The 57,153-nt window shown below is 46.3% G+C and carries 61 protein-coding genes and 3 tRNA genes (2 of these 64 only partly in view); 20 read left to right on the forward strand and 44 right to left on the reverse strand.

The window, feature by feature from the left end; translation table 11 throughout:
• From hemB to BLU87_RS05010, 6 genes are all read right to left on the reverse strand, one after another.
• On the reverse strand, positions 1–968 hold the 5' portion of the coding sequence (gene hemB, locus BLU87_RS04985; protein WP_092345311.1) for a porphobilinogen synthase. 7 nt of this gene lie to the left of the window's left edge; 968 of the gene's 975 nt are visible here — the first part of the coding sequence; the start codon lies at positions 966–968; the stop codon falls past the left edge of the window.
• Positions 969–1,020: 52 nt separating this feature from the next.
• Positions 1,021–1,803: a uroporphyrinogen-III synthase gene (locus BLU87_RS04990; RefSeq protein WP_175498268.1), complete on the reverse strand. Its 783-nt coding sequence runs from the start codon at positions 1,801–1,803 to the stop codon at positions 1,021–1,023.
• Positions 1,804–1,805: 2 nt separating this feature from the next.
• Positions 1,806–2,762, reverse strand: coding sequence for a hydroxymethylbilane synthase (gene hemC, locus BLU87_RS04995; RefSeq protein ID WP_092345315.1), 957 nt, complete (start codon positions 2,760–2,762; stop codon positions 1,806–1,808).
• 47 nt (positions 2,763–2,809) lie between these two features.
• Positions 2,810–4,090 carry a glutamyl-tRNA reductase gene (hemA, locus tag BLU87_RS05000; protein ID WP_092345317.1) on the reverse strand — a complete coding sequence of 427 codons (1,281 nt, stop codon included), beginning with the start codon at positions 4,088–4,090 and terminating at the stop codon, positions 2,810–2,812.
• 24 nt (positions 4,091–4,114) lie between these two features.
• Positions 4,115–4,951: a c-type cytochrome biogenesis protein CcsB gene (gene ccsB / locus BLU87_RS05005; protein WP_281242505.1), complete on the reverse strand. Its 837-nt coding sequence runs from the start codon at positions 4,949–4,951 to the stop codon at positions 4,115–4,117.
• 132 nt (positions 4,952–5,083) lie between these two features.
• A complete protein-coding gene (locus BLU87_RS05010; protein ID WP_175498269.1) occupies positions 5,084–5,662 on the reverse strand; it encodes an SIS domain-containing protein in 579 nt (192 codons plus the stop codon).
• 205 nt (positions 5,663–5,867) lie between these two features.
• Here BLU87_RS05010 and trxA point away from each other — a divergent pair, with 205 nt between their 5' ends.
• Positions 5,868–6,197 (forward strand): thioredoxin, encoded by a 330-nt coding sequence (gene trxA, locus BLU87_RS05015; RefSeq protein WP_092345321.1) that lies wholly within the window; start codon positions 5,868–5,870, stop codon positions 6,195–6,197.
• A 45-nt stretch (positions 6,198–6,242) separates the two neighbouring features.
• Here trxA and BLU87_RS05020 read toward each other — a convergent pair whose 3' ends face one another.
• From BLU87_RS05020 to dapF, 4 genes are read right to left on the reverse strand one after another with little or no spacing between them, the layout of a single operon-like run.
• A complete protein-coding gene (locus tag BLU87_RS05020) occupies positions 6,243–6,767 on the reverse strand; it encodes a hypothetical protein (RefSeq protein ID WP_139167469.1) in 525 nt (174 codons plus the stop codon).
• A gap of 7 nt (positions 6,768–6,774) precedes the next feature.
• A complete protein-coding gene (dtd, locus tag BLU87_RS05025) occupies positions 6,775–7,224 on the reverse strand; it encodes a D-aminoacyl-tRNA deacylase (protein WP_092345325.1) in 450 nt (149 codons plus the stop codon).
• 1 nt (position 7,225) lies between these two features.
• On the reverse strand, positions 7,226–7,873 hold the full coding sequence (locus BLU87_RS05030) for a pyrimidine 5'-nucleotidase (protein WP_092345498.1): 648 nt from the start codon (positions 7,871–7,873) through the stop codon (positions 7,226–7,228).
• A gap of 10 nt (positions 7,874–7,883) precedes the next feature.
• Positions 7,884–8,723, reverse strand: coding sequence for a diaminopimelate epimerase (gene dapF, locus BLU87_RS05035; protein WP_092345327.1), 840 nt, complete (start codon positions 8,721–8,723; stop codon positions 7,884–7,886).
• Positions 8,724–8,834: 111 nt separating this feature from the next.
• On the opposite strand from dapF, the gene BLU87_RS05040 reads away from it, so the two are divergent.
• Positions 8,835–9,461 carry a hydroxyacylglutathione hydrolase family protein gene (locus BLU87_RS05040; protein WP_092345329.1) on the forward strand — a complete coding sequence of 209 codons (627 nt, stop codon included), beginning with the start codon at positions 8,835–8,837 and terminating at the stop codon, positions 9,459–9,461.
• A 6-nt stretch (positions 9,462–9,467) separates the two neighbouring features.
• Here the strand turns inward: BLU87_RS05040 and BLU87_RS05045 are convergent, their stop codons facing one another.
• From BLU87_RS05045 to prmA, 3 genes are read right to left on the reverse strand one after another with little or no spacing between them, the layout of a single operon-like run.
• Positions 9,468–10,817, reverse strand: coding sequence for an RDD family protein (locus BLU87_RS05045; RefSeq protein WP_092345331.1), 1,350 nt, complete (start codon positions 10,815–10,817; stop codon positions 9,468–9,470).
• 39 nt (positions 10,818–10,856) lie between these two features.
• Positions 10,857–11,582, reverse strand: coding sequence for a 16S rRNA (uracil(1498)-N(3))-methyltransferase (locus BLU87_RS05050; protein ID WP_092345333.1), 726 nt, complete (start codon positions 11,580–11,582; stop codon positions 10,857–10,859).
• Between the two features lie 9 nt (positions 11,583–11,591).
• On the reverse strand, positions 11,592–12,512 hold the full coding sequence (gene prmA / locus BLU87_RS05055; protein ID WP_092345335.1) for a 50S ribosomal protein L11 methyltransferase: 921 nt from the start codon (positions 12,510–12,512) through the stop codon (positions 11,592–11,594).
• A 340-nt stretch (positions 12,513–12,852) separates the two neighbouring features.
• On the opposite strand from prmA, the gene BLU87_RS05060 reads away from it, so the two are divergent.
• The 5 genes from BLU87_RS05060 to BLU87_RS05080 all read left to right on the forward strand — a co-directional run bounded on the left by BLU87_RS05060 (position 12,853) and on the right by BLU87_RS05080 (position 18,307).
• On the forward strand, positions 12,853–13,527 hold the full coding sequence (locus BLU87_RS05060; RefSeq protein ID WP_092345337.1) for a response regulator: 675 nt from the start codon (positions 12,853–12,855) through the stop codon (positions 13,525–13,527).
• Positions 13,528–14,967, forward strand: coding sequence for a sensor histidine kinase (locus BLU87_RS05065; RefSeq protein WP_092345339.1), 1,440 nt, complete (start codon positions 13,528–13,530; stop codon positions 14,965–14,967).
• 312 nt (positions 14,968–15,279) lie between these two features.
• Entirely contained in the window at positions 15,280–16,647 is a 1,368-nt protein-coding gene (locus BLU87_RS05070) for a sensor histidine kinase (protein ID WP_092345341.1), read from the forward strand.
• 20 nt (positions 16,648–16,667) lie between these two features.
• Entirely contained in the window at positions 16,668–17,423 is a 756-nt protein-coding gene (locus tag BLU87_RS05075; RefSeq protein ID WP_092345343.1) for a response regulator transcription factor, read from the forward strand.
• A 146-nt stretch (positions 17,424–17,569) separates the two neighbouring features.
• The gene (locus BLU87_RS05080; RefSeq protein WP_092345344.1) at positions 17,570–18,307 is read left to right on the forward strand and encodes a FadR/GntR family transcriptional regulator; all 738 of its coding nucleotides are present in this window, start codon (positions 17,570–17,572) and stop codon (positions 18,305–18,307) included.
• A gap of 3 nt (positions 18,308–18,310) precedes the next feature.
• Here the strand turns inward: BLU87_RS05080 and BLU87_RS05085 are convergent, their stop codons facing one another.
• The gene (locus BLU87_RS05085; RefSeq protein WP_092345345.1) at positions 18,311–19,168 is read right to left on the reverse strand and encodes a GGDEF domain-containing protein; all 858 of its coding nucleotides are present in this window, start codon (positions 19,166–19,168) and stop codon (positions 18,311–18,313) included.
• Between the two features lie 179 nt (positions 19,169–19,347).
• Here BLU87_RS05085 and BLU87_RS05090 point away from each other — a divergent pair, with 179 nt between their 5' ends.
• The 3 genes from BLU87_RS05090 to BLU87_RS05100 are packed head-to-tail and all read left to right on the forward strand — an operon-like array spanning position 19,348 to position 20,593.
• The gene (locus BLU87_RS05090; RefSeq protein ID WP_092345346.1) at positions 19,348–19,647 is read left to right on the forward strand and encodes a nucleoside triphosphate pyrophosphohydrolase family protein; all 300 of its coding nucleotides are present in this window, start codon (positions 19,348–19,350) and stop codon (positions 19,645–19,647) included.
• Positions 19,637–20,104, forward strand: coding sequence for a peroxiredoxin (locus tag BLU87_RS05095; protein WP_092345348.1), 468 nt, complete (start codon positions 19,637–19,639; stop codon positions 20,102–20,104). Before BLU87_RS05090 ends, BLU87_RS05095 begins: the two co-directional genes overlap by 11 nt.
• A 3-nt stretch (positions 20,105–20,107) precedes the next feature.
• Positions 20,108–20,593, forward strand: a complete 486-nt coding sequence (locus tag BLU87_RS05100) for a MaoC family dehydratase (protein WP_092345350.1) — start codon at positions 20,108–20,110, stop codon at positions 20,591–20,593.
• Between the two features lie 153 nt (positions 20,594–20,746).
• Here BLU87_RS05100 and BLU87_RS05105 read toward each other — a convergent pair whose 3' ends face one another.
• Positions 20,747–21,571 carry a DUF4405 domain-containing protein gene (locus BLU87_RS05105; protein WP_092345352.1) on the reverse strand — a complete coding sequence of 275 codons (825 nt, stop codon included), beginning with the start codon at positions 21,569–21,571 and terminating at the stop codon, positions 20,747–20,749.
• A gap of 189 nt (positions 21,572–21,760) precedes the next feature.
• On the reverse strand, positions 21,761–22,276 hold the full coding sequence (locus BLU87_RS05110; protein ID WP_092345354.1) for a SprT-like domain-containing protein: 516 nt from the start codon (positions 22,274–22,276) through the stop codon (positions 21,761–21,763).
• Positions 22,277–22,368: 92 nt separating this feature from the next.
• On the opposite strand from BLU87_RS05110, the gene BLU87_RS05115 reads away from it, so the two are divergent.
• Together BLU87_RS05115 and BLU87_RS05120 are read left to right on the forward strand one after the other, a co-directional pair.
• Positions 22,369–23,322, forward strand: coding sequence for a rhomboid family intramembrane serine protease (locus BLU87_RS05115; protein WP_092345356.1), 954 nt, complete (start codon positions 22,369–22,371; stop codon positions 23,320–23,322).
• A 416-nt stretch (positions 23,323–23,738) separates the two neighbouring features.
• Positions 23,739–24,287, forward strand: coding sequence for a PEP-CTERM sorting domain-containing protein (locus BLU87_RS05120; RefSeq protein ID WP_092345358.1), 549 nt, complete (start codon positions 23,739–23,741; stop codon positions 24,285–24,287).
• Positions 24,288–24,344: 57 nt separating this feature from the next.
• Here the strand turns inward: BLU87_RS05120 and dinB are convergent, their stop codons facing one another.
• From dinB to BLU87_RS05190, 14 genes are all read right to left on the reverse strand, one after another.
• The gene (gene dinB, locus BLU87_RS05125) at positions 24,345–25,430 is read right to left on the reverse strand and encodes a DNA polymerase IV (protein ID WP_092345360.1); all 1,086 of its coding nucleotides are present in this window, start codon (positions 25,428–25,430) and stop codon (positions 24,345–24,347) included.
• A 73-nt stretch (positions 25,431–25,503) separates the two neighbouring features.
• The gene (locus BLU87_RS05130; RefSeq protein WP_092345362.1) at positions 25,504–25,932 is read right to left on the reverse strand and encodes an FKBP-type peptidyl-prolyl cis-trans isomerase; all 429 of its coding nucleotides are present in this window, start codon (positions 25,930–25,932) and stop codon (positions 25,504–25,506) included.
• A gap of 26 nt (positions 25,933–25,958) precedes the next feature.
• On the reverse strand, positions 25,959–26,480 hold the full coding sequence (locus tag BLU87_RS05135; RefSeq protein WP_092345364.1) for a nitroreductase family protein: 522 nt from the start codon (positions 26,478–26,480) through the stop codon (positions 25,959–25,961).
• Between the two features lie 20 nt (positions 26,481–26,500).
• Positions 26,501–26,860 (reverse strand): roadblock/LC7 domain-containing protein, encoded by a 360-nt coding sequence (locus BLU87_RS05140; RefSeq protein WP_092345366.1) that lies wholly within the window; start codon positions 26,858–26,860, stop codon positions 26,501–26,503.
• A 6-nt stretch (positions 26,861–26,866) separates the two neighbouring features.
• The gene (locus BLU87_RS05145) at positions 26,867–27,517 is read right to left on the reverse strand and encodes a DUF8082 domain-containing protein (protein WP_092345368.1); all 651 of its coding nucleotides are present in this window, start codon (positions 27,515–27,517) and stop codon (positions 26,867–26,869) included.
• A gap of 30 nt (positions 27,518–27,547) precedes the next feature.
• Positions 27,548–28,654 carry a response regulator gene (locus tag BLU87_RS05150; RefSeq protein WP_092345370.1) on the reverse strand — a complete coding sequence of 369 codons (1,107 nt, stop codon included), beginning with the start codon at positions 28,652–28,654 and terminating at the stop codon, positions 27,548–27,550.
• 17 nt (positions 28,655–28,671) lie between these two features.
• Positions 28,672–29,757, reverse strand: a complete 1,086-nt coding sequence (locus tag BLU87_RS05155; protein WP_092345372.1) for a two-component system sensor histidine kinase NtrB — start codon at positions 29,755–29,757, stop codon at positions 28,672–28,674.
• 135 nt (positions 29,758–29,892) lie between these two features.
• The gene (locus BLU87_RS05160) at positions 29,893–30,372 is read right to left on the reverse strand and encodes a YbaK/EbsC family protein (RefSeq protein WP_092345374.1); all 480 of its coding nucleotides are present in this window, start codon (positions 30,370–30,372) and stop codon (positions 29,893–29,895) included.
• The gene (locus BLU87_RS05165) at positions 30,365–31,624 is read right to left on the reverse strand and encodes a tetratricopeptide repeat protein (RefSeq protein ID WP_092345376.1); all 1,260 of its coding nucleotides are present in this window, start codon (positions 31,622–31,624) and stop codon (positions 30,365–30,367) included. Before BLU87_RS05165 ends, BLU87_RS05160 begins: the two co-directional genes overlap by 8 nt.
• Before the next feature lie 46 nt (positions 31,625–31,670).
• Entirely contained in the window at positions 31,671–32,762 is a 1,092-nt protein-coding gene (locus BLU87_RS05170) for a phosphotransacetylase family protein (RefSeq protein ID WP_092345378.1), read from the reverse strand.
• A gap of 42 nt (positions 32,763–32,804) precedes the next feature.
• Positions 32,805–33,659: an HDOD domain-containing protein gene (locus BLU87_RS05175; protein WP_092345380.1), complete on the reverse strand. Its 855-nt coding sequence runs from the start codon at positions 33,657–33,659 to the stop codon at positions 32,805–32,807.
• A 72-nt stretch (positions 33,660–33,731) separates the two neighbouring features.
• Positions 33,732–34,136, reverse strand: coding sequence for a CoA-binding protein (locus BLU87_RS05180; protein WP_092345382.1), 405 nt, complete (start codon positions 34,134–34,136; stop codon positions 33,732–33,734).
• 27 nt (positions 34,137–34,163) lie between these two features.
• Entirely contained in the window at positions 34,164–34,622 is a 459-nt protein-coding gene (gene rnhA, locus BLU87_RS05185; protein WP_092345384.1) for a ribonuclease HI, read from the reverse strand.
• A 553-nt stretch (positions 34,623–35,175) separates the two neighbouring features.
• Positions 35,176–35,253 (reverse strand) — tRNA-Glu (locus BLU87_RS05190).
• A 224-nt stretch (positions 35,254–35,477) separates the two neighbouring features.
• On the opposite strand from BLU87_RS05190, the gene BLU87_RS05195 reads away from it, so the two are divergent.
• The 6 genes from BLU87_RS05195 (at position 35,478) to BLU87_RS05220 (ending at position 40,020) form a co-directional block, all read left to right on the forward strand.
• Positions 35,478–36,332: a bifunctional transcriptional activator/DNA repair enzyme AdaA gene (locus tag BLU87_RS05195; protein WP_092345386.1), complete on the forward strand. Its 855-nt coding sequence runs from the start codon at positions 35,478–35,480 to the stop codon at positions 36,330–36,332.
• Between the two features lie 127 nt (positions 36,333–36,459).
• Positions 36,460–37,404, forward strand: a complete 945-nt coding sequence (locus BLU87_RS05200; protein ID WP_092345388.1) for a MetQ/NlpA family ABC transporter substrate-binding protein — start codon at positions 36,460–36,462, stop codon at positions 37,402–37,404.
• On the forward strand, positions 37,394–38,131 hold the full coding sequence (locus BLU87_RS05205; RefSeq protein WP_217637437.1) for an ABC transporter ATP-binding protein: 738 nt from the start codon (positions 37,394–37,396) through the stop codon (positions 38,129–38,131). Before BLU87_RS05200 ends, BLU87_RS05205 begins: the two co-directional genes overlap by 11 nt.
• A complete protein-coding gene (locus tag BLU87_RS05210) occupies positions 38,124–38,867 on the forward strand; it encodes an ABC transporter permease (RefSeq protein WP_092345390.1) in 744 nt (247 codons plus the stop codon). The genes BLU87_RS05205 and BLU87_RS05210 overlap by 8 nt, the downstream gene beginning before the upstream one ends.
• A gap of 136 nt (positions 38,868–39,003) precedes the next feature.
• Complete coding sequence (locus BLU87_RS05215) at positions 39,004–39,711, forward strand: PilZ domain-containing protein (RefSeq protein ID WP_092345392.1); 708 nt, start codon at positions 39,004–39,006, stop codon at positions 39,709–39,711.
• A 114-nt stretch (positions 39,712–39,825) separates the two neighbouring features.
• Complete coding sequence (locus BLU87_RS05220; RefSeq protein ID WP_092345394.1) at positions 39,826–40,020, forward strand: hypothetical protein; 195 nt, start codon at positions 39,826–39,828, stop codon at positions 40,018–40,020.
• Positions 40,021–40,108: 88 nt separating this feature from the next.
• On the opposite strand, the gene BLU87_RS05225 is transcribed toward BLU87_RS05220, so the two are convergent.
• From BLU87_RS05225 to BLU87_RS05240, 4 genes are all read right to left on the reverse strand, one after another.
• Complete coding sequence (locus BLU87_RS05225) at positions 40,109–42,388, reverse strand: PAS domain-containing hybrid sensor histidine kinase/response regulator (protein ID WP_175498270.1); 2,280 nt, start codon at positions 42,386–42,388, stop codon at positions 40,109–40,111.
• A gap of 139 nt (positions 42,389–42,527) precedes the next feature.
• The gene (locus BLU87_RS05230) at positions 42,528–44,300 is read right to left on the reverse strand and encodes a TRAP transporter permease (RefSeq protein WP_092345398.1); all 1,773 of its coding nucleotides are present in this window, start codon (positions 44,298–44,300) and stop codon (positions 42,528–42,530) included.
• A gap of 28 nt (positions 44,301–44,328) precedes the next feature.
• Complete coding sequence (locus tag BLU87_RS05235; RefSeq protein WP_092345400.1) at positions 44,329–45,288, reverse strand: TAXI family TRAP transporter solute-binding subunit; 960 nt, start codon at positions 45,286–45,288, stop codon at positions 44,329–44,331.
• 155 nt (positions 45,289–45,443) lie between these two features.
• Positions 45,444–45,761 carry a hypothetical protein gene (locus BLU87_RS05240; protein WP_092345402.1) on the reverse strand — a complete coding sequence of 106 codons (318 nt, stop codon included), beginning with the start codon at positions 45,759–45,761 and terminating at the stop codon, positions 45,444–45,446.
• Between the two features lie 209 nt (positions 45,762–45,970).
• Here BLU87_RS05240 and BLU87_RS05245 point away from each other — a divergent pair, with 209 nt between their 5' ends.
• Positions 45,971–46,477: a rhodanese-like domain-containing protein gene (locus BLU87_RS05245; protein ID WP_175498271.1), complete on the forward strand. Its 507-nt coding sequence runs from the start codon at positions 45,971–45,973 to the stop codon at positions 46,475–46,477.
• Positions 46,478–46,891: 414 nt separating this feature from the next.
• Here BLU87_RS05245 and BLU87_RS05250 read toward each other — a convergent pair.
• The 9 genes from BLU87_RS05250 to BLU87_RS05290 all read right to left on the reverse strand — a co-directional run bounded on the left by BLU87_RS05250 (position 46,892) and on the right by BLU87_RS05290 (position 55,923).
• Positions 46,892–46,969, reverse strand: a tRNA-Glu gene (locus BLU87_RS05250).
• 54 nt (positions 46,970–47,023) lie between these two features.
• A tRNA-Lys gene (locus BLU87_RS05255) sits at positions 47,024–47,099 on the reverse strand.
• 51 nt (positions 47,100–47,150) lie between these two features.
• Positions 47,151–48,452: an adenylosuccinate synthase gene (locus BLU87_RS05260; protein ID WP_092345405.1), complete on the reverse strand. Its 1,302-nt coding sequence runs from the start codon at positions 48,450–48,452 to the stop codon at positions 47,151–47,153.
• Positions 48,453–48,509: 57 nt separating this feature from the next.
• Positions 48,510–49,799, reverse strand: a complete 1,290-nt coding sequence (gene hisZ, locus BLU87_RS05265) for an ATP phosphoribosyltransferase regulatory subunit (protein WP_092345407.1) — start codon at positions 49,797–49,799, stop codon at positions 48,510–48,512.
• Between the two features lie 192 nt (positions 49,800–49,991).
• The gene (locus BLU87_RS05270; RefSeq protein ID WP_175498272.1) at positions 49,992–52,364 is read right to left on the reverse strand and encodes a mechanosensitive ion channel family protein; all 2,373 of its coding nucleotides are present in this window, start codon (positions 52,362–52,364) and stop codon (positions 49,992–49,994) included.
• A gap of 35 nt (positions 52,365–52,399) precedes the next feature.
• On the reverse strand, positions 52,400–53,494 hold the full coding sequence (corA, locus tag BLU87_RS05275; protein WP_092345411.1) for a magnesium/cobalt transporter CorA: 1,095 nt from the start codon (positions 53,492–53,494) through the stop codon (positions 52,400–52,402).
• A gap of 40 nt (positions 53,495–53,534) precedes the next feature.
• Positions 53,535–54,566 carry a succinylglutamate desuccinylase/aspartoacylase family protein gene (locus BLU87_RS05280; protein ID WP_092345413.1) on the reverse strand — a complete coding sequence of 344 codons (1,032 nt, stop codon included), beginning with the start codon at positions 54,564–54,566 and terminating at the stop codon, positions 53,535–53,537.
• Complete coding sequence (rimK, locus tag BLU87_RS05285) at positions 54,563–55,468, reverse strand: 30S ribosomal protein S6--L-glutamate ligase (RefSeq protein WP_092345415.1); 906 nt, start codon at positions 55,466–55,468, stop codon at positions 54,563–54,565. The genes BLU87_RS05280 and rimK overlap by 4 nt, the downstream gene beginning before the upstream one ends.
• Complete coding sequence (locus BLU87_RS05290) at positions 55,468–55,923, reverse strand: ATP-dependent zinc protease family protein (RefSeq protein WP_245706376.1); 456 nt, start codon at positions 55,921–55,923, stop codon at positions 55,468–55,470. The genes rimK and BLU87_RS05290 overlap by 1 nt, the downstream gene beginning before the upstream one ends.
• A gap of 254 nt (positions 55,924–56,177) precedes the next feature.
• Between BLU87_RS05290 and BLU87_RS05295 the strand changes: the two genes are divergently transcribed.
• Positions 56,178–56,762, forward strand: a complete 585-nt coding sequence (locus BLU87_RS05295) for a DUF2179 domain-containing protein (protein ID WP_092345419.1) — start codon at positions 56,178–56,180, stop codon at positions 56,760–56,762.
• Between the two features lie 83 nt (positions 56,763–56,845).
• Here BLU87_RS05295 and BLU87_RS05300 read toward each other — a convergent pair whose 3' ends face one another.
• Positions 56,846–57,153, reverse strand: the final stretch of a protein-coding gene (locus BLU87_RS05300) for a leucyl aminopeptidase (RefSeq protein ID WP_092345421.1). The gene runs 1,189 nt beyond the window's last position; the window shows 308 of its 1,497 coding nt (coding positions 1,190–1,497); its start codon lies off the right edge, out of view — the gene reads right to left on this strand; its stop codon occupies positions 56,846–56,848.

Consider the following 57,153-nt stretch of genomic DNA (forward strand, 5'->3'; position numbering starts at 1 on the left):
CTTAACAACTTTGCGGCCTCTTTGGCATGATATGTAATAATTAAATCGGCTCCCGCACGCTTCATTCCCAACAGGGTTTCCATCATCACCCGGTCACCATCAATCCAGCCTTTTTCGGCAGCCGCTTTGACCATGCTGTACTCACCGGAAACATTGTAAGCAACCAATGGCAAGTCAAAATTATCTTTTAACTCCCGGAGTACATCCAAATAGGCCAGCGCAGGCTTAACCATAAGAAAATCAGCGGATTCAGCAACATCCTGATTGGCCTCACGGAGTGCTTCCATGCGATTCGCGGGGTCCATCTGGTAACTGCGTCGGTCACCAAATTCCGGGGTACTCTCTGCCGCCTCACGGAACGGACCATAATAGGCGCTGGCATATTTAACCGCATAACTCATCACCGGAATATGTTCAAAGCCATTTTCATCCAAAATATCCCGAATCGCCGCAACCCGACCATCCATCATATCTGAAGGGGCAACGATATCGGCACCAGCTTGGACATGAGAAAGAGCTTCAGCAGCCAAGAGCTCCAGGGTTGAATCATTATCAACGTCTCCATCTTTGATCAGGCCGCAATGACCGTGATCTGTATACTCACACATACAGACGTCCGTAATCACCGTAAGCTCTGGAACCTGTTCCTTGATCGCCCGAACCGTATTCTGGATAATACCTGTCGCACAATAAGCATCGCTACCGACGGCGTCTTTCGTTTCAGGAATACCAAACAACACCACAGCAGGGATGCCAAGATTAAACACCTCTTTGGCTTCGATGACAATATTGTCAATCGACTGCTGATAAATTCCCGGCATGGAACCAATCTCTTTTTTGATGTTTTCACCAAAGGCACTGAACATTGGATAAATCAGATCATCGACCCGCAGATGAGTTTCACGGACCATGCGGCGAATATTTTCATTCCGGCGCAAGCGACGGGGACGGTAACTGGGAAAATACATAAAAGACTCCTGTCTGTTCCGGTGCGGTGGACACAAGATTCACCGCACCGGTCTATTTTGAATAATAATCTGCCATCGCCAAAACCAAAGCATCCAGAGTCCACTGTTCCGGCTCTAGAGCAACCTCAAAACCATGGCGACGGATAGTTTCAGAGGTCTGTGGTCCAATGGAAAAAAACTTGGTCTCCCCCTGCAATTTCTTAAGATCATCTCCAAGCATGGTATATAGGTTAGCAAATGTCGACGAGGAACTAAAACAGATGGCATCAAGATCACCACCTCTGAGGAGGTTACAAATCTCCTCTTTCCTCTCTTTCGGCATAATTGTCCGGTAAGCAACAGGTGCAGTCACTTCAGCGCCGCCGTTCTTAAGCGCCTCAATAATCAGTGGTCGGGCGATTTCAGCTCGCGGATAAAGAATTTTTTTTCCGGCAATCTCATGTTGCATAAGTGCGGCAACAATCCCTTCAGCACGGTGGTCCGCTGGGACAATGTCTGGATGAACATGATTTGCTTCGATCGCGGCGGCTGTTTTCGGACCTACGGCAACAATCAACATGTCGGTCAGCACGCCATAGTACTGATTATTCTCCAACAAGCGTTCAAAAAAAGCTGCAACGCCATTAACCGAAGTGAGAATCAGGATATCGAAGTCATCCAGATCCTGCATGGCAAAATCAAATGGGGCCCAACTCTTTGGCGGCACAATTTCAATCGTCGGGATACAGACGGCCGAGCCGCCCTGTTGCTCAAGTAACGCAACAAAATCAGCAGCTTGGGGTTGTGGCCGAGTCACCAGAAAACGTCTTCCCGCCAAGGGCAACGTTGAATTCAAGATCAATCCCCTTCAGTGTTGAAGGTTTCACAACCGTAGACTTCGTTAAGAATTTCTGCAGCCCCTTGAGACAGCAACTCTTTCGCTAAGGCGACACCGGTTGCAAATGCCTGATCAACATGACAGGTCATGGTTTCTTTCAACATTTTCTGACCGAGGACATCTGAAACTAATCCGGTCAACTCTAATTGATCGCCCGTGACAGTACCAAAAGCGGCAATTGGAACCTGGCACCCACCTTCAAGTGTTGACAACACAGCACGCTCTGCCGTCACAGCGTAAGAGGTTGGCAGGTGATTGAAAAAGTCGATCAATTCGTTGGTGGCATCATCATCAATGCGACTTTCTAAACCCAGAGCGCCCTGCCCAATGGCGGGAAGACAGATCTTAGGATCAAGATATTCGCCAATTTGTGCAGAAAATCCAAGCCGATGCATTCCCGCAGCAGCTAAGACAACAGCGTCAAGGTTGTCATCGGTCAATTTACCGATTCGGGTTTGCACATTACCACGGATATCAACCATTTCCAGATCGGGACGGCGATGAAGAAGTTGCGCTTTACGCCGTAACGAAGAGGTGCCGATTCGGCCATTCTGCCGGATCTCTGCAAAGCTCTTATATCCCGGTTTCAAGACCACAATATCACGCGGGTCTGCCCGCTCCGTAATACAACGCAGCCCGGTACCATCAGGAAAAAAGGTGGGGACATCTTTCATTGAATGAACCGCAATATCGACCTCGTCACGCAACATCGCCTCTTGAATCTCTTTGACAAACAGCCCTTTTCCACCCACCATCGCCAAAGGAACATCGAGAATTTTATCGCCCTGAGTTTTAATTTTGGTCAGTGTAACCTCCAAATCAGGATAGCGTTTTTCTAGTTCTTCTTTGACCCAGTTAGCTTGCCAGAGGGCTAAAGTACTTGCGCGAGTGCCAATTCTCAAAGTGCGAGTGGACATAATGTCTCCTTGTTATATGGATATAAATTATTTTATTTTTGGCCGTTTTATTTCTGCCTATCAACATCCGGCAGATCGAACAATGTGCGGACCGCATCAAGGTACAAGCTACTATCATCCTCAGTGCTGGTCTGTTTCAGAACATGAGTAGGATGATGCAATATTTTGTTAATAATAGCACTGCTCATCGACTCGATTGCTTTACGTTCTTTAGCATTCAAACCATTCAGGTTGGAAAAAGTTTTTTCCACTTCGCCCTGACGTACCTGCTCCATCTTCTGACGCAGAGCGACAATTGTCGGCTTCACTTCCAGAGTTGCCAGCCAGCGTTGAAACTGTCCTACCTCTTCGTTAATAATGAGTTCTGCTTTGGCGGCCTCTTTTTGTCGTTCCTTCAAGTTTGCCTGTACAACACCCTGCAAATCATCGACATCGTAGAGATAAATGCTATCCAACTTATTTGCGGCAGGATCAATATCCCGTGGTACCGCAATATCAATCAAGAACATCGGCTTGTAACGTCTCTCCTTACAAACTGCTTTGAGTTTTTTGGCCCCCAAAACATAGTCGGGAGCACCGGTCGAAGAGAGGACAATATCAACTCGGTGTAACTGTTCTCGAAAGTTTTCAAAACTAACGGCTGTTCCGTTAAATTCTTCCGCCAGCCTCTCCGCCCGACTGAACGTTCGGTTTGTGACTAGAACGTTGGAAACACCATTATTGATAAAGTGTTTTGCTGCCAGTTCACACATCTCACCGGCACCAATCAACATAACGGTTTTATTCTCCAGAGAGTCGAAGATTTTACGAGCGAGTTCAACGGCGGCAAAAGAGACGGAAACAGCATTGCTGGCAATTGCAGTCTCACTGCGAACCCGTTTGGCCACTGAAAATGCTTTCCGCAGAAAACGATTCAGAATTAAACCGACAGTCTTATATTCACAAGCATAACCGTAAGCGGTCTTGATCTGTCCCAGAATCTGCGGTTCACCAATCATCATGGAATCAAGACTGGACGCAACCCGCAGCACATGCACGATCGCCTCCGCTCCAGAAAAATCATAGAGATGGGGAGCCAGAACATCAGACTCCAAGCCATGAGATTGAGCTAAAAATTGTTTCATTTCCATGATTGCAACATCGGGTTGACGACTGATGCCATAGAGTTCAACACGGTTACAGGTTGAAACAATCACAGCTTCAGAAACAGAGGGCAGAGCCAGAAGCTGCTTCAGAGGATGTTCTATTTCAGCGGGAGAGAAAGCGACTTTCTCTCTTATTTCTACTGGGGCCGTTTTATGACTTAACCCCACGATAACAATATTCATATATATTTGCTCTTCAGACTTTCATCAAAGAATGGCAAAAGCCTCAAAGGTGTGATAGCCACCAAGCAACAGGTTTACCCCAAGGAAGGTAAACAACAAAAAGATAAACGCGATGATAGAAAAAATGGCGGCTTTGCGGCCACGCCAACCAACTGTCAACCGTCCATGGAGAAGCGCCGCGTACAGAAACCAGGTGATCAACGCCCAAGTTTCTTTTGGGTCCCAGCTCCAGTAAGTGCCCCAAGCCGTATTGGCCCAGAAAGCACCACTAATAATCCCCAGCGTCATCAATGGAAAACCGACACTCAGACAAGTATAATTAACTCTATCCAGAATATCCAGAGAGGGCAATAGCTGATAAAGCCCGGTAAACCGCTTGCTTTTCAACATGCGATTTTGAATCAGATACATTACTCCAGCCCCAAAGGAGAGGGCAAAAGCTGCATTTCCCAAAAAAGCAAAAACGATATGGACGGGGAAGAGCCAACTTTTCAAAACCGGATTTAACTGGACCACCACGTTTGGGCTTAACGCACTGGCAATCATTAGCAGAAAAGCCAATGGAGCCGCAAACGCCCCCATCACCGACAGATGAAAGCGGAGATCGAGCAGTAAAAAGAGTAAGACCAGACACCAGGCAAAAAATGCGAGTGATTCGTGCAAACTGGTAACAGGCGTTCCTCCTGCGGTCGAATGCCGCACACCAAAACATGCTGCGTGCAAGATAACCCCTGCCAGCAGCATCCAACGACCGGCACGACCAACTTGCGACCGCTTACCCAGCATAGCAACAAGATAGCAAATACTCGCCAGCAGGTAGATGAGGGTTGTCGCGCCAAATAACAGGTTCATTGTTCCCATAGCACCCCTTCTAGTTATTCAATCAGAACTGATCATATCAATATTGTTAAACTTCAACGAACTGCAGGATTGTATTTTTCACGACCATTTCAGTCAACTTCTTTCTATTTTTCCCCCAAGAAACTTTATTGATCACCGTCCGAAAAGTTCGGCCTCAACCAACTCACACAATATATGACCAGCAAATTGGGAGAGTTCAAGCTGACGCGGAGTCGAGGTTGTTGCCAGATTAAGACAGATATCAATATCGACACTTTTCAGTGGATCTTTCAAACAATCGTACGAAATCAGCGCTATTCCTTGTTCATTCTCGACAACTTCTTCACACAAGTTTTTAAGTGCCAGAGCATCAGAGCCATCATTGTACAACAACAACAGATGTTGCTCAGAGGCTATGGCGCGATAATGGCGCACCAGATGCTGCCCATACTCTTCCGCAGCCAACATCTGGCCATTCAAAATGGCATCACTCCCAAGACAAACGGCAGGGAGAACCGGACGATCAAAGCTGAGTCGAAAAGCAAATTGACTCGCAAGTTGTTGCGCTACAGGTTGCAACACGCCATTGCCGGCAATCAAAAGATGCCCTCCTTCTGCAAAAAGCGCAGCAAGCCGCTTCGCCAGAAGGACTAACTCATGACTTTGCTCACGACTGAAACGCTCTAGCAGTCCAATCGTCTGCTGACATGCAGCAGATATTCTCTGGTTCATTTTTATCTCCATCATAAAATAGAACGGCAATAGCCCCCCAGCCAACAGGCATGATATGAGGCCATCCCATCACTGTCAAGCAGGAGGAATAAAGTGATTACATCTTGATTTTCCTCCAAATTTGTATATATTGAAGAATTGAACATTTTCTTGACGATATGTCTTACTCAATGACACCCAAATAATGTAAAAGGAGAAATAAGTAATGGCTAGTGATAAAGTATTCACATTCACCGACGCACAATTTGATGCTGATGTTTTAAAATCAGAAACTCCTGTTCTGGTTGATTTCTGGGCAACTTGGTGTGCCCCTTGTAAAGCAATTGCACCAGTTCTGGATCAGATCGCCGATGAATTTGATGGTCAAATAAAAATTGGCAAGGTCAATGTCGATGAGAATCCGACAACTCCAGGGCAATATGGCGTCCGCGGTATTCCTACAATGATCCTGTTTAAAGGTGGAGAAATCGTTGATCAACTGGTCGGCGCTGTACCTAAAAAACAAATCGAAGCACTACTGCAAAAAGCGTTATAAGCGTATAAACCCAACGGGCCCCTTGAAGAGGCCCGTTGGGTTCAACTAATCAGCAATCTCATCAAGCCAAGAATTCATTTTCTCCTCTTCTTGCCACGACATTTTCTCGTCACTCATCTCTGCCAACAACTGCTGCTTATCTGCACGGACTTTTTCTATCAATTGATTGGCTTCTGCTATGATGCCTCGCGAACGATAGCTCCAACGCCGGTTGGCACGGCTTTTTTCTTCCACCGCATAATTGTACTGCTTCGCTAACTGTTCTGCGCGTTGCAGCAGATTCTCCACACGTTCTTTTTGTTGCTGCTGTGCCATCTCAACGTCATGAACTTCCTGCTCAAACTCAGCACTTACTCCTGGTGAAACTTTTTGAGCCGGGACATAATTCAGATTATCGGGATCTTCCGTTTCAACGACCTTCACCTTACCGCGACATTCCTCAGGAAGCGCCTGTAGATTGTCACTCATATAGAGTCGACCCTGCTTATCACGACAAGAATATGTCGTTGCTTGCGCTGTCACGCTGATAAACATCATAACCAGCAACAAAGACAAAAACTTTACCATCATCTCCTCCTTAAAAGTTTCGATGACTATCAAGCAGAATGGTGACAGGTCCATCATTGATCAGGTCGACCGCCATGTCGGCCTGAAATTGACCTGTTTGGACTTTAACTCCTCGCCCCTTTAACTGCGCCACAAAATAATCACAAAGGGGAGCAGCTATTTCCGGTAACGCGGCAGCAGAAAATCCGGGCCGACGCCCTTTGCGACAATCGGCCAGCAAAGTAAATTGTGACACAACCAACACCTCACCAGCACAATCAAGAACAGAAAGATTCATCTTTTCCGCCGAGTCTTCAAAAATTCTCAACCGGGCTGTTTTCTCTGCAAGATATTCCGCATCTCGCTGATCATCACCGACTTCCACCCCCAGAAGCACCAACAAACCAGATCCAATTGCTGCAATCTGGACATCATCAACGGTCACCCCGGCACGGTTCACTCTCTGGATAACAGCACGCATTTCAGGCCCTCAACCAATCGTCAACTAATTCACCGATATCTGCTGAGCGCTCCAGTTGTGCATCAACATAATCGCACCTCGGGGCAAGAGAACAACCTGATCCGACAAGCACTGTTTTCATTCCAAACTCTTTTGCCATTTTCAGGTTTTGTAGCTGATCTTCTACCATAATACACTGCTCCCCCGACAGTTCCAGTTCGTCCAGAATCTGCTGATAAGGGCCGGGATTCGGCTTTGGTTGGTAAGCGGCGGTGCGAATATCAAAAACTCCAGCGAATAAACCATCCAGGCCAAGAGCCGTCACCACGCGATCCACATGACAGCGTGAACCATTAGTAAAGACATAACTTGGCAAGCGGAGATTACTTAATGTCTGTCGTAGCGCAAGATCAAGAGAGAGCTTGGAACTGACATCAACCGCATGCACATAATTAAGATAATCTTCGGGATCCACACCATGATAACGGATCAACCCCTGTAATGTTGCACCGTAATCTTCCCAGTAGCGCCGTCGCAAACCATCGACATCTGCAGGGTCAATCGCAACCACTTCTTCCATGTAACGATTGATCCGCACATCGATCAAGGAAAAGATATCTCGCTCTGCTGGATACAGAGTGTTATCCAGATCAAACAAAACTGCCTGCATTGCTGTCTTCTTATTTGGGATCATAATTTCCGCTAAAGACCTCAACAGCCGGGCCAAGCATCATCACTGGGCCATTTTCCAACCATTCCAACTCCAAGTCACCACCGCGCAGATGATTAAGAATCTTCCGCGTTGTGCGACCAGTCAAAACCCCCGCAACAGTGACAGCCGAAGCTCCGGTCCCACAGGCAAGGGTCTCACCAGAGCCACGTTCCCAAGTTCGCTGAATCACTTCTGATGGACTAAGAACCTGGACAAATTCAACATTGATCCGCTCAGGAAACCAGGCATGGTTTTCAATCAACGGGCCGATCCTGTCAACCGGAAACGACTCAACCTCATCGACAAAAATAACGGCATGAGGATTGCCCATGGAGACACAGGTGACCTCATATTGTTGGCTATCAACGGCCAGAGAGATTGATACGGCTTGCTCCAATTCAGGACCGGACATGGGAATATCGCCCCGTCTTAATCCGGGAGCGCCCATATTGACCTGAACTCGATCCACCAACCCTGAAGGTCCCGTACGCATAAGTAACGACCGGAGACCGCTACCTGTTTCTACACTGATATCCAGTTTTTCAACCAGTCCGTGATCGTAGGCATACTTGGCAACACATCGGATCCCATTCCCACACATCTCCCCTTCGCTCCCATCCAGATTAAACATCCGCATGCGCACATCCGCAAATTTTGAAGGGAGGATAAGAATCAGCCCGTCAGCGCCGATTCCAAACTGTCGATGGCTGACCTGACGTGCCAATGTTGCAGGGTCATCAACCCGCTCTTCAAAGCCATTCACATAGACATAGTCATTTCCAGCCCCGTGCATTTTTGTGAACTTCATGATTTCTCCCCGGAAACGGTTGTGATAGATGATCTTCCAGTACTATAATTCAGTAGAAGCGATGGACTCAACAGATTAGTTATCATAGCAGATATCTCCAAGGAGACCGTTTTGAAGAATGCTACTTTTAAAATCATTCAGCTCCATGCCAGTGAGATGGATAATTTCTCTTACTTGATCTACTGTCCGAAGACATTACGCGGGGCAGCTGTCGACCCGTCAATGCGCCCTGAATTACTTCTGGACGCAATCAAGAAGCACGCGATTCAATTAGAGTTCCTCCTCAACACCCATGGACATGCTGATCATATCTCAGGCAATAAACTCATTTTGGATCACACGGGAGCCAAACTGGCTGCGCACCCTGCTGACATGCCAACAGCCGATATCCTCCTTGCAGAGGGGTCTGAAATTGTGCTGGGAGAGGGGACTATTGAGGTCATGCACACCCCAGGACATACTCCAGGCTCTGTGGTGTTTAAAACTGACCAACAGATCATCACTGGAGACACCTTGTTTGTGAGTCGCTGCGGTCGCGCAGATCTACCGGGAAGTGATGTTGTCGCGCTCTATCAGAGCTTACAACGATTAAAAAAGTTGCCGGAAGAGACCAGAATCTACCCTGGCCACAATTATGGTCCCACCCCAACGTCAACCATTGGTTGGGAATTAAAAAATAATGAGTATTTAAAATGTCCAGATTTACAAAGTTTTACCACCTTGCGCCTTGGGGGATGAGAACCGTTAGACCTCCACAGGTAAGTGACGCAAAACAACAACCCGTGTCCCAGCCAGCCGATCATTCCAGCCCCGACGTTCGGGACTGGTCAATACCAGCAAATATCCAAGCCCCACCGGAATCAATTGAAACAGACCGCCGACGCTGCGTAAAAAAGCTTGGGAGAAAATCAGAGTCCCTCCATCAATGGCTTCAACACGTAATCCAGCCAACATCTTTCCCGGTGTTTGCCCGGTGAGAAAGTGGAACAGGGTAAAGTAACCAAAAGCCAGAAAAAACAGCACCAGAAAATAAGGGACAGAGAGATCTACCATAGTTTCCAGAGAAGGGAACAAGCGGGTTTTTTCGGTCGACATCGCCGCTTCTGCAGCCACAACAAAACTGATCCCAACAACCAGCAGGATAACAGCATCAACGGCAAAAGCTCCGACACAGGAAGCCAATGAAGGATGTTGGCACCGGGAACGGGGCGCTCCATCAACAGCTGGAGCTGCAGGAACTACGGTAGAAAAATCATTCAGCCGATGACTAGACTCTTCTTCCAGAGAAGCCTCAACATCAATCGGCTCTTCGAGAGAAGGTGGGACCATCTCTGTCATCTCCAAGACGAAAATCTCCCCTTCCCCATCAGGGGCTAAAGAGGCATCTTTATCGATGGGCTTCGCAACATCCTCAACAATTGAAACGTGAGGATTCTGTTTTTCAGAAGTTTTCAAGACAGACACCGGAGCCCCCACAGGCTGTGGAGACTCCGGTAAGTCAAAAGGGCGCGGAGGATCCTCCTTAGTCTCCGAAGGGTCAGGACTGACCGTACCTTTAGGTTCATCTTCGAAAGAAAAGTCACTATCTTCGGCAGCGCCGCTAACTTTGTCTGTCGGATCAAAACCAAAGTCATCCTCTAGTTCATCGTCGTCATCAGGCAAATCAAAAGAGAAGTCTTCTCCGGCCTCAGCTTCCGCAGCAGCCTTTTTATCTTTAGGAGCTTCAATTGTCTCTTCAACATCTTCTTCATCCGGAGCTTCTTCAAACAGCTCATCGAATGAGAGATCATCATCCTCAGCACTATCCCCCATAAAGTCAAAACCGAAATCATCACCATCGGTTCCATCGACGACAGGTTCTCGGCTTGGTGCACTCTCTGCTGCCGTCACTGTTCCGGTCGCTGCGGTCACTGCGGCATCAGCTGCAACACTGTCAAACTCAGGTTCTTCAGCACCACCAGAAACACTCATTTGTCCGGGAAACAGGACACTCTTGATGCCAAAGCTCTGTTTGAATTCAACCAGATCCTTACCGCATTTTTTGCAGCTATCAAGATGGTCAAAACTGTTGTAGCCACATTTAGGACATCTCATGACTTTTCCTTTCTTTTATACATAGTCACCTAAACCATGCTAGCCTGAAGCCAAATCCCCATAAAGATATTGTAAAATCGCCATTATCGCAAGTCCTGCCGTTTCAGTCCGCAGAATTCTAGGCCCGAGACTCACGGATTGATACCCTTGTTCCTGAGCTTGTTCAGCTTCCCGTTGACTAATGCCACCCTCAGGCCCGACCAAAACTGCAATCCTTTGCGGTAGAGATTGTGGTAGAACCTGTTGCAGAGGCACAGCACTCTCCTCCCAGAGCAACAACTTTAAATCTGCATCCACCGTTGATAATGCATTGGTCAATGTCGTATCTGCTGTAAGTTGCGGCAAATGATACTGTCGACATTGTCTGGCCGCCTCTTGAACAATCTTTTGCCAGCGCTCCAAACGTTTCTGCTTCCGGTCGGACTTCAAAGACCCAACACTCCGCTCCATGGGTGTCAGATGGAATTCATTCACCCCGAGTTCTGTCCCCTTTTGGAGAACCAACTCAAGCTTATCTCCCTTGGGCAATCCCTGAATTAGGGTCAAAGAACACAAAGGGGCAGGACAAAGATCCACCTGTAAAATTTCAGCAGCGAAGTTCGCTCTTAAAATCGCCGTAGCAACCAAGCCAAAGCCATTAAAAAATTGAACTTTCTCCCCTGGATTTAATCGTAGGACAGTGTGCAGATGTCTTTTCAACTCTTTTGGCAAAGGGAGAACAGTACCACAGCACAATTCTGATTCAGGGAGATAAAAACAGCGCATGGTATGTCTCTAAATAACTCTCTGCCCAGCCAGACAGACCCACTCATCTTGATAGCGACTGGGAATCATCTTTATAGGAAGTGCGGCAAAAGCCTCACGAACCAGAGCCTCTTTTTCAGTCAAGATCCCAGACAAGACCAACCAACCTCCTGGTCGTAAATGGTCCATAAATGCCAATTTGAGACGGATATTTTCTTCTGCCAGAATATTTGCAACGATTAAATCAAATTCAGACGTCAGTTCTTCCAAAGAGAGTTCGCTGACCTCTATCTTTTTGGTGTAGTTGTTTTTGTTAATATTCTCAAGGGCCACGGAACAAGCAACAGGGTCAATATCGTTAGCAACAATCTGGGGACAACCAAGAGCGGCCGCGCCTAAAGCCAATATTCCTGATCCCGTGCCAACATCAAGCATTGTCTGTGGAGGATTTGTGCGACTCAGTAATTCCGCTACCATTTCAAGACATAACTTGGTGGTCGCATGGGTTCCTGTCCCAAAAGCCATCCCAGGATCAATCTCAATAACAGCCTCGCTTCCGACTGGGATATAATCTTCCCAACTGGGATGGATAACCAGTTTATCACCAATATGAAAAGCTGAAAAATTTTGTTTCCAATTTTCAGACCAGTCTTCCATCCGCACCGGCCCTCCCAACTGCATATCAATATCCTGATCCTTGAGTACGGGGATCTGTTTAAAAGCAGACATCAGCGAAGAGATCAAGTGTTCAGGATCAGAGACAGCGGGGAAATAAGTCTGGAGCGTGTAAATCGCAGCAGGATTCAAATCGTTGTCAGGAACAACAAAGGTGTCGAGAGAAACCGCATCAACAACAGTTCCAGAGCAACCAAAGTCGTCCAGAGCAGTCGTGACGAAATCGACAAGTTCACCTTTTACCTTAATCTCAATGACAATCCATTCATTTTTCATATTTAATAATTAACAGAAGCTATCACTTAAAAGCAACAAATAATCAGAGGTAAGACCCAAGCAGTTGTAAAATCTAAATATAAGGACTTCTCCAGAAAAGAATAATTAAAGAAAGATTATTATTATCCTTGCACACTCTGTACGTCTCTGATAAAGTTGTTAAAATTTTCATGAGACTTCGCTAGTAAAAGTTAAAAAGGGGCTTATTTTACCTCTTTTTGTCCATTTACTGGCTTTCTTCATTTCGTTGAAGATAAAATAACAGTTCTGATATAACGAATTATGATGAATGCCATATTCTTAATGACATGTGGCAAAATAAGTACAAAGGAGAAACACAATGCACATCTTAGTTGTTGAAGATGAGAAAAAGGTCGCCAGCTTTATTAAAAGGGGACTCGAAGAGGAAGAGTTTACCGTTGACGTTGCTTACGATGGTGAAGATGGCATGCAGATGGCTATCGATTCACCCTACGATCTTATTCTTATGGATGTGATGCTCCCAAAAATAGATGGCTTAAGCGCAATCAAAGAACTACGCGAAAAAGGGATCTCAACACCGATTCTATGCTTGACGGCAAAGGACACTGTTGAAGATATTGTTTCTGGGCTCGACTCCGGGAGTGACGATTACCTGACTAAACCATTCGCCTTTGCTGAATTAATTGCCAGAGTCAGAGCTCTCATCCGCCGGGGATCACAAGATCGTGGGGCCGAGCTCTACTTCGCTGACTTGCGTCTAGATCCTGTCGGTCACAATGTCTGGCGTGGCGACAAAGAAATCGACCTGACTTCAAAAGAGTATGCCCTGCTGGAATATTTCATGCGGAGCCCCAATCAGGTTCTTACCAGGACCATGATTGCAGAGCATGTCTGGGATTACACTTTCGACTCCTTCACCAATATCATTGATGTTTATGTCAACTACCTGAGAAAGAAAATTGATCGGGATTTTGACAAAAAGTTGATTCATACTGTTCGTGGAGTTGGATACGTTTTAAAGGAGTCTGATTAATTGACTCGTAACACCCATCTAAAAAGTCGCTTCCCTTCTTTAAGCTTGCTGTTTCTGGCAATTGTTTTGATTGGAAGCGGTTTTTTTTGGCATACAGATCATCAGCAGCGACTCCTTAATCAAATCGACAATCAATTATTGTCGACAGCTCAGAATGTGTCGTTTTTTTTCAACAACATTCCGACGGACAGCTCTGCTAAGAAATATCTCTGCAAAAGACTGACTGATTTTTCAGCCATGTCAACGGTCTCTTTGAGTCTCTCGATCTACTCCGCTCAAGGAGAGCTACTCTGCCTTACGGAAGAGGTGGCCTCAAATCAGCGCATGTCTCTGGACAAAAAGATCAATCCCCCAAAAAGCATGACGTTGAAAACCGTCATCACTCCGCAAGGTGAACTGCGTTCGCTAATATACCCCATCAGCAAGCAGGACACTCCTGCCTTGTCTTTGGTCATCAACCACAATCTAGCAGAGCTGAAAAACCAATCACATCTCTCTGCATTGATTCTGCTCCTGATCGGTCTCTCGATTTTCACTGTCTTTACTGTCTTGCAGCAGAGAGTTAAAAAGGCAAACCTGGCAGTAATTAAACGCTTGGCCCTGCAGATGGGACGCGCCGACGAAGAGGATCATCCAGCGTCATTTGTTGTCCCCACATCCGTCGAGCCCGAGATCCAGGAGTTAGCTTCCAGCTACAATCACATGATGACACGCAGGGAAGATATTCTCCGCAGAGCCCATCAATTTACCGCGGATGTCACCCATGAATTACGGACACCATTAACAATTTTACGCGGTGAAACAGAGCTTGCCCTCAGAAATGGAAGAGATCCCAAACGGTTGCGCCAGGTCTTGGAGTCAAACCTTGAAGAAATCAGCCGCATGAGCTACCTGATTGAGGACTTACTGCTATTATCAAAAGGTGATTTAGGTGAAATTCCATTAAAGAAAGAACCCCTCCTGCTCAACGAATTAATTATTGAACTGCACCACCAGGCACAGCTCCTGGCAACGGCTAAAAACATTAAGGTTGAATTGCATTGCCCTAAAGAGTTGGCATTTCTTAGAGCTGACAGCTTGCGCTTGCGACAAGTGTTTTTAAACCTGCTGACAAATGCAATTAAATACACTCCTGACGATGGCGATGTTTCAATCACCTTGAGTTTTGACGAACAATATGCGGTGATCACAATTACTGATACCGGCATAGGGATAGGCAGCGAGCATTTAGAAACAATCTTTGACCGTTTTTATCGGGTCAACAAAACCAAAAACCGCAATGATGGTGGATCAGGGCTTGGTCTGGCAATTGTCAAATGGATTGTTGAAGCTCACCATGGATCGGTCAAAGTCAGCTCGTCCCTAGGTCAAGGTAGCAGTTTTACAGTGACCTTGCCCCGACTCTCTGATTCAGAAACACTGGTTACCGTTGATCAATAGATGATGCCTGTGCAATTAAAATTCAGGGCTTTAAAATTCCTTATACTTTAGGGGTTCACTTTTTTTCCCGGATCATGTATCTTTTTCTTTAGAAGCCTCTTCGGAAGCTTCTTGCCCCGAAGACCTACCCCCCCTCCAGGTCTTTGGGGCTTTTTTTATCCAAATTGAACCCAGTGGCAATTCTGCACCTTTTTCTAAAAAGATCAATTAAGGCGATGGTTGCTATAGCACTGTCATCACCGTTGGTGCAAAAAATAAGAAATTGCGTATCTGCACAGTGTAATGCTCAATTATAGGTGTTAGTCTGAATAAATGCGCATAACTGTAAAACAACAAGTTCTCTTAGCTCCGGCGACCATCCTGGTCTTATTGATTCTACTGCTTGCTTTTATGCAGTACACTTACTGGGATTTGTCATTTAAGCGTCGGGAAGCCAAGGCCATCGGCACGACCTTTGTTGCCGTTGCAGAAGCGGATATGGCCGCAAGAAGATTACATGTTTTGTTGCGGACCATGCAACATACGGGGATGGCCGCTCCTGAAGAGATGGCTTTGGTTGCTGATCTCTATGAACGCATGCTTGATTCGATTAGTCGCATCAAACCATTTGGCCCTCTCGTTGGTTCAGGACACCTCGCCTCATTGCTTGAACTTGCCGAAAACCTTAACCCTGCAGACAGCCCTGAGACCGAGCAAACGGCAGAATCGTTTGCGCGTTTCAGAGCAGAGCTCTCTGCGTTATCTAACATCACTCAAATCTATCGCAATCAATCACGCGTAGCACAAGAACAAGATATCAACCAACTCGTCGAAAGAACGGCAACAGTCTCCATGTCAGTCCTAGTGCTCGCAATCTTGCTAGGATTATTGATTTCAGGCTACTTTAGCCGGCGCATTCTCAACCGGGTGCAGAACCTTTCTCAAAATGCGGCGAGTATTGCAGACGGAAAGTTGGAAATACCTCCGGCACCGGATCGGATCCGGGACGAGCTGGACACCTTGGCGGTATCAATCAACCGGATGACAAAACGGTTGGTACAAGTCGTTGGAACAGAAAAACTTCTTGAAGGTGCGGAGGAAGAACGACGTCGAATCGCCATGGACCTGCATGACCAATCGCTGTCCGACCTGTCGACGATATTGCGTGGCTTGCAGAATCTGAGAGAAAATCAGTCAGATCCAAGAGCGCATGAGAAAACCCAAAAATTGGAACAGGATCTCGAGCGGGCCATTGCAAACCTACGTGAAATTATGAACAACCTACATCCGCAAATCCTCGACATTCTCGGTCTGGGAGCAGCACTCGAAGCTCACCTTGAACAGCATTGCAATACCGAAGATCTGCCCGAATATCATCTTTACATCGACCCGGAAAGCAACACACTAGACTTAGGCCGACTCAAACAATTGGCCCTCTACAGAATTGCCATTGAAGCAATTCAAAACGTGATTAAACACGCCGGGGCAACGCGTTATGAAGTCAACTTAGAGATCTGTGAGCAGACTCTCGTTTTATCCATTGAAGACAACGGCAAAGGAATGCTGGATCAAAACGGTTCCAACCCGGGACGTGGATTAAATAATATTCGTGAAAGAGCGCGGGCAATCTCTGCCACCGTTGAGTGGAAACCCTCACGGTTCTCCAGTGGCACCCGTTTTGAACTCACGCTGCCCTGTTAAGATGAATTCAGGAGAAAAGCATGCAACCTCTGAATATTCTGATCGCTGAAGACAACCCTAAAGATTTTGAATTTCTAAAACTATTACTTAACGAGTGGGAAGAACCCGTCAACATCACTCGGGCACCCAATGGCAGCACCGCTCTGGAAATAGGGCTATTACGCGACAATCCTCTAGTCATCAGCGACATTCAAATGCCGGAGATGAACGGAATTGATTTTGCCAAAAAACTTTGGCAGGTACAGCCGAAAGCTCGGATTGTTTTCTGGAGCCAATTTAAAGATGAAATGTATGTCCGCGCTCTGGTGAAAATTGTCCCTCCAGAGACAGTATACGGTTATATTCTGAAATCGAGTCCCAGAGAGCGGATTGTTTCCGCCATTCGCACGGTATTGTTAGATGAACAATGTTGGATTGCTCCGGAAGTCCGGAAAGTTCAAGGTCGAGCTGGACATAGCTTGACAGCATTATCTGATATCGAATATGAAGCGCTGCTCGACATATCCTTAGGATTAACTGATAACCTCATTGCACAACGTCGCTATCTATCACGCCGAGGGGTGCAAAGTCGTCTTAATTCCCTTTACAATAAACTGGGGATTGATCAGGAACAGTTCCAAAGTGAAAAATTTGGCGACTCCTTCAATTTACGTAATCGGGCAGTTTCAGTCTCAATCGCTCGAGGTCTGATTAATGCATTTGAAATGGAAACGGAAGAAAAAGAGTTTCAAAACTGGTTTAAACTCTTCCGGCGCACCCATAAGTCTAAAGATTAGTCCCCCTGCCAGCACCATAAAAATATACCCTTTCAATGGATCATCACGGCATTCAGCGGTAACCTGTTGTTCCGGTTTCCTGGTCCCCTCTTGTCTTAAACTCACCACCATGATAAAAGGTCTTACCAAAGAAACCGGAGACAAATATGACCACAGTTTTTAAGCCAATCCGCCCTAAAAAACTTTCTGAAGAAATTGTTGAACAGATTAAAGAATTGATTTCGCGGGGAGACCTCGGTCCAGGACAACGCATTCCGTCAGAGCGTGAATTGGCTACATTTCTCGGCGTCAGTCGTCCGTCTGTCAGAGAAGCAATCATGGTTCTTGAGGCCATGGGATTTCTCGAATCACGTCAGGGGGGTGGCACCTATGTTCGTTCACTTGCAGATGTGACCATGGCCGATCCCCTGGCTAATATGGTTGAACAGCGCGACCCGCGAATGCTGTACGCTTTAACAGAAGTTCGTATTGGTCTGGAAACCTGGTCTGCTTATCTTGCTGCCAAGCGCGCAGAACAACCCGAACTGGATCGGTTACGTGAGCTGTACAACATCATGGAAAAGCAATCTAGTGGTAATGGTTGGGACCCTGAGATAGATTTCCAGTTTCACCTGACCATCACCGCTGCAACACATAATACCCTGCAGATCCATGTTCTGAATACGATCCAGAAACTCTTTCAGACAACTATCATGGTAGCTTTAGGTGAATTCTACAGCAAAGAGGGATACATTGAGCAGCTACTGAATCATCATCGTGAAATTCTTGAAGCAATTGAAGCGCGCGATCCCGAACGGGCGCGGGAGTGGATGTTAAAACATTTGACTCTCGTGGAAGAGAAGCTAGCTATTTTTCTACAAAAAAAACATCCTGAAACCGTCTGACTCTCACCTCTTGACACACCGTTCCGGCTCTTCAAGGTCAGAACATGACATGGTTCTATTGCGACCATTTTTTTTAGCAAAATAAAGGGCCTTATCTGCCTGTCCCAGCAGAGAATGGACCGAATCAATTTCTGGACACACCGAAGAAACCCCCAGACTGACGGTGACCCGTATCGCTTGACTAGGCTTGTCGGCGGTTTCCATGATAATGTCGGCATTCGCAATTTTCAGCCGCAAATTCTCGGCGACAATCAGCGCCGCTGCAGTTTCGGTATGAGGGAGAATGACCAGAAGTTCTTCCCCACCATAACGACAAACGACATCAGAATCACGGACAGTAGCAACAATCAACTCCGCAAGTCGCTTGAGAACAAGATCCCCGACTTGATGCCCCCACCCATCGTTGACTTTTTTAAAGTAATCGACATCCAGCATGATTATCGAGAGAGGCTCTTTGTAGCGTTTTGCCCGTTGGAATTCCCCCTGTAACCTGATTTTCATATAGCGACGATTACAAACTTCCATCAAAGGATCGGTGATACATTCGTGTTCCAATTCGCAGTTTCTTTTGATCGCATTGGACGTTTGCAACGATAAAGAAGTCACAAGAAAAACAAAAACAGCACCGAAAAAGAAAATCCCCGGAACAATAAAATCGACAGAACCCCGATATGAGTCAAAATAACTAACGGTATAAGCGAAGTAGCCACAGATAAACAGGAGAACAAGTATTCTCAGAGCTCCCCACCAGCGGCGCATATTACCCGCAGGCAACTCTGAAATTAACCTCTTAACCGGCCAGAGAGATAATATCATCACCGCCATTGCGAACAAGAGAAGAAGGTTTTTCAAAACAAACATATTTTTTCTTCAGGAAAAGTGTTAGCCAATCCAAATAAACATACCGTAAATTTTAATAAATTAAAACTAAAAGTTACTTTATATGTATTTTAATATGCTTTTTTGACTGCTGCTGTTTTACAAGTATGCTAAATTAGAAAGCTAACCTATTTCATCTTCGTTACATTTTGGATTTTCTTATGGATATACAGTCAATTTATCAAAAAACGATCTCACAGTGGGGCAAAGAAGCTCAATACGACCAGATGGTCGAAGAGTGTGCTGAACTGATTACGGCGCTCAAACACTTTCGCCGGGGCAAGGTGAATCAGCAAGTTGTTATTGATGAACTGGCTGACGTCACCTTGATGCTAGGTCAATTAAGATGGATGTTTGGTGCGGCAGAGGTTGATAGTGCTGTGCAGAAAAAATTGCTAAAGCTCAACCAGTTGATGGAAGGACTCAAACAACACAAACAGGAGACGAATAATGGCGATTAAAGAAGGCTCCCCAGCACCGGACTTTAACTTATCGGGCAGTGATGGAAAAGAACATCACCTCAATGACTATCGGGGGAAAATGCTGATTGTTTACTTTTATCCGAAGGACAACACTTCCGGTTGCACCAAAGAATCCTGCGCCTTTGCAGAGATGTTTTCGGAACTGCAAGCGATGGAGATCAACCTTCTGGGAATCAGCAAAGACAGCCTGACATCGCACGATAAATTCATCTCTAAATTCAATCTCCCCTTCACCCTCATCTCTGACCCTGACAAAGTGATGATGCAGGAATATGAGGCCTGGGGAGAGAAAAAAACCTATGGGAAAGTCAGCGTTGGTTGTATCCGTTCCACGGTCCTGATTTCTGCCAATGGCACTGTCCTTAAACACTGGCCCCACGTCAGGAAAGCCGCAGATCATCCGCAACAGGTTCTGGATTTCATAAAGGGGCTCTGACCTATGGATACCACCGAACAAATCAGGCAGTTTTTGGACTTTTTACAACCTCAGCTGGGACAGGAAGTTCATGTTGGTCCCTGGTTAGAAATTGACCAGCAAAGGATTGATCAGTTTGCCGCAGTCACCGGAGATCAACAATGGATTCACGTCGATCCAGAGCGGGCCCAAAAGGAGTCCCCATACGGCTCGACGATCGCCCATGGCTATCTGACCCTATCTCTGCTCCCCTATCTGACCGAAAGTAATCATCCTGATTTTTTTCAGAACAATTATCCAGGGATGAAATACCGAGTTAATTATGGTTTAAACCGGGTCCGATTTCCGGCACCGGTCAAGGTCGGAGCAAAGATCCGGGCGAGGACAACAATTCAATCGGCAGAACAAATCGGCGGAGCAGTGCAAATTTGTTACATTATTACGATAGATATTCAAGGTGAAAACAAACCGGCATGCAGCGCCGAATTTCTGGCGCGACTTTATCCTTAGAACTAAAAGCTTTAACGCAGAGGCAGAGAGTAGCAGAGAAGTGCATATTTTTTAAACCAGATGAATTGCCCTTCCTGGAGTCTTGGTGGCCAGCGTCTGTCTATAATATTTTTTTTTCCACACGCTGCGATCTCAGGTCCTCTCTGTTAAAAATTATTTTTTTGCCAACGCATAGATTTCTGCATAGATAGTGTGGGGATCAAGATGGTTTGCCGTAGCAATCTCTTTCATCGATTGTTGTGGCTCGGCCGTTATACTCTTCAGTGCCAACCCGTGAGCAATAACCTTCGGGTCTAATTGATACATTTCACATATCTGTGCCAAAGTTCGATTTCCAGTACCACCAGGGGCCTCTTCGGGCATCTCATTGGCTGCCCCCTTACTCCCAGGTTTCATTGCTGCATAAATCTGTTGCGGTGAAACACCATTTGCTTCAGCAATTTCCTGCATTGTCTGTGCTGCCGAGTCCACAGTTATCCCGGCTTGTTTTAGCAATGCCATACTTTCGTCCAGATCAACTTTAACTTTATCCACAAAATCCGCAAGTGGCGACAATTCCGCATGACCATAAGGAGGCTCACCATAGTAAAGATTCGCTTTCTCGGTGATTGCTGCTCCAAAATTAATGATTGAACTCATGGGGGGAATCCCCGCCAAAGTTCCGAAAAAAACAACCAAAGTCACAAGTAATGAAATATTAAAATCAGCCGTAAAGATTCGCAGTTGTTTTGACTTGTTCTGCAGATAACTGATCATCGCTTTCCAGTTGTAATAAACATGCAACAGAATCGAGACCAACAAAAGCACCCCAAGATTAATATGAACCGCTCCCCAGTCTTCCTTAGTAAGCGACCACAATCGGTACCCAGCCCAGTATGCGACACGACCGGAAGGAACAATATAGAGAATGATACTGGTCACCATCAGCAGCACAAAAGAAATTAAAGCCGTCAGCGATGTAATCCTGCGCATATTCATGATTTACAAACTCCCTTGACATTAATAAGTTTGTGAAACATAGCAAAGTTCGAATATTTATGGGGTTAAGTTTTGTAAAATAGATACAGCATCTTGCTAAGTTCAGAACACCATAAACCTTGTAAGTATAAACAATAAAGTTCAGATAAATATTGCGTTCAAATTCTATAAATATATTTATTTATGAAATCAGACGGTTTTCAATCTTCCACCACATTGCTGGTGGGTATATCTTCTATTCCGATTCAAGCGCCTGACCCGATGGAATTCAGTGCCGCACTTTTGACAGACCGCAACCAGTTTCAACCGCTGTTGATGTAGATCTTTTACTGCTTCACTTTCACCAGAACTCTTAGCTGAAATACCCAAAGCATTGGTCCATAACTTCCAAGACGGACCATGTGCTCGCTGATAAGGTTGTGAACCTGCTTTGCGGCTTAAATAGTCGCAGGCATGGGCAACTTCATGGAGAAAGGTCTGCTTCAAATTTTCAGGTTCTTGTGCAAATTGAAGACGGATGCAGACAGGCTCCCCACCCCTGGAAACATAAGCTCCCAATCGACGAGTTGCATGACTTTTCTTGATTGGAATTGTCGCAATTTTCTCAAGAAACCCTGCTTTAGATGCGTTTAAAAGCATCCCTTCTACAGCTAATTCTATCTGTTGCCAAAGATTTAATGCGTCGGCATATTGTTTAACTGTCATGTTCAATCCGTTAAAAATATTGAATAACTGCTACGACTCAAAAAAACCAATAACCAGTACCGTTATTAGTCGTTATCTGCAATGATAAATCCATGACGAAAGAAAGACACATCGAGATTGAACAACTGGACTGGCTTCCAATTCCGCCGACCCTTGAAGATGGGTTGGCTGAGCATGCCATATCTAAACGCCAATTGAAGAATTGGACCCTGGTGTTACAATCACGGCAGATTCCTTGTCGCAGCGAAAAAGTAGATAATAAGTGGCAACTGTCTGTCCCTGTCAGTCACTATCAAAATGCCCTACAAGAACTCATCCAGTACGAAACAGAAAACCAGAACTGGCCACCACCCCCCCCGGCGGAACGGACATTACACGAAAATACCGCCTCAACTATCTGGATTCTAATTCTTCTGGCAATTTTTCACAACGTCACTCAGCATAAGATCAACCTGTTTGGACATCACCCGGTCGATTGGTTTGAACTAGGCAATGCCCATGCTGGAAAAATTCTGAATGGCGAGTGGTGGCGATTGATCACCGCGCTAACCTTACATTCCGGCTTTCTCCACCTGTTCAGCAATATTACTCTGGGTGGAATTTTCATGGTGCGTCTGTGCCGATTACTGGGATCAGGACGCGCCTGGTTTCTGGTTCTCTGCGCCGGAAGTCTGGGGAATTTTCTGAACGCGCTGGTTCAATCTTCTGATCATCGTTCCATCGGTGCATCAACGGCTGTGTTTGGCGCTGTCGGACTACTTGCCACCATCAATATGCTCCATTTTCGCAGCACCCTGCGCAAAAATTGGCCGTTGCCAATTGCTGCGGCATTGGGGTTATTGGCACTGCTTGGTGCCAGCGGAGAAAATACTGATATTGGAGCACATTTGTTTGGCTTTATTTCTGGGAGCGGGTTAGGGTTTATGTCGAACTTCTTTACACAGCACGTTAAATGGTCATGGAAACAAATTGATAGAAAATTGGCTTTGTGTTCTGCCTGCATGATTTTAGGAGCCTGGGGGTTGGCACTAACAGCCAACCTGTAATCCTTATTAGTTGGAATCCATTGCACCACAACTATATAGCCGTAAATACGCGCGGATAGTGCGTTGAAACACATAAATTGTTTAGGATCTGGTAAGAATAGTTATTTTATTTGTAACCATATGAGGCAGAATACGAACTATTACTCCAAGACCTACCCCCTTTCTATACTTTTCAGAAGGCTCTTGGCAAAACATATACAATTCTTAAACGCACCTCATAACTATCTGTTTTTATTATACAACTCATAACAAACACTATCGAGATAGATGTCGACTTTATTTACATACGCAGGATACCACGACAAAACTCCTGTCATTACACCACGTTACAAACTGGCACACTTAATGCTTATAACTACGGTAAGTTTGGGAGCGCTACTCGTTAGATATTTATTCAACAAAAATTGGAGGCAAAAATGAAAAAAGGTCTATTATTAATCATTCTTTTGGTATTCGGTTGGGTTGGAGTTGCAAGTGCAACACCTATAACTCTTATTGACACAACAACGTTCACCGCAACAGGGACAAATGCAGCAGAGGATTATGTTGCTCATGGCTGGGGTGATGTCAATTTACTAGATGGTTTCTCAGATTACGTTACTTGGAATCACTTGTATACTTTTGACCCAGCTGCCGACTCAATCCTCGGTGGAACTCTTACTCTTTCACTTCGTGATGACAGTTCAAAATGGTATGATTTTGGTGAGATAGCATTTGGTTATGCTGAAAGTGGCAACTGGGATTTAGGTGAAATTGACACTGGCATCTATTCATATAATGTAGGTTTGTCCTCTTTAGCTGACGGAGTTTTCCAAGTAACAATTGCTTCTCTAGGCGGTGACTTCTACATTGACAGCTCGGAACTGTCTATTGATTATGCTCCTGTTCCAGAGCCCGCAACGTTACTACTTCTCGGTTCAGGTCTTGCTGGTTTAGCTCTGTATCGTCGCAAGCGCACAAAATAATAAACAAGCACAGGTTAAATTCAAAAGCCCGACATTAATCTGTCGGGCTTTTTACATTCAAACAAACGGCAAATCCATCTGCAATGACTCAACGGCACAAATATCGATTGTCAGATGCGATACCGTCACCCCCAGAAGCCTCACGGCTCGCTCTCCGGCATCGGTCTTCTTCAGCAACCCTCCTGCTATTTCCAAAATATCTGCCGCTGTTTCAATCGGCTTTTCATGACTGAAACTGCGGGTGACTATTTGAAAATCGGCATACTTCACTTTCAGGGTGAGAGTCATGCCACTGGTCTGTTGACTCTCCAGTAAAGCACCAACACGCTGAGACAAATCTCCGATAATTGTCATCATCTGATCAATATCAGTGATATCTTCATCGAGGGTCGTTTCTTTCCCAATCGACTTACGTATTCGATTCGGCACCACGGGGCGCAAATCAACACCACGGGCGATATTGAAATAATATTGGCCAGCCTTGCCGAATTGTTGCTGCAATTCAAGCAGGGAATGGGTCCGCAAGTCGGCACCGGTCAAGATCCCCAATGCTTTCATCTTTTTCTCTGTCACCCGTCCGACACCATGAAAACGACGAATTGGCAACTGAGCAATAAATGGGGCGGCTTGATCGGGGGTGACGACAGTCAATCCAGCAGGTTTGTTGACATCTGAAGCTATTTTAGCGAGAAATTTATTATAGGAGACCCCGGCAGAAGCGGTCAGCATGGTTCGTTGCCGGATATCTTGACAGATATTCTGCGCCACCCAGGTCGCGGATTGGATATTGGCTTTATTCGTGGTGACATCAAGATAGGCTTCGTCCAGAGAGAGGGGTTCAACCAGATCCGTATAGCTCAGAAAAATTTCTCTGATTTGTTGGGAGACCTTTTGATAAATGTCAAAACGGGGACGGACAAACACAACATGGGGACAGAGCCGATAAGCTCGCGCACTGGACATTGCCGAGTGGATTCCAAAGCGCCGCGCCTCATAAGAGCAGGTTGCGACAACACCGCGGCTATCCGGGTTTCCACCAACAGCAATAGGTTTACCTCGTAACTCAGGATTATCCCGTTGCTCAACAGAGGCATAAAAAGCATCCATATCAATATGGATAATTTTCCTTTGATCTTCGACCATCTTTGCAGCATAAAAAAACCACAGAGAATTAACAACCCTGTGGTTCTTTCTTTATACTTAATATATGCGCCGCTTAGTTGATCTCAACAACCTCAAGATCAAAATTAAGGGCCTTGCCTGCCATCGGATGGTTCGCATCAAGAACAATCTTCCCTTCTTCCGCGGACTTAACGGTCAATAGCAGTGGAGTTCCATCTTCTAACTGGGTCTGAAACTGCTGGCCGACTTCTGGAGTTAGACCGTCTTCGAATTGATTAGGATCAGCATCAAAGACCATCTCCTGATTATATGGGCCATAAGCCTGTTCTTCCGGCAATCGCACCTGCTTTTGTTCACCAACCTTCATCCCGATAACGGCGAGATCAAAACCGGGGATAACTTGCCCTGTACCGACTTCAAACTCCAAAGGTTCGGCTTCACGTGACGTATCAAAAACCTCACCATCATCAAAGGTTCCGGTGTAATGAATCTTAACTTTTTTACCGACGACAACTGCTGACATTATTTCTCCTGTTTGAATTATATGTGTCAAGAAAACTGATTATGATGAATCTTTTCATCATGTAATGATTGACGCGGATGGGCAGATTTTTCTTCTGCTGGATAACCGATGGCAACAACCATCGCAACTTCCATTCCTACGGGGAGTCCAATCAACTGACGGACGAAATCAGAGGCCCTGGTGTAATCATCATGTGCACGTAAGCGGAGTTGAGACCAACAACTCTTTAAACCCAACTCCTCTGCTGCCAGTTGGACAACTAGAGCGGCAATGGCGCTGTCTTCAACCCAAACATCAGATACTTCTGGATTTGCAGCAATAACAACGGCAAGTGGGGCTGAAGTAAAAAAAGCGGCGCCTTGTTTCTTGGCACTCGCTAACTGTGTCAAGATATCAACATCATCAACCAGGACAAATTCACAAGGTTGTTGATTTTTTGACGTCGGTGCACGTAACAACGCTTCACTTAATTGGGCAATTTTTTCATCTTCGATGGGTTGTGGTTTAAACTTGCGGATACTTCTGCGCTGTCTTAATAAATCAATCATCTTTGTAACCTAGTAAATAATCAGGAATGACTCCCTGCCCCCCCGGTAGAAACTCTGCTGACAAGGTGATAAACCTTGTCCAGCATACGAGCAACAGAACAATCAGTTTGCTGGACAATTCCAAGCAAATAATTGGCGATAGGAAAAACATAAAAATTCTGCATATTGTCCCGGTTAAAGCAGATATAACGACAATAACTGAAGCCGACATTATTCATAATATCAGCCGACAACCCTGAAGTGACCTGCAGTAAACCAGAATAGTCTTCAGTATCGCCCAAGGTATTGCCAAGCAACGTCCCATCATCTTTCACCAGTACACAGCCGGAAACGCCCTCAATCTGATTGATTCTTTCGACAAAGTCAACAGCTGTAGCCATAACAATCTAACCTTTCTGGAACGTTTCGAGCAGGGGGGTAATAAGTTGACGATAGTTAGCAACCTTTTCGGGCTCTAATATCTCCTGATTAATCTGTTCAATCAACGTCTCAATGCGGGAAAACTCGGAGGGGCCGAGCGTCAACCATTCATCCATAACCTCATCAAAGACAAATCCAGCCATCGGCCCAAGAACCTTGCCAAGCGCCCCTTTCATTTCCATAAAGAGCCCTTGTAACGAAGCGCTGACCTTTGCTTCCCCGACTTCAACAGCTGCTGAGCTAACGTCGTTGGGGCTCGTCGGAATTGTGGAGTCGGCAAAGTTTCCAAGCTTATATTCTTCATGTAGCAGATTGAATGACATGGTCAAGAGGTTTTGATTAAAACTGGGATCGCAGATAGCAAACACAAGTGTCCCTTTTTCCAGTTCACGTGCTACGACCACAGATTCATCATAATTTAAAGATAAATCCGTTAAGTCATCAAAGTTCAATCGTCCAACAGAGTAGAGCTTCAACAGATGCTTTCCCACCACTTGCAAACGTTCCGCCTTAAAGATAGAAGGAAAGTTTGCTGCCTTCAACCCTTCTTTGGAGTTAACAATAGACGCACCAATAACCCCGGGAATAACCTTAAGCTCATCAATTAAGTGTATCATTTGCTTGTCCTCTCACGCAGTCTGCTGCCCTTATCCATTTATATAGCGATTGATGGAGCCTTCAACTTCTTTGATGACTTGCTGCGACTGCACCCCAGGCTTTAACTTTGCCAGGACACAGAATTGCTGGTTATGAAACAATAGATAGCGATATCGATTTGCACCATTAAAAGTGGCATATCGATAGGGACCAAAGTCGCAATCTTCCGCCAGATCAGTAAGGAACGCATCAAAAACGGTGGGATCAACCTCATCGAGTGAAGACGTTTTCGGGCTTTTTCCCACCAGGACCTTTTCTTGATCAAAAATCGAATATTCCTGCACCGAAACCAAACGAGTCAAAACTTTTTCTAGGACCTGATAGTTACTGTTTTCTGCAGATTCAACGGGCTTTGAGTCGGCAGATAAATCGTTGATGAAACCATCAACACGTTCATCGACATCTTCAAGATAAGATTTCTCCAACTCAGCAGCCTCATCTTTACGCTTAAAGGCTTCGATCAGTAAATGTTCCATGGGCAGTTTAATCACGTCATTCTGACGGCGGCAGATCCCATCCATTTCAATTTCTGCACCGGTCCAGCCAACAATATCAAGGGCAGCATCCAGTCCACTCTGGTCACCGAGTTCAGCATCAATCAGTTCCCCTCGACTGACATACAAATAAGCAGTTTGGTTGGAATTCGTCACCTTGAGGGTGCAGTTTTTTTTCTCCACCTTCATCAGTTGCAGAAACGTTGCCAGAGTAATTCCGCGAATAAAACTTTTGCCTCCGGCATTCAAACCATTAAAGATACCTTCTTCAAGCATCTGCAAGTCAAGCGGCTTATCCAGAAACTGTAAAGTATCCATCTTTTCCAAACGGGCTTCGATCTCTGGAGTCCCGAAAGCTGACATGACAATCACCGGTAATTGCGGTTGATGACGACTGGTCCATGCCAATAACTCAAAACCATTCATGACTGGTAGCTTCAGATCAGTCACCAGCAAATCAATAGGCGCTGAACGCAACACCTCAATAGCTTCGCGCCCATTTTCCGCCGTCACAATTTGAAACTTGTCATTGTGAACGCTCAAGCCATCTTTTAACGAAAGAAGAAACGATTTTTCATCATCAACAATGAGTATTTTTTTCACAATTAGACCTGTTTGAATTAAAGGTTTCGCTGCAACTGCAGCGCCCTAACTTCCTCTGTTACGATCGGCAACCTGATTGTGACCTGAGTGCCACAACCCGGCTCACTGACGATATCAATATCACTATCCATCATTGCCAGCAACTTACGAGTAATCACCAAACCTAAACCATTGCCGTTCACTTTATTCGTATTAAAGGGTTGAAAGAGGTGTTTCAGTTGTTCTGGATAGATGCCGCTTCCGTTATCAGCAATTGTCAGCCACATTAGCTGATCTCGGACTTCAGCACGAATGTGAATTTCTGGAACCTCTTGCTCCCTTAAGGCATCGGCGGCATTATTGAAGATATTCAACAACGACTGATGTAGAGCCCGTTCATCAATTCTGACCCAGGCGAGATCCAACGGAATCTCTGTCTTAATCCGGATGCCATAAGAATTAAAGTCGCGTTCAATCAACGAGATAAACTTGCCCATAAATTCCACCAAGTGAAGATCTTTAAGCTCAACACTGTCGTACATGGTGAATGCCTTTAATGACTTCAACAGATATTCCATCCGGCCGATGTCAGCAAGGCCTCGGTCGAGATACTCTCTTAAAATCTGTGGAGAAGTCGTTTCCGAGTTCTGCTTCAGCACGCTCAAAGCCATCTTCAATGAATTTAGCGGATTGCCGATTTCATGGCGGATCCCAGAGAAGATAAAGCCGATATTGTCCATCGCATTTGCAGCTTGAGCAATAGCTTCGAGACGACTCTTCTCAGTAATGTCGCGGATAAAAACACAACGACAATCGGAGGCCGCTTTATAGACAGAGTGGCCAAACAGGCGCCCCTGATACGTCACTTGATGGGCAGCTCGACCAGCAAGGTCGAAATCATCAAGAGCCTCAATATTCCGGACAAAAAGATCATACAACCCCTGATAATCACTACAGAGTTTATCATTCTGCAGCACTTCAAAGAAGGCAGCATTACAATAGTCGATCGCATGTTCTTTTAAATCCAGAACCAGTATACCGATTTCTATGTGCTCGAGAAGTTGTGCAAACCCCCAAGTATTTTTATAGTTATCATCTAGCTGTCTAGCAGTATCCCAAGCCATCGAGGGAAGCTCCTCTTAAATACCCAAAAAAATCAATCAGAAGACCCTTTGCTGCTAGACTTCTGGTAGAGAGGCATTATAACAAGTGAGAAAAATAATTCAAGAAAACTAATAATTTTATATAATAGCGTTCTACTAGCTTTCTTCCGAGAGAGACACACAAAGCGCAGCCAACTTACCATCGGTTAATTGCTCCAACTGGGCAACCGAAACGGGGACAGCGGAATGATTGTTTCCAGCAGCAGCATAGACGACCGGGAAACGCTGCAAGGACAAGTCAAGAAAAACAGGAAGATCTGCCGGCAGTAAAAATGGACAAACACCTCCGGGAGCATACCCGGTGTAGCGCAACACCTCATCCGCTTGTGGCAACTTTACTTTTCCACTCAATCCAGAGGTCTGCTTCAATGGAGAACTTTTGACTTTCATATCACCGCAGGTGACCACAATAACCGGTTTGCCACCGACGACAAAGAGCAAGGTCTTGGCAATCTCCGCAACACGGCAACCAACTGCACTCGCGGCGGCCATAGCCGTCGCGGTAGGCTCAGCATACTCCCACACTTCAATATTATGGTTCGCCAGATACTCTTTCAACTGATCTAGACTAGCCATGATATTTAACCAGCAGACCTTCAGCCTCTGCAACTAAATCAGCTTCCATACGAGGGTCATTCACCACCTTGCGTAATATCTTCAAGCCGTCCTTGACCCAGTTTTTAGCAAAATAGGTCTGTGCCACCCGCAACTGCCAACGCGGATTATCCGGCTCCTGCCGGCAAGCGGCATTAAACGTATCAAGAACTATACTAAGCTCCCGGTTATAACGTAGCCAGAACTCAGCTAAGGGGAGGCTGACTCCCCCTTTACAACCGGAAGCGGGTAACAGTTTGAATACCTTCTCGGCATCCGTCAAAGCTCCGGTTTCCTCGAAGACAGACGCAGCCAGCAAGATAAAACGATGATCAGTCGTCCCCGCTTCAAGGGCTTTACGTGCATAGTCCGCGGCGATATCAAGCTGCTGTTGTTGCACATGGAGGTTGGTCAACTGGGCATAACAAAAGGAAGGGTCGATGCCACGTTGCAAGAACTGCTGCAACCGTTCCTCAGCCAGGGGATAATCGCCGTTAGCAACCAGAACCGGCACCAAAGCCTCAATCGCCAGAAGCAGCTCAGGATTTTTCTCCAGGGCCGATTCGAGCATAGATCGACCTTGCTCCAAATCACCTTTTCTGGCATACAGAGCGCCCAGTTCAAAGTCGTAGAGATCATCTTGATCCGCTGCGTCCACCTGAAGCCAAAGAGACAACGCCAGATCATCCTGACCGGCATGTGACATCAGAAAGGCTTCTTTAAAAGGTTCACCCTTTGCTTCATAACGGGGAGCTAAAGCAGCCGGATAAGAGGTGAGCACCAGTTCTAACTGACTTTCGGCATCACCGAACCAAGCCTCATCATCAGTGAGAACTGTTGTCGCCTGGGTCGAACAACTGGAACAAGACCTCGCTTTGTCTGTCTCGGCAACATGAATCTCTGCTTCCAGTGGCTCAGCAGCAAGGGCCTGCTCAATATCCTTCCGCAGTCCGGCGCTACAGACCTGCTCTTGTGCCAAACGTAGATGATCAGCGGCCTGAGAGTAATCGCCACAGGATTGCAACCCTAAGGCTTCATCCAGATTAAGTCTGGCCAGTCCATCTCCAGCGGCGATACGCAACTCTTCTACCTCTGCAGACTCCCCTTCTTCCAGCGGTTGCGTTGACAATTGTTCGGCTAAATATCTGGCATCAACATAGCGTTGTTGAGCAACAGCTTTACGTAGCCCATCAATAGAACGGCCACCGCCAAAAAACTTTTTGAAAAAACCCATATCAGATGATCCTATAATCTTGGCTTAAGAAGGACGTGATGCAGACTTAAAATAGTGAATCAATCAACTCAAAATCGAGTTCACTCTCTGCCAGTTGTTGTACTAGAGCAATTTTTTCTTCATCGTCAGCCCCAATCTTTGCGACATCCTCTTGGATTTTCGTATAGATTCCAGCCGTCGTGTCAGCGGTCCGCATATAGGGTATTTTGGCATCATCAATAACCCGCTGCACAATCGCTGAGATGGGAACAACACCATTGATAACTAATCCAGCTATTTTAGGCTGATATTCGGGAAGACGATAAAGCGTTGACAACATTACCAGCAATTCAACCCGACTGCTCGGCACAATCAACAGAGTTGAATCATGTAACATATCAATGATCCGCTGCGTCGAAGCCGCACCAAGCTGGACATGATGGACGATTCGGCTGCCCTTGCCTGGATCACCCTGAAGCTCAATCTGCAACAACTCAGATAGATATCTTAAGGTTGGGTCAGCTAGGATTGGAGAATAATTAAACCCACCAACAACTTCAATGGCAGTCTTCTTAAACGCAAGCTTGAGATACTTCAAGGTATTTTCACGTTTGCTGCGAATAAGTTTATTCGGCAGAATCATCCGCACCTCAGCACCGGTTTCACGGAACAGAGCCAGATTCAATTGTAGCGCGTCGATGACATTACCCACGCCCCCGCCAGCAACGATTAAAACCGGCGCGTCAAGCTGATAGGCCAACTGGGCATTATTAAGGCCAACAACCGACCCAACCCCAGTATGGCCAGCCCCTTCAATGATCAGAAAATCACATTCTTTCTCTAACTGTTGCGTTGCCTGACAAATCTGTTGCAAATATCTGCTAGGGTCAATCTTACCTTCAAGCACATTGCGAGTTGTGTAGGCATCGAGGACCACCGGAGACATCAATGAGAGCTGATCTTCCATATCATAGACGTGGGCAATCAGAGCCGCATCAATATCAACAAACTGCCCCAAGTAGTTGGTTCTCTTTGGTCCGAAAGGTTTAATAAAACCGACCCGATCATATTTTTTACGTGCCAGGTGTAGCAAGGATATGCTGGTCGTCGTTTTGCCACTATGCTGACCGGTCGCAGCAATAAAAATTTTTTTACACATAAACCCGCTCCCTGGAAGACGGACCAAATATAATCGACACAATCAGGAAAGAAACAAGTTCCGCTCTTTAATAAACGTAGGATAAAATTTTTCTGCAAGGTCTTCAACAATCATGGGATTTGCCTCAAGAGCTAAAGCTCCCCGACTAAGACTCAAATCAATGTCCATCTCCTCAGAAAAACCAACCCCGAAATGGTGACAAAAATCACTTGCAAGATTAATAACTGCGCAGAGTTTAAATATTTCTGGTTTTTCGACACGTATTTTTTCGAACTCATAATGGAAGAGGGTTGCCTCAACAATCATCTTGGGATAATTCCAATAATCAAGTAGAGCGGCACCAACAACTTCGTGAGAATAGGCAAACAGAGCTCGCTCAACATCCCGGAGTTGCCCCTGACCAGATTCGACAGCTTGTCGCACCTGTCGATAAAGTTCCTTATCACGATTGACCATCACCACTTTGCCGATATGGTGCTGCAAGCCAGTCAGATAAGCGACATCCTTATCAATGTCAGTCAGTCGGTCAGCCAGCATGCGACTAGCAACCGCGCAGCCAATCGAATGCTCCCACATCTTCCGTTCCATGACCCCAAAAGTTCTACTGGTTGACCGTAAACTGTATTCCAATGCGAGGTTTTTAAGGACATCTTCACCGACGATAATAATTGCCCGGTCAACGGTATTGACCTGTTTCACCAGTTGATAAAACACAGAGTTAGCCATACGCAACAAGCGTGCAGAAATGACCGGGTCAAGGGAGACCGCGTTGGCCAACTCCTTAATTTTCAAGTCTGGTTTACGCAACAACTCCAGCAGCTTGGTTGCCACAACGGGGGACGCGGGCAGCTCCCCCATATTTTTAATAACAGACTCAAAATCCATGAACATACTCATCAAACATGCCCCTGTTTTTTTATCTCTACCAGCCAGTTCTGGCAACTCAGATCCCTGGTCAATTCAACTATGTTAATGATCGTGGTAACCGAGGACCACTAACACACAACTGCCGTCGGCAATCACATTTATCCCCTGTTCTTCACAATATTGAATTGCGGCAGGACTTTCAGAACCAACCTGCATCCAGATATTCTTGATCCCGTGGCCAGCGGCTTGCTCAACAACTTTTTCCGTGACCTGCGGTGGAGTGATGATCGAAAGACTCTGCACCTTTGCTGGCAACAGGGAGACCGAATTGACACAAATTTCCCCTTCAATTTGCTCTGCTATTGGATGGACAGGGATAGCCTGAAGTTTATTTTGCTGATAACAGCGCAAAACTTTGTTCCCGTATTTATCTCGATTAGCTGAAGCGCCAACAACACCAAAAGCTGGAGAAGCAAAAAATTGTTCTATTTTCTTTTCAATTGTCATAACTTCTTCCTTTCCTGGAGGGCAAAACTAGCAAATATTACCAGATGCTTTCAAAATTTCCAAACGTGCTAGTTCGTCACAACGCTCATTTTCGCGATGCCCGGCATGTCCTTTCACCCAAACCCAATCAATCTGGTGCTTCTTCGCCTGTTCCAGCAATCGTTCCCAGAGGTCACGATTAGCCACCTCATCCTTTTTTGAATTTTTCCACCCTTTACGTTGCCACCCTGCGATCCATTCGGTCATCCCCTTAACCAGATACTGGGAGTCTGTCGTCACGCACACCTGACAAGGTCGCTTCAACGCCTCTAAACCAGCAAGCGCCCCGAGCATTTCCATCCGGTTATTGGTTGTCTCTACAGCATAACCCGAAAGCTCTTTCTCATGCTCACCTTGACGCAAGATTGTCCCATAACCACCGGGACCGGGATTACCGGAGCAAGCCCCATCGGAAAAAATTTCCACTTTTACTTCTTCTATATTCATCAGTAATATCCTTATTTTCCGAGAGAATAACACAATTTTGATAAACACCAAACGCAAACGACCTCAGACTTTTTTAAAAATTCTATGTGATCGCTGAGTCCGCATCGTAAACGGACTCTTCACAGACAGATTGTCCTAGTTGTTCCGTTTAAAAATCAACTCCTGAATGACAGAAAAACCCTCCCACTAATGTGGAATAAGCATTGCTATTTTGCTATTTTCAGAAAGGATTCATTCACGACTTCGGCCACCTTCCGCCATTGCCTACGTCAGCTCCCTGCTGCTGGCTCTGCTTCGAATCTCGAGAATGGCAGACACAAAAAAGCCCTTCCCGTAAAACGAAAAAGGGCTTTTTAAATGTGGCGTCCCCAGGAGGATTCGCCCACTACGTTAGTCGCTTCAAGCTCTTTCCTGCGTGGGCTCCCCTCCACTTACTGCCGCAAACATCCTGTTGACTCTGCTGCCATTAAGTCAGCGTTCACTCCGCTTCGAATCCCAACATTGTAAAAATAAGAAAAGCCCCTCCACTTACGTGAAGGGGCCAGTCTTATTTTGGCGTCCCCAGGGGGATTCGAACCCCCGTCGCCGCCGTGAAAGGGCGGTGTCCTGGGCCAGGCTAGACGATAGGGACTTAATTTTATTAAGTCCCTGCGGAAATTGAATCCGCAGGTGTTACGTAGTGGGAGTTAATACCCTAAAATCCTATAAATTTGCAAGCAGAAAATTCACCATCTGCAGTAATAGAGGCCGGCTGCTATCGTTGGCTTTTATCCCTACCGAACGAAAGAGCAAGAATCGGGTTGGTGTCCTCAAGAACAAATGGTAATTTCCTATCTGGACACAAAGGAGTTCCCTATGCCAGATGATTATCAACGCATCGCTCAGGCCATCCACTATCTCAAAGGTTCGGCACACAACCAACCCTCCCTTGATGAAGTTGCAGCACAACTCGGCTTGAGCCCCTATCACTTTCAGCGCTTATTCCGCCGCTTCGCGGGTGTCAGCCCCAAACGTTTTCTACAGCATCTGACAACCGAACACGCCAAGAAGGTCCTTCTGCAATCAACTTCGGTTCTGGATGCAACTTTCACTGTCGGCCTCAGTAGTCCCAGTCGGCTCCATGACTTGTTGGTCAGCGTTGAAGCAGTGACCCCCGGTGAATATCAATCGCATGGGATCAACCTGCAAATTTCATACGCTGTCCACCCCTCCCCTTTTGGATCATGCTTTATCGCCGTGACAGAGCGGGGAATTTGCCGGCTTGAATTTATTGACGAGACAGAAACTGAGGCGATGACACAAAGATTGCGACAAAGCTGGCCTCATGCACTCATCAGCGAGAACTCGGTGAAAACCGAGAAAATTGTCAAAACAATTTTTACCCCGCCCCATTCACCTACCAACAAATCGTTACTGCTCCTTTTACAAGGGACAAACTTTCAACTTAAAGTCTGGCAAGCCTTACTCAAAATTCCGCCGGGAGCGGTCACCTCCTATGGGGCTTTGGCAAAAATGATCGGCAAACCGCAAGCCAGTCGTGCTATTGGAACCGCTATCGGCAACAACCCAATCGGCTACCTGATCCCTTGCCATCGAGTATTGCGTAGCGATGGTGGCATTGGTGGTTATCGCTGGGGGATCGAGCGCAAACGGATCATGTTAGGAAAAGAACTCTGTGAAGGGCACTCTGAATCTAATTTTTCGATTTGAAAAATAAATGGATAGATGGTTACATAAGCAACCCGTTGGTGGAGACCTTCCGCCGGCGTAAGAATTCATCAATCAGACAAGAGGTCAGACGACTTCTATTGTCATAGAAGACACCAGGTAAAATAAAATGAAGATCATTCTAATCGTCCTTTTTGCCGCTTTTTTGGCCACCCCTGCAACCGCGACACAACAACTGCGCATCGGCCTGTTGCTCATCGAAGACTCGATCCCTTTCTGGGTGGCCGAACAAGAAGAATACTATCAGGCCCACAATGTTGACGTCCAATTGATCCCATTTCTGAGTGCCTTGGAACGTGATTCTGCTCTTGCAGCGGGGGCGATTGATGGCGCCATCAGTGATCCAATTGGTGCAATCCTGTTTGATCAGGGCACCGGCAGACTGAAGATCACCTCTCTCGGTCTTGGCAAAACTCCCGCCGAAGGGGTTTTTGCCATCCTCGCCTCACCGAAGTCAGACATCACGACCGTGGAACAACTTAAAGGGGTCGAAATTGCAGTCTCCAATTCGACCATCATTGAATATGTCACCGATAAACTGCTGCAAAGCCAGGGATTCTCTCCCGATAATTACAACAAAATCGAGGTCAAGAAGATGCCTATCCGGATGCAGATGCTGCTCTCAAACTCCGTCTCTGCCGCAACCCTTCCGGAACCTCTAGCTTCAATCGCTGTCGCCAAGGGCGCCAAAATACTCTTAAAAGATAGTAATGCTGAACAGAGTCTCTCCCAGACAGTGATCATTTTTCGCTCTGAGGTTTTAGATAAGAAAAAAATCGCCGTGCAAAAGTTTTTTCGTGCTTATGGTGATGCGGTCAACAGTATTAACACCTCTCCCGAAAAATTCCGCGCCCTGTTCCTGGAGAAAGGTCGCATCCCTGCGTTTATGGCTGACAGCTACCCCATCCCTGTCTACCCACAACCTGAACCCTTTAGCGTTGAGCTGTACCAACCTGTGATCCAATGGTTGGTAACAAAAGGTCTGGTTAATGAGATCGCCTATGCAAAGATGGTTTCTCAAGATTTCATGAGTGTTCAATCGCATGATGATTGATATCGACTCTGTCAGTCTCTCCTATGGGACACAAAGGGAGAGAAAAGAGGTCCTCAATAATATTTCGTTTGCGATTAAGCCACACAGCATCTGTGCCATTATCGGCCCGTCTGGTTGCGGCAAGTCTTCGCTGCTGTTTCTACTCGCCGGACTCAGACAGCCCGATTCAGGAAAAATAGTCGTCAAAGGAAACCCCCGTCGCGGTACAATCTTGCAGAATTATGGCCTTTTCCCTTGGAAAACCGTAGCGCAGAATATCGGTCTGGGGTTAACCCTGCAGCATATGAATAAGAGACAAATCGCGGAGAAGGTCACCGCATTAATTGCTGAAATGGGCCTGACAGGGTTTGATAAACACTTCCCCTCGCAACTCTCTGGTGGGATGCAGCAGCGTGTCGCCCTGGCCCGCTCTCTGGCCATTGATCCTGAGATTCTACTGATGGATGAACCCCTCTCATCCCTTGATGCCCTCACCAGAGAAAGGCTACAGAACCTCTTCCTGCAGGTGCAGAAAAACAAGCAAATAACCGCTGTCATCGTGACCCACTCCATCGAAGAAGCCGTTTTTCTAGGGAATACTATTGTCGTCTTGAGTGAACGACCTGCAAAAATCGTCCAGATTGTTGACAACCCTCAAGCCGGAGACCTCTCCTACCGTGGGCAGGAACACTTTTATAGCCGCTGCAACATGCTGCGCAATCTCCTCAGGGAGGATAAAAATGGGTAGAAAGCGTGACATTTTTATTGCCGCAATTATTCTCGTCCTGACCTGGGAAGTTGTCGCCTTGCTGCTTGATTCCATGGCTTTACCACAACCTTGGGAAGTGATAGCCGATTTTCTGCTAAAAATTGCGGACGGTCGCCTCGTCGATGATTTCTTCATCAGTGCCTTGCGGGCGGTGTTGGGGATCTTTCTTGCCTTTGTCGTCGCAGTTCCTCTGGGGCTTGTCGTCGGCGCGGCCCCTTCATGGAGAAAACGGATCTCCCCTTTCATCTACCTGCTCTATCCCATTCCCCACGTGGTTTTGCTCCCCCTGGTGATTATCCTCTTTGGCATCGGTGAGTTTTCAAAAATATTTCTCATCGCTCTAATCGTCTTCTTTCAGGTGCTGGTGACAACCAGAGATGGCGCCAAGAACATTCACCAGAACTATTTCTATTCCATGCAAACCCTGGGGGCAACACCATTTCAGGTCTACCGTCATCTGGTTCTGCCTGCAACGCTACCAAAAATACTCACCGCCATGCGTATCTCCATCGGTACCGCCATCGCTATCCTCTTCTTCGTTGAATCCTTTGCTACCGCCAAAGGTTTAGGCTACATCATCATGGATTCATGGGGACAATCGGATTATATCTCCCTCTATACCGGAATCTTTTCCATGGCCATATTAGGGTTTATCCTTTATATGCTTCTCGACCGGATCGAACAATGGGTCTGTCGTTGGCAGATTGTCAGATAGACTCACCTCACAGGTCATCGTTCCATTTTGATTCTTCGATCACCGTTGTTGATTGCCAAAAACGGTCAACATGGTAGAATAACAACTCGCGGACAGGTTATCCTAAAAACACCGAAGGTGGACATAAGGGGGCCAGATGGCTAACACCGGAAACAATTTAAAAGTTCGTGTTGATATGCCCCGCAACCGTATCTATTGCACCATCAGAGGGGACGTTTCCAAACCTGAACTGGAAAAGTTTTTCACCGACATCCGCTTTGGCATTGCAGATTTAACCCCTGGCTTTAGTATGATCACTGATCTTACCAACTGTCGTATCGCTCACTTGGCAGCCATCCCGACTTTTCGCAAAATGATGCATTATATTGCCGATCATGGAGTTCAGGAAGTTATTCGCATCATCAATCCAAAGAATTTGGTTTTTAAACAAATGTTAAACCTAACTTCACGGATTCAAAGTTACAATCCCATGTATGTCAACACCCTCGCTGAAGCTGAAGATAAACTTGATACATCCATAAAAAGAGAGGCCCTGCGCTTCCAGATCATCAACAAAACGATTGAATTTAATACCGACATTGTCTCTTCGGTGGGCAAGTTAATCGATGTGTCCATCGGTGGTTGTGCGATAAAAGCAGACGAGAATCAGGTCTCTCTCGAAGAGGTGATTAACATCAAATTCTCACTTACAAATAAAAAATCAGAAATCATGAATTTTGAGCTTGAAGGGAAGGTCTGTCGTTTTATTGATGAGGGGTTTGCCGTTGTCTTCAACGAACACAGCAGTCCAGAAAAAGAATTATTGCAGGAATGTCTGGTCCAGGAAACCCAAATCATCAGCTAACGTAAAAGAACATCAAGATACAGCCTGCGGTTTATCCAAGTCTTGCTCTAGTCTTCTTCAGCTGGTCAAGTGTTAAACAACAGTAGCACAACCTCTAACCTAATCGGAGGTCACATGTCAGAAGCCATAAATACTGATTGTAAAGATCCAGCAGGACACTGGAAGCACTTGTGTGAATTAAGAAAACAGGGAAAAGGAGATGAAGTGAATGCTCTGATGGCGGACCCTGGGCATAAATGCCTTAATTGTAATGCTGTTGCCAAACAGGCCCAGAACCTCTGTAATCCGAGTCCGTTCAGTAAAGTTTAGACTTGTTTACAAAATCAATTTGAACATGGCAAAAATCTATCTTTAGAGCAAGAACCTTACTCCATCTATAGATGTCGATTCAAAAAGTCTAATTTTCTAACATCGATGTGGAAGAAAGGTTTTTAATCGTTTTCTGAAGGACAGAAAACGTATAGGGTTTTTGCACAAAACCAGAAACCCCTTTACCGATAAACTTTTGAGATATCTCATATTCACTGTAACCGCTGGAAATAATGACTCGAATATCCGGATTCAGAAGTTTTAGTTCTCGGTAGCATTGTTCTCCACCCATTTTGGGCATGGTCATATCAAGGATAACAAGAGAAATATCAGGGTTATTTTTGAAGACTTCAAGGGCTTCTTTTCCATCATTGGCAGTCAGAGGGTCAAAGCCAAGTTCTTTCAGCATTTCTACGCCAATACCGCGAACAGTTTCTTCGTCATCGACTAACAAAATCTTTCCAGAACCGACCCAGGAGTCTTTATCTCGATCTGCATTAAAAACTTCAGCAGGCTTTTCAGATGCGGGAAGCAAAATCTTAAACGTCGTCCCCTTACCAACCTCACTATAAACCTTCAGGGCCCCCTTATGCCCCCGAACAATCCCCATGACTGCCGACATCCCAAGCCCCCGTCCAGTAAACTTTGTGGTAAAAAATGGGTCAAACAGCTTCGAGAGAGTCTCTTTAGCCATTCCAATTCCGGTATCAGCAACTTCTAGATAAACATAGAGACCACCTCTCAAGTTTTCTTCTAACCAGATATTCTTTAAGTACTTTTCGTCACAATGCATACAACCCGTGGAAATCGAAATAACACCACTTTTTTCACCGATAGCTTCCGCAGCATTAATTACAAGGTTCATGACAATCTGACGAATCTGGGTAGCATCTGCATTGATCGACGGCAACAACAAATATGGATTCAGTCGCAGAACGATATTTTTAGAGATGGAAACCTCAATCATATGCAGCATCTCTTCAAGGAGATTATTTATGTCGAGAATTTCTGTAACGAACTTTCCTTTCCCAGAATACGCCAACATTTGTTTCGCTAGGTCTGCGGCTCTTTCGGCAGCTTTTTCGATCTGCTTTAAATTCTCAATAGCAGGTGATTCCGGAAGTAAACGCCTTTTTGTCAACTCAGCATGCCCCATTATTGCAGCAAGAAGATTATTAAAGTCATGCGCAATCCCACCAGCAAGGACTCCTAGACTTTCTAACTTTTGAGTTTGGATCATTTGCTCTTCTAGCTGGTTACGTTCCTCTTCAGCACGTAACTTCTCTGTAATGTCACTCACCAGCGCAATATTATATTCCGCATTATCATATTCAAAATAATTCGCCGTAATTTCCACAGGAATAGTCCGGCCATCTTTGCGGCAGTGACGAGTCGTGAATTTCAAGACGCCCTTTTCTTGTAACTCTTTCCAGTGGGCAATCCAACGCTTCTTAGGAAGTTTGGGGCCTAAGTCATAGACACTCATGTCAAGCATCTCTTCTTTACTATATCCAAGTGAACGGCAAGATTCACTGTTGATATATGCAATTTTACCGGTCTTATCAATCAGATAAACAGCTTCGCTGACATGATCCATAGCAAACCCCATCAGAGCCATGACCTCCTCGGCCTGCTTGTATTCAGTCATATCGCGAGTGATAGATAAAATTAGTTTTTCACCCGAAATTTCAATGATACGAGCTGACATTAATCCTGTTTTTATCACTCCATCTTTAGCAATAAATTCTGCTTTTAGATTCTCTATATACCCGTTTTTAGAGAGCTGAGCGACAAGGTCTTCTCTTTCTTTTTGATTTTTCCAGATATTTAATTCAACCGAGGACTTGCCAATAATTTCTTCAGCCCGATACCCCATGATATGAGTAAAACTTTCATTAATATCGACATAAACACCATCATGAAGCCGGTTCAGATTGACGGCATCCGGGCTAGTTTTAAAAGCAATGCGAAACTTTTCTTCACTTTCATGAAGGGCAATATATTTTTCCTTACTCTCAGTGATATTATCAACGGTTCCAAGAATGAATTCCCGGCCTTTAATGGTGACAGAACTGACCTTTATTTCGGACCAGAGAAGCGAGCCATCCTTTTTTAATAACTTCACTTCCCTCGCAGTCGATTGATGCTTGGTGATCCCTGAAAACGACATGAGTTCAGGTTGAGAGATCATCAGATCATTGACTTGCATCTGGGTTAATTCCGAACTGCTATACCCGGTCATGACGCAAAAAGCCTCATTGACAAAAACATATTTCCCATCACTATCCGTAAGAGCAATCCCCTTCTCAGACTGGTTAATGATTGCTTGGAACAGTTCCAGGCTTTCTTCATATAAATATTCGGTCACGGGTAACAACTCCATTTAACCAATCATGATAAAACATTCAATCTGCTTCCACATTCAGGCAGGTTTCACTTATTTTTGCTCTAAACAACTTTTGTGGAATATGGAATCAATAACAACAAAGGAGACTTAAGAAAACAGGTTAAATAAAGATTCCGACCAGCCCCACAGCAATCAAAACAATACGGATGATCACAGGTTTAGGAGCGATAATCCCAAATGACAACGCCACGAGACTTACTCCCATTTTCACAAAGACGATGAGGGCAGGAAGAGGAGCAGCAAACAGCTGGACCAAAGGAGGATTAGCAACCATCCCCAAGGGGATTAAATAGAGTCCCAAGCCCAACGCCATCGCGCTACCGGCTATCTTCAACCAATTTTCATCGACCATCCCCGCGGCGATGAATACGGCCCCACACACTGGTGGGGTGATTGTTGAAAGCAGAGCGAACCAAAAAACAAAGAGATGGGCGATCAAGGGAGCGACCCCCAGCTCCTGCAATGCTGGTCCTGCAACGGAAACGCAGATAACATAAGCTGCCGTGGTCGGCACTTCCATGCCAAGGACCATGCAAGCGATCCCGGTAAGCAGTAGCGCTGGCCAGAGCGAATGCCCGGCTCCGGAAAGGATCAAAGAGGTTATCTTCACCCCAAGACCTGTCTGACCCAACACGCCGATAACGATGCTGGCACAGATAATAATTGCGGCAATGGTCGAAATCTGCTTGCCGCTGTTGATCGCGACAAGTTGCAGACGCTGCAATGAGCGGGAGAGAGAAAAGCTAAAACCCACATCAACAAACAGAAGTAGAAACGCCGCAAGAATGGCCACACAAGCCGCGTACTGCGGAGTATAACCACCGATAAACATGCGCTCTAAGAGGATAACAAAAGGGACAATAAAGAACATCGCCGTAGTGAAGACAACTCTTCTGCTGGGGAGATTCTCCTGTGCAACCCCTTTCAGGTCATAGCGCAAAGCGAACGCATTGATACCAGCCCAGACGGTCATAAAATAGAGGATGGCGGGAAGGAGCGCGGCCCCCATGATGTCGTTATAAGGGACGCCGGTCAGCTCAACCATCACAAAAGCGCCGGCTCCCATCAGTGGAGGCATAATCTGTCCACCGGATGAGGCAACGGCTTCAACAGCTCCGGCAAGGGATCGGGGATAGCCAAGTTTGACCATCGCGGGCAAAGTGATCGCCCCCGTTGAGGCCACATTTGCAGATGCCGAGCCAGAGATAGAACCAAATAGGGCCGATGAGAGAACTGAAACCTTCGCCGCCCCCCCTTTTAGGCGACCGGCAACGGATGTCGCCAAATTCATGAATCCCTGCCCTGCTTCACCAGCATTGAGGACGGCCCCCATGATGACAAAGATTGAAACAATAGATACGGAAACACCTGTGAGCTGCCCCCACAGTCCCCCCTCAGCGATCGTCAAAGTCCCCAAAAAGCTCCTTATCGGCAAGCCAGGATAACCGAATTCTCCAGGGATATATCTTCCCAGCAGGCCATACAACAGAGCCAGCAGAGCGACAAGAGGGAGAGGCCAACTAATGCTGCGTCTGGCCATCTCAAGGACGACCAGAAGCAGAGTCACAGCGATTACCAACTGCAAATTACCCTGAAGGGCACCATATTGATCTGAAAGTCGTTCTTGATTCAGGACAATATAACCACAACAAGCAATCACCATCGCAGACAGAAAGCCGCCTATCCATTGTGCACGAGGAGTTTTGGCCACAAAGATCAAGGTCCAAGGAGCCGCTAAAGCCAAGTGGATAGGGCGACTGATCATATTCGGAGTCATACCGCTGAACACCAGAGACAGGTGAAAACTAATTGAGACGGCACCAAGGCCAAACCAGAACCATTTCCATGGCCCAGTTAAAGTTGAATCTTTCATAATAATTATTTACCGTACACTCAAGTCTTTAGCGCAGCGCCGCAGGAACCTCGACACCAATTTCCTGATAATACCGTAACGCTCCAGGATGCAGCTTGCCGTAAATGTTACCAAGCATGGCGGTTGAAACACCTCCCCACCAGGCATTGTTTTTCGCCATCTTTTCTTTTTGCTGCCAGAACGCCTTGGTCAATTGATAAGCGGTCTCGTCAGCCATATCAGTCGTCGCATAAGCGACAACAGGCAATGACGTCGTCGAAACCGGATAATCAACACCGGAGTAGGTTCCGGCAGGGATCAGCAATTCTGTCCGCTTGGTGAGCTTAATCTGTTCACTGGAGAGAGACAGGAGATTAATGCCAACCCCTGCAGCGGCTTCAAGGACATTCGGGGCGGGATAAGAACTAGAGGTCGCAAACCCGTCTATTTGACGATTCTTCAACGCTTGAACCGCACTCCCAAGCTCAGCATTGGCCAGATGAACCTTACCATCCAGACCAAAGAGGGTGAAGTATTTGGCGGCCTCTCTGGCCCCAAAAGATCCTTTACCAATAAGAATATCCTTGCCGGCCAGATCAGCAAAAGTTTTAATCCCGCTGTCAGCCCGCACAACAAAGTGCATCGTTAACGAAGGAATCGGAAACAGGGAACGAACATTCAGATACTTGGCAGGATTATCTGCCGCAAACTTACCTTGGCTTTGCTGAGCAAGGCGGATCAGCGCTGGAGGGGTGGTAAAAACATAATTACCACTACGAACCAGAACCTCTTTGACATTTTGTACCGAGCCTTGGCTCTCTTCTACCGTCGCAATAATCTCGCCATCAGTGCCGGACTTAATGGCTTCGGCAACCTGTACTGCCATCTGATAATAAGAGGTACTGGTCTTTGCTGACTTGTATGTCACCCGTGTTTCAGCGTGAACAAATGTGCTGCAAGCCAGCAACACTCCAACGACAAACATACCGGTTATTTTTTGCACCTTCATTGATATCCTCCATCTGCAACATGACGTTGCTGTATTGATAATGAGTTCGTCACTAGCAGAGCTAGCGAACGACAATTCTCTAGCGCACAGGGTAACGGTTGCTGCGGCAGAGATCAAATGGAAATAATTTTTCTGCCCAAGGTTCCAAAAGCTGACTAACGCTGAGAAAAAGCAATAGCAGCCAGCAATATTGGAACAATAAATGCCCAATATTCAGCCTTAATCCAAAAAAAAGTATGGGTATTCACCAGTAACATTTCTTCGCCCGTATCAACGTCGATGACACGCTTGCCCTTGCCTGGATCATTCAATTTTTTGCCAATGAACCATAGGGATATGGCTGACAGCACGATCCCCGCTGTCAGAGCCCAGTCATCATCCATACCTGCGGTATTAAGAACTTCACGTACCCCAGTCGTCAACAACAAATAAATGAGAGGAACAACTATTCCCCAACCTTTCCACACGAACATAAGACTTACCCCTGAAAAATTAGTGACAAAAATAAACTAATAGTAACGCCGCCAGCATTAAAGAAATCATCTCACTCAGCGTAAATGGGTTCAATATTGCCACATATTCGAAGATAAAAGAATTGACTTTAAAAAATATTCTCGATACTCTCACAAAGAGCGAACGTTCTTTTTGTCACATTTCACCCCCAACTGATCAGGAGATGAATATGCAAAAAAAAGTTTTGCCCCTATCTTTAGCCGCCGTAACAATCATCCTTCTTCTTGCAGCACAAACCGTTTTTGCTGGACCTTCTATTGACGAAGTTAAAAACAACGTTGTCAATCTCTGGAAACCGATCAAAGAAAGTCAACCCCATGTCACTGCGGTCGAGTTTAAAAAAATTCTCGATAGTGACAAAGATCTCATACTAATTGATGTCAGAACTGCAGACGAATACAAAGCCGCTCATATCCCAGGAGCGATTCATATTCCCCGAGGCGTTATGGAGTGGGTCACCCCAAGAACTATCGAGAACACAGACATACCGATCTATACTTACTGCAGAACCGGTGCAAGGTCGGCTTTTGCTGCCCAACGTCTAACTGATATGGGCTATACCAATGTAACAAATATTTACGATGCCTTTAAAGGTTGGTTGGAGGCTGGATATAGTGTCTATAATCGCCATGGAGAATTCGTTATGAGTAAGGGGGGCTTTGAGAAACAAGAGTAATCGCTTCCGTTAAATTGTCATGGTTAAAAGAGCCCGGTGATTTTACAGAGATCTCCGGGCTTGTCTTATTTGTGTCACCGAAGTGGAGTCGACCAACAGAATCGCCGAGGCAACGAGTTCAAAAAGAATCAAACAAATCGACCATCCCCCTTTTTTGGTGTAGACCCGAAAAACCAAAAGAAAAAGCCTCCCCCGATTTCTCGGAAGAGGCTTTTTCAGTTTGGCGTCCCCAGGGGGATTCGCCCATTTCGTCAGTCGCTTCACGCTCTTTCCTGCGTTGGCTCCCCTCCACTCACTGCCGCAAACATCCTGTTTGCTCTTCTGACATTAAGTCAGCGTTCGCTCCGCTTCGAATCCCAACATCGTAAAAATAAGAAAAGCCCTTCCACTTACGTGAAAGGGCCATTCTTATTTTGGCGTCCCCAGGGGGATTCGAACCCCCGTCGCCGCCGTGAAAGGGCGGTGTCCTGGGCCAGGCTAGACGATAGGGACTTATAACTTCTAAGTCCCTGCGGAAATTGAATCCGCAGGATGCTACTTGTTGAATGGTGAGCCGGGGGGGAATCGAACCCACGACCATCTGATTAAAAGTCAGATGCTCTACCAACTGAGCTACCGGCCCAAACAACGAGGAGACTTTATACGTGAATCACTTCAATGCGTCAACCTTTTTTTAGCCTTTTCCCGTAAATGGATTACGGCGAAAGAGAGTCTGGTCTCGACGCGGTCCGATTGAAACCAATACGACCGGACAACCAGCCCAGTTTTCAATTTTATTGACATAATCTTGTACTTGTTCCGGGAGTTCTTCATAGCTGGTCAAGGAACAGATATCTTTTTGCCAACCAGGAATCTCTTCATACACAGGTGTACACTCTTTCAATACATCGAAATCCTGTGGGAAGTCTTCCAGAAGTTCTTCTTTATAACGGTAAGCCGTACAAACTTTAACCGTTTCCAGGTCACTGAGGACATCCATCTTAGTCAGCGCGATGCCAGTTAAACCATTGGTACGAACAGCTTCACGCAGAGCGACGATATCCAACCAACCGCAACGGCGTGGACGACCTGTCGTGGCACCAAACTCACTTCCGGCATTACGCAGTTGGTCACCCATTTCATCGTGGAGTTCGGTAGGAAATGGACCTTCACCAACACGGGTCACATAAGCCTTAGAGATGCCAATGACTTCATCGATCAGGTGTGGTCCAACACCTGCTCCGGTACAAGCCCCGCCAGCAATAGTTGAAGATGATGTCACAAAGGGATAGGTCCCATGGTCAACATCTAACAGACTCCCTTGTGCACCTTCAAAAAGAACATTGTGGCCCGCCTTCATAGCTTTTCCTAGAACCATGGATCCATGTCCCAGATAGCCACGCAGACGCTCAGCATAACCGAGATATTCCTCAAGGATTGCCTCTTCAGATAGAGGTTCTTCACCGAGAAACTGTTCCAGATAAAAATTCTTCTCTGGCAATACTTCATGCAATTTACGTTTGAAGGTTTCTGGCTTCAACAAATCGGCAAAACGGATACCTCGACGCGCGACCTTGTCCTCGTAAGTTGGTCCGATCCCCCGTCCGGTGGTGCCAATTTTTTTAGCTCCAGACTTCTGTTCCCGGGCAATGTCGATCTTGATGTGATAGGGCATAATTAAATTGACAGCGCCATCAACCATCAGCTGGCTGTCATCTTTTAAATAGCCTTTTTTCCTTAACCCATCGATTTCTTCGAGGAAAACTTTAGGGTCAAGCACCACTCCACTGCCAACAATGCAACGCTTATCTGCATGTAAAATTCCAGATGGGATCAAGTGCAAGACGGTTTTCTCATCACCGATCACCAGAGTATGGCCAGCATTATTGCCTCCCTGATAACGCACCACTTCCTGAGCATGCTCAGTATAAATATCGACAACCTTCCCTTTACCTTCATCGCCCCACTGGGCCCCTACGACAATTACGTTGGCCATGTCTTTACTATGCTCCTGTTATGCCGACAACCTGATGTTGCCAACGATTAAAGATTATTACAGTACAACGTGCTGCTGATCTAACTGCTCCCATGAAACCGTTTTTTGTTTTCCATCCGCCAGTGAAATCATTTCAATATCCTGTCCTTGCCCAGCGACAACAGCCATATAACGATAATTCATCTGGCGTGCATAATTGAGGGCTTCTTCCTGCGTACGGTCGAGGATATCTCTTGCCACTGAATAGCCTTGTTTACGGAGTTGACAAGCTAAAGACTGTGCGGCCCGGAGGCTGGTACCGGTTGAAAAAATTAACAGATCGCAACTTGGTACAACGCGCTCGTCCAACACTTTATCCAAGGCAAACAATAGATGCAACAAACTAAATGTAAAGCCGGTTGCTGGAGCCGAAAAAGCATACTTTTGGGTCAAATTATTGTAGCGACCACCACTACAGACTGTTTGGCCGACTCCGGAAAGAAATCCTTGAAAGGTAACCCCGGTATGATAATTCAGCCCGCGCAATTCACCGAGATCAATAGTCACATGATCCAAAACCCCATATACATCGAGGACGTCAAGAACTTGAGCCAAACCATCCAGAGCCTTGCGGGAACGTGGGTTGCTCACCGATTTTTCTGCACGTTCCAGAACCTCCCGACCACCATAAAGCCGCGGTAAAGCGAGAATCTCCTCACAGGTGTTGTCTGGCAACTCACTTGCTTGCAGCAGCACAGTCAGTTCGGAACTATCCTTGCGCAAGACAGCATCTGCAACCTGTTCAGCCAGATGAGCCCCGAGTGGTAAACCATCCATAACCCCACGGAAAAATTCAACCTGGCCAATATCAATGGTGAAGTCCTGCGCCCCGACCGCAGTCAGAGCTTCGACGGCCATGGCAATCAACTCGGCATCGGCTTCAGGACTGTCCAGACCGATGAGTTCGACCCCGGACTGAAAAATATCCCGATCTTTTCCGGCCTGCTGCTCCGTATGGCGCAAAACCCGTCCATTATAACAAAGCCTCAACGGCAATGGCAGTTCGCTCATTCGCGTTGCCGCAATACGGGCAATCTGTGGCGTCATATCGGGAGGGAAAGCCAGCATCCGGCCACTCTGACGATCATCAAAGCGAAAGGTTCGCTCGCGTAGTCCATCACCGAGGAGTCCCCGTTCCAGAACATCAAGAAATTCAAGTTGGGGGGTGATGACGGGACGAAATCCCCAGGAACGATAAACCTGCTGCAACTGCTGTTGTAAGTACTCTACTTTAGCGGCTTTCAGAGGCAAGAAATCACGCACACCTTTGGGGAGGTCCGTGTCCGGAGGGGAATCAGAAAAACGCATTAATATATCTCCACCCTATCCAACGATAGACACATCGTGACAGGTATACTTTAAGGCCAGTAGCAAATATTTTTACAAAGTGATTGCGGCAATCTTGCTACAGTTTTCCGTGCATGTCAAGCAAGGGAAAGCTCTGTTAATTTGCAGTTTTGGGTCATTTGAATTTTGTGCCATAAGAAAAAATTCACGATTTCATTCCCTCTCTGGTGTCGGGAGGATGCCGGAATCCACAGAGCGTAGATGTAAATCCTGCTGCGGGAATGGGATCTCGACTTCTGCTTCACGGAAACGGCGGTCGATAGCAAGAAGAAGCTCATTTTTAACATCCGGACGGTTATCAATATTGCTGATCCACACCCGTAATTCAAAATCAAGAGAGCTGTCACCAAACTGCACAAAAAGGGGCGAAGGTTTCGGTTTTTTCAGGACTAATGGGTGTTGATCACTCACTTCAGTCAAGATCGTCAGCACCTTTTCCAAATCACTCCCATAGGCAACCCCGACAGAAAGAACAATCCGCACGCGGCGGTTCGTGAGAGTCCAATTGGTCACTTTTTGTGAGATCATCTGCGCATTGGGGACGATCAGCTCCGCTTCATCCATATTTTTGACAACAGTGGATCGTAACCCGATGCGGCTGACTGTTCCATACTCACCATCAATCAAAACCCCGTCTCCAACTTTGATTGGACGCTCAAACAGCAAGATCAAACCCGATAAAAAATTATTAACGATGTCCTGTAATCCAAAACCGATACCGACACCGAACGCTCCAAGGACAACGACAAAATGTTGTAAACTTAATCCAAGCAGACTGAGAGCGACCAAAAATCCAATCAGAACGACTCCATAGTGGATCAGTTTTTTAACTGCATCACGAACGCCACGATCAACATCATGGCGGATGAGAACTTCTGTCTCGCTGAATCCTTGCAAAACCCAGGAAATTTGTAGCGACAGATAAAAAGTGATGACCGCCGACACCAACATCTGCATCGAAAGATGAAAGTTACCAAAAACAATTGTCCACTGGCTGAAATAATTCCACCCATCGCTCACGGTTGCAAACAATCTCCAGACAGGGAGCAGATAAAGAACCAAGAAGCTGTAAATCAAAAAGTTCAGCAAGCGTTTCAAACGCACGGCTAACTCTTCTCCAAACTCTCTAAAGAATGATTGACCTGACTGGATAAGCAAATCAGTGGTCAACTCAATTCCGCCAGCAATCAACATCACAGCCATTTTTGCAAAGAGGAGGACCATTCCAGTTTCAAATGTTGCCTGAATCAACCAGTTTGAAAAATTCATATAACCGGCAATCTGGCCGATCAGACTGACGCCCAGAACCGCCACAACCAAGCGCATCAACGCTCGATACAGCCGACCTTCCCCCGACTGGCGACTTTTTTTAGAGAGGAGAAGTTGCTGCACCAACAAAGGGATAAAGATAACCGCCAGCAGAGCGATATAAATCCGGAACAGAGGTTGAGGCAGGGCAATTAAGCGAAATGCCGAGGTCAAAAAAATTACCAGAGCGGTTAAAGATAAAACCCAGGCTTGGCGCCGATTTTCCAGAAGGGGGATCGCCAACGAGGTCGCAGAAATTGCCGCCAGCAGTAAAAACACAAACCGGATAAGAGGTGGTGGAGCAGGAAACCAGAACCAAAAAGCAATGATGGTAAAAAAACTTGCAGCGGCCCAAGAATGTCTGATGATAAAATGCCATTCGTCGGTTTCCTGAAGTTTGCTTCGATAGTGGTGTAACAGGCTAAGGATCAGGGAAAAAGTGATGATCATCAATCCCAACAACCAGCCATTTTCTTGCAGATAAGATTTATTGAACTTAAGGGCCGCCGTCAATCCGTCTTTGGTTTGGTTGCGAAGTTCTGAATTGAACTGTCGATAAAATTTCCCCGAGCCAAAGGAATAGGCGTTTTTACGGAAAGTTGCTTTACGAAGTTTCCCCAGCGCCAAAGTCAAATTATCACTTGCGGCACTGACGTCACGATGGAAGGTGCCGATTTGTTCTTGCAGTTGTAGAAGTGGCGCTGCCGTTTTATGCAATGAGGCTTGAAGCTGCTCCAATAATTTCTTTACCAGAGCCATTGTTTGTTGTGGCGGGGCGACATCCTGTTTTTCCAATTCGCCGCTCCAGGCATACCAAAACTCTTTATCCTTTATAACCTGTGCACGGATCCCTTCGACCTCTTGCTGACGTAAGGTTATTTTTTGCTGCAGGGCATCCAAATCCTGGCGTATCTTATTGAACTGATTAAGATATTGGGTCAAACGATCGACGTACCAATGGTCTGGCGAACCCAATGGTTTGATCTCGGCTGTCAGGTTTTTAAAATGCTCAGAAATTTCAGTTAACGATTCTTTCTGTTTGGATAGATCAGTCAATAATTGGAGTCGTTCTTCTGATCGAGCGGCAAAATCGGCCAAGGCTGATGATCGAGAGCCAAGCTCGCTTAATCCCGGAAAAACAGCTGGTTGAACGATCTCGTCAGCAGCAAATGCATCCCTGGTAACGACACCTTCAGCCAACGCTGAGGGTGGACACATCAAACCCAGGCATAAAAGCAACCAAAGGAACAACCTCAAAACCATTTCTTTCTTTTGAAAAACCAGATCATGCCACCTCCGCATGCGATCATCACCCCCCATACCAGCGGATAACCGTAACGCCACTTCAATTCCGGCATCAGTTCAAAATTCATCCCATAAACCCCGGCAATAAAAGTCAGAGGGATAAATATCGAAGCCATAATCGTTAACACCTGCATCACTTCATTCATTCGCTGGCTGACGCTGGAGACATAAAGGTCAACCAGTCCGGAAGCGGTATCACGAAAATTTTCTACGGTGTCGAGAGCCTGAATGCCATGGTCGTAAAGATCACGCAAAAAAATACTGGTAGAATCAGCAATGAGTGGCGATTCACTATGCATCAGATTACCGATCAATTCGCGCATCGGCCAAACCCCTCTACGGAGATAGATCAATTGTCCTTTAAGCTGATGGACCTGTTGCAATAATTCTTGGGTTGGCCGACTGATCAGTTCCGTTTCCAGATAATCGAGCCGTTCGCCAATCTTCTCAAAAACATGGAAATAACTATCGACAACGGAATCGAGCAGTGCATAGGCAAGATAATCAGGACCACGTTGCCGAATTCGCCCACTCTTGCGCTCAAGACGCAATCTGACTTCGGTAAATACGTCCCCCGGTTGCTCCTGAAAAGTCAGCACGTTTTCAGCAGTAAACACCAGACTGATTTGTTCTGCTTGGATCTGATGGGTCTGTTCATCAAAAAAGAACATCTTGAGAATAATTAAAGCAGAGTTTTCAAACTCTTCAAATTTTGGAGGGTGGCTGGTATTCAGAATATCTTCCAAGGTCAGCGGATGAAGATCAAATTCTTTGCCGAGAGCTTCAACATGCGCAATATCATGAACACCGTCCAGATTAATCCAACTGACGGTCGGCTGCTTTTTCAGTTGCAGGCAAGTCAACAGACTAACGTCGGTTTCTGTTTTGAAAAAGTCTTCTGAATAGTCAAGATACGAAAAGATTGACCGCTCCATCCTCTGTTCACCCACGTGGATCAACGTCCCAGGAGGCAGACCAATTTTTTTGGGTGAACTGCGAAACAGGGAGGTCACAGTTTGCAGGGGATTAACAAGAAGTTTCATAGAGCAGAATCCTCCTCTCTTAATTTATGCTGGCAAGAGATCAGCGCACCGAACCATAGTCTTCATCGGTCAGCGATGAAGTATATTCATCCAGAGCCTCTTCAGCTTCATCGGGATCAGGAACTCGGGCCAGATGAATCAGGGCATCCCCTTCATAAGCCAACGGCAGGTTCAACTGCCCGATCACAACACCGGTGAAAGGAGCATATATCGCCTCACGTTCATCACCGAGCGGGTCACTGAGGCTCCCCAATTGCGCCCCTTTTTTGACAAACCCGCCCAGTTGCACCTTACGTGAGAAGATTCCGCTCATACTGGCACGAACCCAACTGGTCCTGTTGGTGACAATCGACTCCCGAGTCTTTGCCCGTTTGCTTGCGGGCAGCATGCCGGTATGCCGTAGCAGGCGGAAGATCCCCTGCAATCCCGTGCGGATGACCGACTCGTTAAAATAGAGCGCTTCACCACCCTCAAACACCAACACTGGCTTACCAAGTTCTGCCACTGCTTCACGTAATGAACCCTCCCTCAAGGCTGAAGGGACAACCACGGGGGCACCAAATGAGGTTGCCAGCTCCAGGGTTTGCTGATCATCAAGACAAGCGCGAATCTGGGGAAGATTGCTGCGAAAATTGGATCCGGTGTGGAGATCAATCCCGAAATCACACCGGCTGGCAATTTCGGTCATAAACAGATGGGCCAACCTTCCAGCCAGAGACCCCTTCGCCGATCCTGGAAAAGATCGGTTCAGATCACGCCGATCAGGGAGATAACGGGAGCGTTGAATGAAGCCAAAGGGATTCGCAACCGGAATCGCCAGAAGAGTCCCACGCAGGTTGTTCATAGTCCGGCTTGCCAACAAGCGGCGGATGATCTCGACGCCGTTAATCTCATCACCATGGACAGCGGCGCTGACAAAAAGAACTGGCCCCGTGCGACGGCCATGAACCACCTGAACCGGTAAGGTCATCAGGTTGCTGGTGTAGAGGCGAGGCATCGACAATTCTACCGTTGCTCGTCCTCCAGGATTCACCAGAACACCACCGAATTCAAACGGTTGAGGGCGGCTCATCCCTTGCCCCGAGTCTTCGTCCGTCCCGGCTTCGCCTCTTTTTCGATAAATTTGATAATCATTCCAGCAACATCTTTTCCGGTCGCGGTTTCGATCCCTTCCAGACCCGGCGATGAATTAACCTCCATCACCACTGGACCATGGTTGGCCCGTAACAAGTCAACGCCAGCAACATTAAGACCCATTATCCGTGCGGCACGCACTGCGGTTGAACGCTCTTCAGGAGTTAAGCGGGCAATGCATGCACTCCCACCACGATGCAGATTGGAGCGGAACTCACCCTCTTTCCCTTGCCGTTTCATTGCAGCAACAACTTTATCGCCGACGACCAGGCAGCGGATATCGGCGCCATCCGCCTCTTTGATAAATTCCTGCACCAGAATATTTGCATCCAAACCGCGAAAAGCTTCGATAACACTTTGTCCTGCCTTTGCGGTCTCCGCCAACACGACACCGATTCCTTGAGTCCCTTCCAGCAGCTTGATCACCAGCGGTGCACCACCGACTTTTTCGATCAAGTCGTTGGTATATTGGGTGGAGTGGGCAAAGCCTGTCACCGGCAAGCCAATGCCCTTACGGGCTAATAATTGCAGACTGCGTAATTTGTCACGTGATCGACTGATGGCAACAGACTCATTGATGTTATAAACGCCCATCATTTCAAACTGGCGTGCCACCGCCGTGCCATAAAAGGTAATTGAAGCCCCAATCCTCGGGATCAGCGCATCATACCCAGTCAACTCTTCCCCCTTATAATTGATTGTCGGTCGTTGACTGGCGATGGTCATATAGCAACGCAGCGGATCAATGACTTTCATCTCATGACCCAACTCGCCCCCTGCTTCAACCATTCTTCGGGTTGAATAAAGGTTCGGGTTCCTGGACAAAATAGCAATCTTCATCAGTGTCTCTCTTTCATTCCGGATTGTGAATCAGGTTTTCCAAACAAGTATGACTGCTCAGGAAATACGACCATTTCACGCATGGCTGTCCGGCCCAGCAACATCCTGAACTTCATATTATCACGATTGGTCAGAGTTATCTCAATGGGCCAGATATGATTCCCCAGCCGCAAAGGGGTCTCAATCACATAACGCATTTCCTGGTGTCCCCCCGAATCCCTGATTTCTCGATAGTCTTTGACCGGACATTGGCAGATAACTTCAATATCTAACCGTTTTGGCAACGGGTGGACACCAAAACGGACCATCTCTTGACCTGCGTCTTCGAAGGGTTCAACAAAAAACGTATGCAAAGCAGAGGTTCGCGCCCCGGTGTCAACCTTTGCCTTGATTTGATGGATATTCAATTCTGGCAAAGTCACCCATTCACGCCAACCGACAAGTATTTTATTCATCAGAAATGCCTCTGAATCCATTGAAAAAGCCAGCGGTTACAAAACCTTCAACATTGTGCGCGACTATATATGCCTTTATGTAAAATTTTGCACTGTTTATTTGTGTCATTTAGCTGATTTTTCTACTTATTCGGACTTTTTTAAATAGATAGCAACGACATAAGCTGTTAAGTTTGCCTGATCCAATCACTTGGTCGGATATATCGTCACTTTTATTGCGGTACTGCTTACTTCTGTTCTCTGCGAGATAACAAATGGACATCATATACAATAGCACAGCTTATCCTCTCATCATTCTGCCCATTCTCGTTTTTCTGGCCAGAATCATGGATGTCTCCATTGGCACATTACGTATTATCTTTGTCGCCAAAGGGCTCAAAGGTCTCGCTGCCGTGCTGGGCTTTTTTGAATCCCTTATCTGGCTACTGGCTGTCACTCAAGTCATGCAGAACCTTACATCATGGCAGACATATATTGCTTTTGCCTTTGGGTTTGCTTCAGGAAATTACGTTGGCATTCTACTGGAAGAAAGAATTGCTCTGGGCAATCTGTTGATCCGGGTCATCACTCGCAAAGAAGCGAATGAGTTGGTACACGTCCTATGGAATGCAGGGTATGGCGTGACCAGCATCGACGCTCAGGGGGAAACGGGGCCGGTGAAAGTTATTTTCAGCGTTGTCAAAAGGAAGAAGCTGACAAAGATTATTGCCATTATTAAAAAGTACAATCCCCAGGCTTTTTATACCATTGAGGATATGCGTTACGTGACTGGCAACTACCATCCGCCAATAGTTAAGCGGACCCTGTTGCCACAGTTCGCGTTAAAAAAAAGAAAATAGGCCGAACCTCCCCTGTTTGGATGTTTCCAGGGGAAGTCCGGCCCAATCAGATGGCGTTCAAGTTGTCAGGGAACCTTCTGCCCTCAATGCTCGCGCAAATATTCAACCAGAACCCGCACGCCGAAACCGGTCCCCCCTTTGGGTTGCCCGGCCTTGCCATTGCCTTCCCAAGCCATTCCGGCGATATCGAGATGAGCCCAGCAATAATCATTAGCAAATTTCTGCAGAAAAGCAGCAGCAGTAATGGAGCCCGCGGCTCGTCCTCCCGTATTTTTCACATCAGCAAAGTCACTCTTGATCAAATCTGCATACTCTTCCCAAAGAGGCAACTGCCAGAGCCTTTCACCACTTTGTTCCCCGGCTTTAAGCAAGCCTTGGATCAGACCCTCGT

Source organism: Desulfuromusa kysingii (genome assembly GCF_900107645.1).
Classification (GTDB): domain Bacteria; phylum Desulfobacterota; class Desulfuromonadia; order Desulfuromonadales; family Geopsychrobacteraceae; genus Desulfuromusa; species Desulfuromusa kysingii.

Coding starts and splice junctions, on each gene's coding strand:
- BLU87_RS05085 (WP_092345345.1), bottom strand. CDS start 19,168: ATGTTTGTTTTGAAAAACCTTCTTCTCTTGTTCGCAATGGCGGTGATG.
- BLU87_RS05155 (WP_092345372.1), bottom strand. CDS start 29,757: ATGGCTTGGGATACTGCTAGACAGCTAGATGATAACTATAAAAATACT.
- dtd (WP_092345325.1), bottom strand. CDS start 7,224: ATGCGTGCTGTTATCCAGAGAGTGAACCGTGCCGGGGTGACCGTTGAT.
- BLU87_RS05205 (WP_217637437.1), top strand. CDS start 37,394: ATGATGATTGATATCGACTCTGTCAGTCTCTCCTATGGGACACAAAGG.
- BLU87_RS05245 (WP_175498271.1), top strand. CDS start 45,971: ATGCAAAAAAAAGTTTTGCCCCTATCTTTAGCCGCCGTAACAATCATC.
- BLU87_RS05080 (WP_092345344.1), top strand. CDS start 17,570: ATGACCACAGTTTTTAAGCCAATCCGCCCTAAAAAACTTTCTGAAGAA.
- BLU87_RS05210 (WP_092345390.1), top strand. CDS start 38,124: ATGGGTAGAAAGCGTGACATTTTTATTGCCGCAATTATTCTCGTCCTG.
- BLU87_RS05280 (WP_092345413.1), bottom strand. CDS start 54,566: ATGAGCCGCCCTCAACCGTTTGAATTCGGTGGTGTTCTGGTGAATCCT.
- BLU87_RS05105 (WP_092345352.1), bottom strand. CDS start 21,571: ATGAATATGCGCAGGATTACATCGCTGACGGCTTTAATTTCTTTTGTG.
- dinB (WP_092345360.1), bottom strand. CDS start 25,430: ATGGTCGAAGATCAAAGGAAAATTATCCATATTGATATGGATGCTTTT.
- BLU87_RS05060 (WP_092345337.1), top strand. CDS start 12,853: ATGCACATCTTAGTTGTTGAAGATGAGAAAAAGGTCGCCAGCTTTATT.
- BLU87_RS05220 (WP_092345394.1), top strand. CDS start 39,826: ATGTCAGAAGCCATAAATACTGATTGTAAAGATCCAGCAGGACACTGG.
- BLU87_RS05095 (WP_092345348.1), top strand. CDS start 19,637: ATGGCGATTAAAGAAGGCTCCCCAGCACCGGACTTTAACTTATCGGGC.
- ccsB (WP_281242505.1), bottom strand. CDS start 4,951: ATGGGAACAATGAACCTGTTATTTGGCGCGACAACCCTCATCTACCTG.
- BLU87_RS05090 (WP_092345346.1), top strand. CDS start 19,348: ATGGATATACAGTCAATTTATCAAAAAACGATCTCACAGTGGGGCAAA.
- BLU87_RS05200 (WP_092345388.1), top strand. CDS start 36,460: ATGAAGATCATTCTAATCGTCCTTTTTGCCGCTTTTTTGGCCACCCCT.
- BLU87_RS05160 (WP_092345374.1), bottom strand. CDS start 30,372: ATGGCTAGTCTAGATCAGTTGAAAGAGTATCTGGCGAACCATAATATT.
- BLU87_RS05110 (WP_092345354.1), bottom strand. CDS start 22,276: ATGACAGTTAAACAATATGCCGACGCATTAAATCTTTGGCAACAGATA.
- BLU87_RS05075 (WP_092345343.1), top strand. CDS start 16,668: ATGCAACCTCTGAATATTCTGATCGCTGAAGACAACCCTAAAGATTTT.
- BLU87_RS05235 (WP_092345400.1), bottom strand. CDS start 45,288: ATGAAGGTGCAAAAAATAACCGGTATGTTTGTCGTTGGAGTGTTGCTG.
- BLU87_RS05260 (WP_092345405.1), bottom strand. CDS start 48,452: ATGGCCAACGTAATTGTCGTAGGGGCCCAGTGGGGCGATGAAGGTAAA.
- BLU87_RS05295 (WP_092345419.1), top strand. CDS start 56,178: ATGGACATCATATACAATAGCACAGCTTATCCTCTCATCATTCTGCCC.
- BLU87_RS05195 (WP_092345386.1), top strand. CDS start 35,478: ATGCCAGATGATTATCAACGCATCGCTCAGGCCATCCACTATCTCAAA.
- hisZ (WP_092345407.1), bottom strand. CDS start 49,799: ATGCGTTTTTCTGATTCCCCTCCGGACACGGACCTCCCCAAAGGTGTG.
- BLU87_RS05045 (WP_092345331.1), bottom strand. CDS start 10,817: ATGAGATGTCCTAAATGTGGCTACAACAGTTTTGACCATCTTGATAGC.
- BLU87_RS05070 (WP_092345341.1), top strand. CDS start 15,280: ATGCGCATAACTGTAAAACAACAAGTTCTCTTAGCTCCGGCGACCATC.
- BLU87_RS05030 (WP_092345498.1), bottom strand. CDS start 7,873: ATGCAGGCAGTTTTGTTTGATCTGGATAACACTCTGTATCCAGCAGAG.
- BLU87_RS05175 (WP_092345380.1), bottom strand. CDS start 33,659: ATGAGTATGTTCATGGATTTTGAGTCTGTTATTAAAAATATGGGGGAG.
- corA (WP_092345411.1), bottom strand. CDS start 53,494: ATGAAACTTCTTGTTAATCCCCTGCAAACTGTGACCTCCCTGTTTCGC.
- rnhA (WP_092345384.1), bottom strand. CDS start 34,622: ATGAATATAGAAGAAGTAAAAGTGGAAATTTTTTCCGATGGGGCTTGC.
- BLU87_RS05290 (WP_245706376.1), bottom strand. CDS start 55,923: ATGAATAAAATACTTGTCGGTTGGCGTGAATGGGTGACTTTGCCAGAA.
- BLU87_RS05180 (WP_092345382.1), bottom strand. CDS start 34,136: ATGACAATTGAAAAGAAAATAGAACAATTTTTTGCTTCTCCAGCTTTT.
- BLU87_RS05050 (WP_092345333.1), bottom strand. CDS start 11,582: ATGCGCTGTTTTTATCTCCCTGAATCAGAATTGTGCTGTGGTACTGTT.
- BLU87_RS05140 (WP_092345366.1), bottom strand. CDS start 26,860: ATGGCTACAGCTGTTGACTTTGTCGAAAGAATCAATCAGATTGAGGGC.
- BLU87_RS05130 (WP_092345362.1), bottom strand. CDS start 25,932: ATGTCAGCAGTTGTCGTCGGTAAAAAAGTTAAGATTCATTACACCGGA.
- BLU87_RS05120 (WP_092345358.1), top strand. CDS start 23,739: ATGAAAAAAGGTCTATTATTAATCATTCTTTTGGTATTCGGTTGGGTT.
- BLU87_RS05135 (WP_092345364.1), bottom strand. CDS start 26,480: ATGATTGATTTATTAAGACAGCGCAGAAGTATCCGCAAGTTTAAACCA.
- trxA (WP_092345321.1), top strand. CDS start 5,868: ATGGCTAGTGATAAAGTATTCACATTCACCGACGCACAATTTGATGCT.
- dapF (WP_092345327.1), bottom strand. CDS start 8,723: ATGAAGTTCACAAAAATGCACGGGGCTGGAAATGACTATGTCTATGTG.
- hemC (WP_092345315.1), bottom strand. CDS start 2,762: ATGTCCACTCGCACTTTGAGAATTGGCACTCGCGCAAGTACTTTAGCC.
- BLU87_RS05020 (WP_139167469.1), bottom strand. CDS start 6,767: ATGATGGTAAAGTTTTTGTCTTTGTTGCTGGTTATGATGTTTATCAGC.
- BLU87_RS05230 (WP_092345398.1), bottom strand. CDS start 44,300: ATGAAAGATTCAACTTTAACTGGGCCATGGAAATGGTTCTGGTTTGGC.
- prmA (WP_092345335.1), bottom strand. CDS start 12,512: ATGAAAAATGAATGGATTGTCATTGAGATTAAGGTAAAAGGTGAACTT.
- BLU87_RS05010 (WP_175498269.1), bottom strand. CDS start 5,662: ATGAACCAGAGAATATCTGCTGCATGTCAGCAGACGATTGGACTGCTA.
- BLU87_RS05215 (WP_092345392.1), top strand. CDS start 39,004: ATGGCTAACACCGGAAACAATTTAAAAGTTCGTGTTGATATGCCCCGC.
- BLU87_RS05165 (WP_092345376.1), bottom strand. CDS start 31,624: ATGGGTTTTTTCAAAAAGTTTTTTGGCGGTGGCCGTTCTATTGATGGG.
- rimK (WP_092345415.1), bottom strand. CDS start 55,468: ATGAAGATTGCTATTTTGTCCAGGAACCCGAACCTTTATTCAACCCGA.
- BLU87_RS05170 (WP_092345378.1), bottom strand. CDS start 32,762: ATGTGTAAAAAAATTTTTATTGCTGCGACCGGTCAGCATAGTGGCAAA.
- BLU87_RS05240 (WP_092345402.1), bottom strand. CDS start 45,761: ATGTTCGTGTGGAAAGGTTGGGGAATAGTTGTTCCTCTCATTTATTTG.
- BLU87_RS05115 (WP_092345356.1), top strand. CDS start 22,369: ATGACGAAAGAAAGACACATCGAGATTGAACAACTGGACTGGCTTCCA.
- hemA (WP_092345317.1), bottom strand. CDS start 4,090: ATGAATATTGTTATCGTGGGGTTAAGTCATAAAACGGCCCCAGTAGAA.
- BLU87_RS05270 (WP_175498272.1), bottom strand. CDS start 52,364: ATGTGTCCACCCTCAGCGTTGGCTGAAGGTGTCGTTACCAGGGATGCA.
- BLU87_RS05145 (WP_092345368.1), bottom strand. CDS start 27,517: ATGATACACTTAATTGATGAGCTTAAGGTTATTCCCGGGGTTATTGGT.
- BLU87_RS05100 (WP_092345350.1), top strand. CDS start 20,108: ATGGATACCACCGAACAAATCAGGCAGTTTTTGGACTTTTTACAACCT.